Annotated in this window: 57 protein-coding genes and 1 pseudogene (1 of these 58 running past the window's edge); 27 read left to right on the plus strand and 31 right to left on the minus strand. The window is 64.9% G+C overall.

Annotated features, from left to right (window positions below; genetic code table 11):
• From MJ956_RS05610 to MJ956_RS05620, 3 genes and pseudogenes are all read right to left on the minus strand, one after another.
• Positions 1–244, minus strand: a pseudogene (locus tag MJ956_RS05610) (YdcF family protein); the annotation flags it as partial.
• 265 nt (positions 245–509) lie between these two features.
• The gene (locus tag MJ956_RS05615; RefSeq protein WP_253963495.1) at positions 510–1841 is read right to left on the minus strand and encodes a mechanosensitive ion channel family protein; all 1332 of its coding nucleotides are present in this window, start codon (positions 1839–1841) and stop codon (positions 510–512) included.
• Positions 1841–2671 carry an aldo/keto reductase gene (locus MJ956_RS05620; RefSeq protein ID WP_253963496.1) on the minus strand — a complete coding sequence of 277 codons (831 nt, stop codon included), beginning with the start codon at positions 2669–2671 and terminating at the stop codon, positions 1841–1843. Before MJ956_RS05620 ends, MJ956_RS05615 begins: the two co-directional genes overlap by 1 nt.
• 88 nt (positions 2672–2759) lie before the next feature.
• Between MJ956_RS05620 and MJ956_RS05625 the strand changes: the two genes are divergently transcribed.
• Positions 2760–3722: a heparan-alpha-glucosaminide N-acetyltransferase gene (locus MJ956_RS05625; protein ID WP_423724807.1), complete on the plus strand. Its 963-nt coding sequence runs from the start codon at positions 2760–2762 to the stop codon at positions 3720–3722.
• Positions 3723–3743: 21 nt separating this feature from the next.
• Here MJ956_RS05625 and MJ956_RS05630 read toward each other — a convergent pair whose 3' ends face one another.
• The 3 genes from MJ956_RS05630 to MJ956_RS05640 form a co-directional block, all read right to left on the minus strand.
• Entirely contained in the window at positions 3744–4145 is a 402-nt protein-coding gene (locus MJ956_RS05630; protein ID WP_253963498.1) for a MerR family transcriptional regulator, read from the minus strand.
• Between the two features lie 119 nt (positions 4146–4264).
• Positions 4265–5677, minus strand: a complete 1413-nt coding sequence (gene mgtE / locus MJ956_RS05635) for a magnesium transporter (protein WP_253963499.1) — start codon at positions 5675–5677, stop codon at positions 4265–4267.
• 269 nt (positions 5678–5946) lie between these two features.
• On the minus strand, positions 5947–7917 hold the full coding sequence (locus tag MJ956_RS05640; protein ID WP_253963500.1) for an elongation factor G: 1971 nt from the start codon (positions 7915–7917) through the stop codon (positions 5947–5949).
• On the opposite strand from MJ956_RS05640, the gene MJ956_RS05645 reads away from it, so the two are divergent.
• Complete coding sequence (locus MJ956_RS05645) at positions 7904–8578, plus strand: DUF1810 domain-containing protein (protein ID WP_341482697.1); 675 nt, start codon at positions 7904–7906, stop codon at positions 8576–8578. The genes MJ956_RS05640 and MJ956_RS05645 overlap by 14 nt on opposite strands.
• A gap of 70 nt (positions 8579–8648) precedes the next feature.
• Here the strand turns inward: MJ956_RS05645 and MJ956_RS05650 are convergent, their stop codons facing one another.
• The 6 genes from MJ956_RS05650 to MJ956_RS05675 form a co-directional block, all read right to left on the minus strand.
• Entirely contained in the window at positions 8649–9674 is a 1026-nt protein-coding gene (locus MJ956_RS05650; RefSeq protein ID WP_253963501.1) for a fatty acid desaturase, read from the minus strand.
• A gap of 371 nt (positions 9675–10045) precedes the next feature.
• Positions 10046–11836, minus strand: coding sequence for a single-stranded-DNA-specific exonuclease RecJ (gene recJ / locus MJ956_RS05655; RefSeq protein ID WP_253963502.1), 1791 nt, complete (start codon positions 11834–11836; stop codon positions 10046–10048).
• 55 nt (positions 11837–11891) lie between these two features.
• Complete coding sequence (gene glpX, locus MJ956_RS05660; RefSeq protein ID WP_253963503.1) at positions 11892–12881, minus strand: class II fructose-bisphosphatase; 990 nt, start codon at positions 12879–12881, stop codon at positions 11892–11894.
• 137 nt (positions 12882–13018) lie between these two features.
• Positions 13019–14323: a homoserine dehydrogenase gene (locus MJ956_RS05665; RefSeq protein WP_253963504.1), complete on the minus strand. Its 1305-nt coding sequence runs from the start codon at positions 14321–14323 to the stop codon at positions 13019–13021.
• A 40-nt stretch (positions 14324–14363) separates the two neighbouring features.
• Entirely contained in the window at positions 14364–15581 is a 1218-nt protein-coding gene (locus MJ956_RS05670; RefSeq protein WP_253963505.1) for an LL-diaminopimelate aminotransferase, read from the minus strand.
• Positions 15582–15639: 58 nt separating this feature from the next.
• On the minus strand, positions 15640–16071 hold the full coding sequence (locus tag MJ956_RS05675) for a hypothetical protein (protein ID WP_253963506.1): 432 nt from the start codon (positions 16069–16071) through the stop codon (positions 15640–15642).
• A 190-nt stretch (positions 16072–16261) separates the two neighbouring features.
• Here MJ956_RS05675 and phaC point away from each other — a divergent pair, with 190 nt between their 5' ends.
• From phaC to radC, 4 genes are all read left to right on the plus strand, one after another.
• Entirely contained in the window at positions 16262–18097 is a 1836-nt protein-coding gene (phaC, locus tag MJ956_RS05680; RefSeq protein ID WP_253963507.1) for a class I poly(R)-hydroxyalkanoic acid synthase, read from the plus strand.
• Between the two features lie 62 nt (positions 18098–18159).
• A complete protein-coding gene (sfsA, locus tag MJ956_RS05685) occupies positions 18160–18882 on the plus strand; it encodes a DNA/RNA nuclease SfsA (protein WP_253963508.1) in 723 nt (240 codons plus the stop codon).
• Positions 18879–19730, plus strand: coding sequence for a type I methionyl aminopeptidase (gene map / locus MJ956_RS05690; protein WP_253963509.1), 852 nt, complete (start codon positions 18879–18881; stop codon positions 19728–19730). Before sfsA ends, map begins: the two co-directional genes overlap by 4 nt.
• 76 nt (positions 19731–19806) lie before the next feature.
• Complete coding sequence (gene radC / locus MJ956_RS05695; protein WP_253963584.1) at positions 19807–20511, plus strand: RadC family protein; 705 nt, start codon at positions 19807–19809, stop codon at positions 20509–20511.
• A 12-nt stretch (positions 20512–20523) separates the two neighbouring features.
• Here the strand turns inward: radC and MJ956_RS05700 are convergent, their stop codons facing one another.
• The 8 genes from MJ956_RS05700 to MJ956_RS05735 all read right to left on the minus strand — a co-directional run bounded on the left by MJ956_RS05700 (position 20524) and on the right by MJ956_RS05735 (position 27314).
• The gene (locus MJ956_RS05700; protein WP_253963510.1) at positions 20524–20805 is read right to left on the minus strand and encodes an usg protein; all 282 of its coding nucleotides are present in this window, start codon (positions 20803–20805) and stop codon (positions 20524–20526) included.
• 192 nt (positions 20806–20997) lie between these two features.
• Complete coding sequence (locus tag MJ956_RS05705; protein ID WP_253963511.1) at positions 20998–21777, minus strand: SDR family oxidoreductase; 780 nt, start codon at positions 21775–21777, stop codon at positions 20998–21000.
• Positions 21778–21838: 61 nt separating this feature from the next.
• The gene (locus tag MJ956_RS05710; protein WP_253963512.1) at positions 21839–23494 is read right to left on the minus strand and encodes an NTP transferase domain-containing protein; all 1656 of its coding nucleotides are present in this window, start codon (positions 23492–23494) and stop codon (positions 21839–21841) included.
• Positions 23491–24207 (minus strand): XdhC family protein, encoded by a 717-nt coding sequence (locus MJ956_RS05715; RefSeq protein WP_253963513.1) that lies wholly within the window; start codon positions 24205–24207, stop codon positions 23491–23493. Before MJ956_RS05715 ends, MJ956_RS05710 begins: the two co-directional genes overlap by 4 nt.
• The gene (locus MJ956_RS05720; RefSeq protein WP_253963514.1) at positions 24207–24536 is read right to left on the minus strand and encodes an XdhC family protein; all 330 of its coding nucleotides are present in this window, start codon (positions 24534–24536) and stop codon (positions 24207–24209) included. The genes MJ956_RS05715 and MJ956_RS05720 overlap by 1 nt, the downstream gene beginning before the upstream one ends.
• 60 nt (positions 24537–24596) lie before the next feature.
• Positions 24597–25856 carry a vWA domain-containing protein gene (locus tag MJ956_RS05725; RefSeq protein ID WP_253963515.1) on the minus strand — a complete coding sequence of 420 codons (1260 nt, stop codon included), beginning with the start codon at positions 25854–25856 and terminating at the stop codon, positions 24597–24599.
• Complete coding sequence (locus tag MJ956_RS05730; RefSeq protein WP_253963516.1) at positions 25853–26770, minus strand: AAA family ATPase; 918 nt, start codon at positions 26768–26770, stop codon at positions 25853–25855. Before MJ956_RS05730 ends, MJ956_RS05725 begins: the two co-directional genes overlap by 4 nt.
• Before the next feature lie 37 nt (positions 26771–26807).
• Positions 26808–27314, minus strand: coding sequence for a flavin reductase (locus MJ956_RS05735; protein ID WP_253963517.1), 507 nt, complete (start codon positions 27312–27314; stop codon positions 26808–26810).
• A gap of 211 nt (positions 27315–27525) precedes the next feature.
• On the opposite strand from MJ956_RS05735, the gene MJ956_RS05740 reads away from it, so the two are divergent.
• The 7 genes from MJ956_RS05740 (at position 27526) to MJ956_RS05770 (ending at position 33148) form a co-directional block, all read left to right on the plus strand.
• Positions 27526–28635 carry an ABC transporter substrate-binding protein gene (locus MJ956_RS05740; RefSeq protein WP_253963518.1) on the plus strand — a complete coding sequence of 370 codons (1110 nt, stop codon included), beginning with the start codon at positions 27526–27528 and terminating at the stop codon, positions 28633–28635.
• The gene (locus MJ956_RS05745) at positions 28628–29695 is read left to right on the plus strand and encodes a P1 family peptidase (RefSeq protein WP_253963519.1); all 1068 of its coding nucleotides are present in this window, start codon (positions 28628–28630) and stop codon (positions 29693–29695) included. The genes MJ956_RS05740 and MJ956_RS05745 overlap by 8 nt, the downstream gene beginning before the upstream one ends.
• Positions 29692–30018 (plus strand): hypothetical protein, encoded by a 327-nt coding sequence (locus MJ956_RS05750; RefSeq protein ID WP_253963520.1) that lies wholly within the window; start codon positions 29692–29694, stop codon positions 30016–30018. Before MJ956_RS05745 ends, MJ956_RS05750 begins: the two co-directional genes overlap by 4 nt.
• Positions 30019–30045: 27 nt before the next feature.
• On the plus strand, positions 30046–30795 hold the full coding sequence (locus MJ956_RS05755) for a DUF2259 domain-containing protein (protein ID WP_253963521.1): 750 nt from the start codon (positions 30046–30048) through the stop codon (positions 30793–30795).
• A 91-nt stretch (positions 30796–30886) separates the two neighbouring features.
• Positions 30887–32197 carry an adenylosuccinate lyase gene (gene purB, locus MJ956_RS05760; RefSeq protein ID WP_253963522.1) on the plus strand — a complete coding sequence of 437 codons (1311 nt, stop codon included), beginning with the start codon at positions 30887–30889 and terminating at the stop codon, positions 32195–32197.
• Positions 32198–32291: 94 nt separating this feature from the next.
• A complete protein-coding gene (locus tag MJ956_RS05765) occupies positions 32292–32474 on the plus strand; it encodes a hypothetical protein (protein WP_253963523.1) in 183 nt (60 codons plus the stop codon).
• Positions 32475–32587: 113 nt separating this feature from the next.
• Positions 32588–33148 (plus strand): RBBP9/YdeN family alpha/beta hydrolase, encoded by a 561-nt coding sequence (locus MJ956_RS05770; RefSeq protein ID WP_253963524.1) that lies wholly within the window; start codon positions 32588–32590, stop codon positions 33146–33148.
• A 10-nt stretch (positions 33149–33158) separates the two neighbouring features.
• On the opposite strand, the gene MJ956_RS05775 is transcribed toward MJ956_RS05770, so the two are convergent.
• Together MJ956_RS05775 and MJ956_RS05780 are read right to left on the minus strand one after the other, a co-directional pair.
• Positions 33159–33929 (minus strand): HpcH/HpaI aldolase family protein, encoded by a 771-nt coding sequence (locus tag MJ956_RS05775; protein WP_253963525.1) that lies wholly within the window; start codon positions 33927–33929, stop codon positions 33159–33161.
• Positions 33929–34246: a DUF1476 domain-containing protein gene (locus MJ956_RS05780; protein ID WP_253963526.1), complete on the minus strand. Its 318-nt coding sequence runs from the start codon at positions 34244–34246 to the stop codon at positions 33929–33931. The genes MJ956_RS05775 and MJ956_RS05780 overlap by 1 nt, the downstream gene beginning before the upstream one ends.
• A gap of 264 nt (positions 34247–34510) precedes the next feature.
• Here MJ956_RS05780 and purC point away from each other — a divergent pair, with 264 nt between their 5' ends.
• The 10 genes from purC (at position 34511) to MJ956_RS05830 (ending at position 42167) form a co-directional block, all read left to right on the plus strand.
• Positions 34511–35275, plus strand: a complete 765-nt coding sequence (gene purC, locus MJ956_RS05785) for a phosphoribosylaminoimidazolesuccinocarboxamide synthase (RefSeq protein WP_206454582.1) — start codon at positions 34511–34513, stop codon at positions 35273–35275.
• A gap of 70 nt (positions 35276–35345) precedes the next feature.
• Positions 35346–35588, plus strand: a complete 243-nt coding sequence (gene purS / locus MJ956_RS05790; RefSeq protein WP_253963527.1) for a phosphoribosylformylglycinamidine synthase subunit PurS — start codon at positions 35346–35348, stop codon at positions 35586–35588.
• A gap of 21 nt (positions 35589–35609) precedes the next feature.
• A complete protein-coding gene (locus tag MJ956_RS05795; protein ID WP_253963528.1) occupies positions 35610–35867 on the plus strand; it encodes a hypothetical protein in 258 nt (85 codons plus the stop codon).
• The gene (purQ, locus tag MJ956_RS05800; RefSeq protein ID WP_253963529.1) at positions 35864–36544 is read left to right on the plus strand and encodes a phosphoribosylformylglycinamidine synthase subunit PurQ; all 681 of its coding nucleotides are present in this window, start codon (positions 35864–35866) and stop codon (positions 36542–36544) included. Before MJ956_RS05795 ends, purQ begins: the two co-directional genes overlap by 4 nt.
• A gap of 20 nt (positions 36545–36564) precedes the next feature.
• The gene (locus MJ956_RS05805; protein WP_256477756.1) at positions 36565–36957 is read left to right on the plus strand and encodes a hypothetical protein; all 393 of its coding nucleotides are present in this window, start codon (positions 36565–36567) and stop codon (positions 36955–36957) included.
• Between the two features lies 1 nt (position 36958).
• On the plus strand, positions 36959–37465 hold the full coding sequence (locus MJ956_RS05810; protein WP_253963531.1) for a hypothetical protein: 507 nt from the start codon (positions 36959–36961) through the stop codon (positions 37463–37465).
• Positions 37466–37576: 111 nt separating this feature from the next.
• On the plus strand, positions 37577–39802 hold the full coding sequence (gene purL, locus MJ956_RS05815) for a phosphoribosylformylglycinamidine synthase subunit PurL (protein ID WP_253963532.1): 2226 nt from the start codon (positions 37577–37579) through the stop codon (positions 39800–39802).
• A 97-nt stretch (positions 39803–39899) separates the two neighbouring features.
• Positions 39900–40133, plus strand: a complete 234-nt coding sequence (locus tag MJ956_RS05820; protein ID WP_253963533.1) for a BolA family protein — start codon at positions 39900–39902, stop codon at positions 40131–40133.
• 233 nt (positions 40134–40366) lie between these two features.
• Positions 40367–40714, plus strand: a complete 348-nt coding sequence (gene grxD / locus MJ956_RS05825; protein WP_253963534.1) for a Grx4 family monothiol glutaredoxin — start codon at positions 40367–40369, stop codon at positions 40712–40714.
• A gap of 175 nt (positions 40715–40889) precedes the next feature.
• Positions 40890–42167: a multidrug effflux MFS transporter gene (locus tag MJ956_RS05830; protein ID WP_253963535.1), complete on the plus strand. Its 1278-nt coding sequence runs from the start codon at positions 40890–40892 to the stop codon at positions 42165–42167.
• A gap of 41 nt (positions 42168–42208) precedes the next feature.
• On the opposite strand, the gene MJ956_RS05835 is transcribed toward MJ956_RS05830, so the two are convergent.
• The 4 genes from MJ956_RS05835 to MJ956_RS05850 form a co-directional block, all read right to left on the minus strand.
• A complete protein-coding gene (locus MJ956_RS05835) occupies positions 42209–43033 on the minus strand; it encodes an inositol monophosphatase family protein (RefSeq protein ID WP_253963536.1) in 825 nt (274 codons plus the stop codon).
• Positions 43030–43926: a tRNA 2-thiocytidine(32) synthetase TtcA gene (gene ttcA, locus MJ956_RS05840; protein ID WP_253963537.1), complete on the minus strand. Its 897-nt coding sequence runs from the start codon at positions 43924–43926 to the stop codon at positions 43030–43032. The genes MJ956_RS05835 and ttcA overlap by 4 nt, the downstream gene beginning before the upstream one ends.
• Before the next feature lie 102 nt (positions 43927–44028).
• Positions 44029–44646: a 30S ribosomal protein S4 gene (gene rpsD / locus MJ956_RS05845; protein WP_253963538.1), complete on the minus strand. Its 618-nt coding sequence runs from the start codon at positions 44644–44646 to the stop codon at positions 44029–44031.
• Between the two features lie 221 nt (positions 44647–44867).
• Positions 44868–45026 (minus strand): YqaE/Pmp3 family membrane protein, encoded by a 159-nt coding sequence (locus MJ956_RS05850; RefSeq protein WP_253963539.1) that lies wholly within the window; start codon positions 45024–45026, stop codon positions 44868–44870.
• Between the two features lie 150 nt (positions 45027–45176).
• On the opposite strand from MJ956_RS05850, the gene MJ956_RS05855 reads away from it, so the two are divergent.
• A complete protein-coding gene (locus tag MJ956_RS05855) occupies positions 45177–45686 on the plus strand; it encodes a hypothetical protein (protein WP_253963540.1) in 510 nt (169 codons plus the stop codon).
• Between the two features lie 19 nt (positions 45687–45705).
• Here the strand turns inward: MJ956_RS05855 and murI are convergent, their stop codons facing one another.
• The 3 genes from murI to MJ956_RS05870 form a co-directional block, all read right to left on the minus strand.
• Positions 45706–46485: a glutamate racemase gene (gene murI, locus MJ956_RS05860; RefSeq protein WP_253963541.1), complete on the minus strand. Its 780-nt coding sequence runs from the start codon at positions 46483–46485 to the stop codon at positions 45706–45708.
• On the minus strand, positions 46482–47243 hold the full coding sequence (locus MJ956_RS05865) for an RNA methyltransferase (RefSeq protein ID WP_253963585.1): 762 nt from the start codon (positions 47241–47243) through the stop codon (positions 46482–46484). The genes murI and MJ956_RS05865 overlap by 4 nt, the downstream gene beginning before the upstream one ends.
• Positions 47244–47339: 96 nt before the next feature.
• Entirely contained in the window at positions 47340–48818 is a 1479-nt protein-coding gene (locus MJ956_RS05870; protein ID WP_253963542.1) for a carboxylesterase/lipase family protein, read from the minus strand.
• Between the two features lie 179 nt (positions 48819–48997).
• Here MJ956_RS05870 and MJ956_RS05875 point away from each other — a divergent pair, with 179 nt between their 5' ends.
• Positions 48998–50209, plus strand: coding sequence for an NADP-dependent isocitrate dehydrogenase (locus MJ956_RS05875; protein WP_253963543.1), 1212 nt, complete (start codon positions 48998–49000; stop codon positions 50207–50209).
• A 184-nt stretch (positions 50210–50393) separates the two neighbouring features.
• Here the strand turns inward: MJ956_RS05875 and alaS are convergent, their stop codons facing one another.
• Both alaS and recA read right to left on the minus strand, forming a co-directional pair.
• Positions 50394–53057: an alanine--tRNA ligase gene (gene alaS, locus MJ956_RS05880; RefSeq protein WP_253963544.1), complete on the minus strand. Its 2664-nt coding sequence runs from the start codon at positions 53055–53057 to the stop codon at positions 50394–50396.
• A gap of 166 nt (positions 53058–53223) precedes the next feature.
• Entirely contained in the window at positions 53224–54300 is a 1077-nt protein-coding gene (gene recA, locus MJ956_RS05885) for a recombinase RecA (protein ID WP_253963545.1), read from the minus strand.
• Positions 54301–54464: 164 nt separating this feature from the next.
• On the opposite strand from recA, the gene MJ956_RS05890 reads away from it, so the two are divergent.
• Positions 54465–55433 carry a PfkB family carbohydrate kinase gene (locus tag MJ956_RS05890; RefSeq protein ID WP_253963546.1) on the plus strand — a complete coding sequence of 323 codons (969 nt, stop codon included), beginning with the start codon at positions 54465–54467 and terminating at the stop codon, positions 55431–55433.
• A protein-coding gene (locus MJ956_RS05895) for a pseudouridine-5'-phosphate glycosidase (RefSeq protein ID WP_253963547.1) crosses the window boundary here: on the plus strand, positions 55433–55901 show its 5' portion. Its footprint extends 452 nt past the window's final position; 469 of the gene's 921 nt are visible here — the first part of the coding sequence; it begins with the start codon at positions 55433–55435; its stop codon lies beyond the right edge, outside the window. Before MJ956_RS05890 ends, MJ956_RS05895 begins: the two co-directional genes overlap by 1 nt.

Raw genomic sequence — 55901 nt, forward strand, 5'->3', positions numbered from 1 at the left:
CCTCGGTCTCCGGGATATCCTCTTCGAACACGGCGGCGACGCCGCCGCTGTACAGCACCCTCGCATCCGGATATCGCCGCGCGAGGGCAAGGGACGCCGTCACCCTGTCGGCGGCCTCGTTGACTTCCGGCACGCCCCGGGTGCGAGCCACTCGGGTGTCGAATGCCCCGCCAAGGACAACGATACCGGCGACCTCGGCCGGCAGATCCGGCCGCGGAAATCGGTTCTCCAGAAACCCCGTCATCGCCAGCCCCGCCGGCGTCAAGCTACTGACCGCCAGTGCAACCGCAGCGAGCGAATACAGCGTCGCTGCGATTCGACGATAGCGCAGCCACCCGGCGAGCAGCCCGAGCGCTCCAAGGAGCAGGATGGCGACCAGCGGCTGCAGGAGAAACCAGCCGAGCTTGGCGAGATAGAAGAACAGGGTGGACCTCCTCGAACGGATGCTGGGGCGGCGCTCTCATATCAGAAGCAGACGAACCGTGTATCCCCGCCGCTCGGTCGAGCGATCACGGCTCCGCGGTGCCGATTTCCGCATGGCCGGCTTTTTCGACGGTGACCGGCGTGCGCATGATGATCTCGCGGTGAGGGAATGGAATGCCGATCCCGTTTGCCTTGAACGCGTCCCAGAGCGCCAGGAGCACTTCGCCTTTGACGTTGGTGAGTCCGGCCTGCGGATCGCGGATCCAGAATCGCAGGACAAAATCGAGCGAGGAGTCGCCGAAGGCGGTCATCCAGCAGACGACGCCCTTGTGATTGACGACCCGTTCGAGCGCGGCGGTCGCCTCCTTGGAAATGCGGATCACCTCATGCGGATCGGAATCGTAGGAAACGCCGAACTCGACATCGATCCGGACCAGATCGTTGGAAAACGACCAGTTGATCACCTGGTTGGTAATGAAGTCCTCGTTGGGGATCAGATATTCGCGCCCGTCCCGCGTCACGACGGATACGAAACGCGCGCGCAATTCTCTGATCCAACCGAAGGTATCGCCTAGCGAGATCGTGTCGCCGGGTTTGATCGATCGATCGGTCAGGATGATGATGCCCGAGATGAAGTTCGAAACCACCTTCTGCAAGCCGAAGCCGAGACCGACGCCGATCGCGCCGGAGAAAACCGTCAGCGCCGTCAAATCGACCCCGGCCGAGGCGAGCGCGACCGCCAGCGCCAGCAGGATCAGGCCGATCTTGAGGAATTTTCCGATCAGCACCCTTAATGTGGGCGTCAGTTCCTCGCTGCGCTGAACCCTGGTATCCAGAAAGTTTCCCGCGGTCGACGCCAGCCAGAGCGTAACGGCAAGGACCACGACGGTCTTGATGACGAGCAGCGCCGAGATGCGCGATTGCCCGACGGTCAGCGCGGTCTGATCGAGCACGTCGGCGACCGGGCCGATGAGATCGAGAATGGAGAGCGCCGCCAGTCCCCAGGCGACGAAGGTGATCACACGAGACAGGAGACGGTTGCGGACGATCCGCGAGGCGACCGCGATGACGAGATAGGCCAGCGCGAGATCGAAGACGATGGCCACGATCTGGGATCGTGGACCGCCAGCGGCCGCATCGAGGAGTTTGACGCCCCATAGAAGCAGGACGAAGTACGCCAATCCCATACGCCGGCGAATGGCGACGACGATACGCAGAAACCTTGGCGCGCCCTTGATCTTGCGCGCTTGGCCTTCGATCGGTCCGCGGGTCAGGCGGTCCAGCAACCAGGCAAGCGCCAGACAGGCGACGACGACGACAATTTGGAGGAGCGACGACGGCTGGTAGAAAAAGCCAAAGAGGTCGCGAGTCCATTCGGCGATGTCCGCGCCGATCCGCCGCAGCGCCTGTTCGTCCATCAGGCGCGGTCCCAGTGCGGGGCGAAGGACGGATCCACGAGCCGTTCCCGGCGATGAGTCAGGGCCGTGATCGCTTCATGCTCGGCTTCTGTCAGCGCGAAATCGAAGATGTCGATGTTCTCCTGGAGCCGATCGGGATTTGACGTCCGTGGAATCGCGCCGACGCCGTCCTGCTCGATCTCCCAGCGCAGGACGATCTGAGCGGGCGTCTTGCCATGCCGCTCGGCCGCGTCGCGGATCACCGAATTGCCCAGAACGTCGCCCCCCTGACCGAGCGGTGAATAGGCAATCATCGCCAGATCATGCCTCCGACAGGCCGACAGCACGGCGTCCTGGCTGAGAAAGGGGTGGTATTCGACCTGATTGCAGACAAGTGGCGCTGCCGACATCGCGGTCGCCTCGTCCAGCATCGCGCTGGTAAAATTCGCCACGCCGATATGCTTGGTCAACGCCTCGCTTATCGTCGCGTTCAACGCGTCGATCGATTCTTCCAGCGCGATTTCATGGTTCGGCCAGTGAATCAGCAACAGGTCGACCGCGCCGATGTTCAAAGCATCGACGGCTTTTCGCGCGGTCGGCACCAGGTCGGCTTCGCCGATGTCGGTCCACCAGACTTTCGTGGTGACGAACAATTCCTCACGATCGATGCCGCTCTTGCGAATCCCCTCGCCCACTTCCTTCTCGTTGCCGTACATGCGGGCCGTGTCGAGATGGCGATAGCCGGTCTCGATCGCCGTCGCCACCATATCGACGCAAGTCTCGCCCTCGAGTGTATAGGTTCCGAATCCGATCGCGGGGATGCGCGCGCCGTTCGCCTCGATGATCTTCATGAATCGCCTTCCCAAGGTAGATGGCCGAACGTGTCTAGCGGCCTCCCCATCAAGATAGGCGGCTCGCAAGGGTGTCCAGCGACGAGGAATCTGCGTGTCTCAGTCCGTCAATCCGACCAGCCGCGGTCGCATCGAAGTCATCGACATCGCGCGCGCCGTCGCGCTCTTCGCCATGGCAATCTATCACTTCGCCTGGGATCTGGAGTTCTTCAATTATGTCGAGCGCGGGCTGACCGGTTCGGGTGGCTGGCGAATCTTCGCGCGCACCATCGCCTCAAGCTTCCTGTTCCTCGTCGGTGTCAGCCTGGTGCTCGCCCATGGCCGAGCGATCCGCTGGCGCCCGTTCCTGGTTCGCCTTGCCCAGGTGGCCGCCGGCGCGGCCGCGATCACGATCGTTACGCTTTTCGTCACCCCGAACAGCTTCGTCTTCTTCGGTATCCTGCAACTGATCGCGGTCGCCAGCGTGCTCGGGCTGCTGTTTATCCGCCTGCCCTGGCTCGTGACCGCGTTCGCCGCGGCGGTGACCCTCGCCCTGCCCTTGCTGATCTCGCACCCGGTCTTCGACCCGAAATGGCTCGCCTGGATCGGCTTCTTCGAGACCCCCCCGTTTTCCAACGACTTCATCCCGATCTTCCCGTTCTTCGGGGCGGTTCTGGCGGGCATCGCGTCAGCGCGCTTCGCCCTCGTCCACGGCGTCTTCGACCGGCTGCGCGGCTGGAACCCGGCGCTCCGCCCGATGTGGCCGTTGGGCGTCCTCGGCCGCCATGCGCTGCTCTTCTATCTGCTGCACCAGCCGATCCTGTTCGGCGTCGTCTTCGTCTTCTCCTTGGCAGCACCGGCGGACAAGCAAGCCGTGTTCCGCGCTGATTGCCAGCGGGCCTGTCTGGCCGAACGCGACGGGGCATTCTGCGAGCGCTATTGCGGCTGCGCGGAACGGGAGTTGCGGGCGGAGGGTCTTTTCGACGCGCTGATGGGGGGCGGCCCGGACGAGACGCAGATGACCCGCATCCGGGAAATCACCAACCAGTGCTCCTTCGAGCAAGCCAAGTAGCGGAGGGCGGTTAAACCCGGCTCAACCCGCGCGGGCGCCCTGCCCCACGCTGAGCTCGGCCATGCGGGTCAGGCAAGCCTCCTCGGCGGCGTCGAGCTCGCGCAGCAATTCGTCGATGTCGCGGCGCTTCTGTTCAAGCTCACGTCGCTTGTCGCCGACACGCCGAATGATCGCCTGCAATTGCGCGGCCTCGCCGGGCGGGCTCTTGTACATGTTCATGATTTCGCGGATGTCGGCGATCGAAAAACCGAGCCGCTTGCCGCGCAGGATGTTCTTGAGCAATTGCCGGTCTGAGTGTCGGAACAGCCGCGTACGGCCACGACGGATGGGCGAGATCAGGCCTTCATCCTCATAGAACCGAATGGTGCGGGTCGAGATGTCGAACTCCCGCGTGAGTTCCGTGATGGTGTAATATTCGCGCATCGCGATCGCTTTTCCGCCTCGTATGACCCGCATTGCTTGAATACAGATTTACGTCAAAGTCAATTGCAACTCTCAACGAATAGCGTAGCCGCTGCCTGGTTGCCGCGTTGGAGACGCCCTCACCCGATACCGAACCACCAGGCGGCAAGCCCGAGAAACGCGAAGAAGCCAACGACGTCGGTGACCGTCGTCACGAACGTGCCGGAGGCGATGGCCGGGTCGGCGCCGAGCCGGTCGAGCACCAGCGGAATCAGGATTCCGGCGAGCGCGGCGGCCAGCATGTTGATCACCATGGCGATCGCGATAACGGAACCGAGCCCACCACTGTCGAACCAAACGGCCGCCACTGCGCCGATGATCACCGCGAAGCTCAAACCGTTGAGCAGTCCGACCAGAGTCTCGCGTCGAATGATCCGCCCGGCATTGTGGAAGTCGATGTCGCGCGCGGCCAAGGCCCGGACGGTGACGGTCATGGTCTGGGTACCGGCGTTGCCGCCCATCGAAGCGACGATCGGCATCAATATGGCAAGTGCCACCATCTGCTCGATCGTCGCGTCGAAGAGCCCGATGACGAGAGAGGCGAGGATCGCCGTCGCGGCGTTGATCAGAAGCCAGGAAAAGCGTGACCGCGCGGCGGTCAGCACCGTATCGGAGATCTCCTCGTCGCCGACGCCGCCGAGGCGCTTGATGTCCTCGTCGGCCTCCTGCTGCATGATATCGATGACATCGTCGATGGCCAGAACACCAACCAGCCGTTCGTTCGAGTCCACGACGGCGGCGGAGGGAAGATCGTACTGCTCGATGACCTGCGCCGCCTCCTCCTGGTCCATCTCGGCCGGGATCGCGTGGCGCGTCTCGTGCATGATGTCTTCGATCTTCTCCGGCCGCTTGGCGCGCAGGATGCGGTCGAGGTCGACGGCGCCCTGCAGCTTGAAGCTCGGATCGATGACGAAGATCTGCGCGAAGGATTCGGGAAGGTCGTCCTCCTCGCGCATGTAGTCGATGGTCTGGCCGACGGTCCAGAAGGGCGGCACCGCAACGAACTCGGTCTGCATGCGCCGACCGGCCGACTCCTCCGGATATTCGAGCGAGCGCCGCAGCCGGATACGTTCGCGAAACGGCAGGCGCTCGAGGATCTCCTTGCGGTCTTCCTCGTCGAGGTCCTCCAGAATGTAGACGGCGTCGTCGGATTCGAGCTCGCGGACCGCCGCCGCGATCTGCTCGTTCGGCATCGCGTCGACGATCGACAGGCGGATCGCCTCGTCGACCTCGGTGAGCGCCGTATAGTCGAACGCGTCGCCCATGAGTCGGACGAGCGCCTGGCGGTTGTCGTTGTCCAGCGCTTCGAGAAGATCGCCGAGCTCGGATTCGTGAAGCGGGCTGATTTCCTCCCGCAGCATCTCGGAATCGCCCGCCGCGATCGCTGTCTCGACGCGCTCGCGAAACTCGCGGGCAACGAAGCCGTCCTCGTCGTATAATTCCGACTTGACCTCCACTTCGGATACATCTTCGTCGAGCCGCGTATCAGCCATGCACACTCCCTCTGCAGCGGAAAAACTCGCATCCGCCGAAAAGCGGGACCGTCACCTGAGCCTTTAGATCATATCCGACCCCTTCGGAAGCGGTGGTATTTCAGCGCTCGGCCATATCTTCATCTGGCAGGGAAAACGGGGGTAAACCCTCGACCCATGCAGGTCACGCGTTCGACGGGTCCGCCCACGCGGTCGTGTAGCAGTGCCGTCATCGACGATCCCTCGGATCGGCGGGGCGGCTTCGATTCGCTAAGCAACCGTGATCGCGGCTACCGGGCGGCTTGCCTGTCGCCCCTCGCGCCGCCGTGCATCGCGATGATGCGGTCGGCGTCGCGACCGTAAACTTCCTCATAGTGGTCGAACGTGCTTTCGAACCATCCCATGCCCTGGGTCGCCGAGCGCAGCGCCTGCCCCAGTTCTTCGAGGGCGCCAGCGGGAAGACGCGCACGGAGCAGGTCCCAGCCGCGCGCATTCGGATTCGGTTCGAAGCCCAACACGCGGCCCTTCAGCGACGAGATCATCGCGACGAGCGCACCGGTATACGGGGCGGGCGCGTGGATCGCGACCTCATGGATCGGCTGCAGCAGCATTGGCGCCCCCTCCGCCAGGGCCTCCGCGACCGCCGCCCGGCCCGCCGCGCGAAAGGCGAAATCCGAGCTGTCGACAGCGTGGTATTGACCATCGGTCAGCGTCACTTCGATGTCGACCACGGGAAAGCCGAGCGGGCCCGACACGAGAGCGTCCCGCGCTCCGGCTTCGACCGCCGGGATATAGTTTCGCGGCACGGCGCCGCCCTTCACTGTCTCCTCGAAGCTGAAGCCGCCGCCCCGCCGATTTGGCCGCACCGTCAATTTGACGTCGGCAAACTGCCCTGCCCCCCCGGTCTGTTTGCGATGACGATGGTGGATGGTGGCCGGCCGGCTGATCGTTTCGCGCCAGACGCCGTCGGGCGCGTGGTCCGACGCCGTCACGCCGAACTCCTGCGCCAGCATGTTGAGCACACGACGAAGGTGCATCGGCCCTTGGAGATGCACGACAAGCGCGCCCGTCGCCCCCTCTTGGCTGACCGTTAAGCCCGGGTCGTCTTCCGCGATCCGGGAAAGCGCCAGGGAAAGCTTCGCCTGATCGCGATCGTTCTGCGGTGCCAAGCTGCGGACGAACATCGGCTCGGTCGAACGGGCCCAGGCGGGCGGTTCGCCGCTCCGGTCGGCAAAGAGCAGCCGTGTAGCGGCGAGATGATCCGACTTGAGCGCCAAGGCGATACCGCCTGCCGGCAGCGGCGACGGCGCCGGTTTGCCCGTGCCCACCTCCATGAGCGCCCCCAGATTTCCCCCGGCGAGCGAGGCACCGGCGCTGACGCCGTCGGCAATCGCCCGGATAAGCTTCTCCTTGCCGAGATGCTTTCGGTACTGGGCGTGAAACGTGACCGCCATCGGGGCTGCCTCGCCCGCCTCCGATCCGCCGGCCAGTCGCTGGCGGAGCGCATCGACCGCCGGTGCCTCATGACGCAACATCTTCATCAACCGGACGACGCCGGCGCCGTGCAGGGCGGAGCCGATCAGCGCCGGGATCGCCCTGTTCTCGGCGAGAGCACGGCGGCAAATGGCGTAGAGCGCGGCGGACGCCGGCTCCCGTTCCTCGACGATCTCCTCAAGCAGCCAATCGTCGAACTCGGAAAGATGTTCCAGCAGTTCCGCTCGTGCCTCGTGCTCCCGCGGCGCCGCGCTCTCGGGACCCTCGACCAGAGCGGACGGTCCCCCCTCCCGGTACTGCCAAGCGCGTTCGGAAACCAGATCGACCGCACCGACGACGTGCTCGCCCTCGCGGATCGGGATCTGGCGAAGCACGATCGGATGGCTGCAATAGTCCTGCAGCCCGGCAACGACGTCACGCAGGCGGGCGCGGGCTTCATCGATCCGGTTGACGAAGACGACACTGGGCGTGCCCGATGCCTCGACCACTTGGAAGAACGGCGCCGCAAGCACTGCGACCTCGGGATCGGGCGGTACGACGATCACGGCCGCATCGCTGGCGAGCAAGGCCGGGCGCACCTGCGGCAGAGCCTCGATGTCACCCCGACAGTCGATCGCGCACCATGGCTCGTCCATGAACTCGAAGCTGACGATGCCGAGACCATCACGGGCTTCGAGACGCTCGCCCGAGGCTTTCGATCCCGCGAGTCGATTGACCAGCGTGGTTTTTCCTGCACCTGCCGGGCCAAGAACCGTGAAGCACCGCATGATCGGCTCCTTACGCTTCGCACTCGCGGCATCGGCTGCCCCGCGCATTGGGGCAATCGCGGCGAGTTGCTGGCAGAATGTCGCAAAACGGAGCCGCCGTCGATCTCATCGACAAAAACACCCGCCCAGGAACTTCTTTCCCAGACCTCGCGTCGATGAGAGATTACGACCGCTGAACCGGTGGGATCTCCGCGCCGAGCCAGGGAGTCATGCCATGGAAAACGCCGACACCTTCAATCTCGAGCGCTTCGTAAAGGCTCAGGCGCCGGTCTTCGATGCGGTCGTGGATGAGCTGGGGGCTGGACAAAAGCGCGGCCACTGGATGTGGTTCGTCTTTCCGCAGCTGCGCGGCCTGGGGCGTTCGTCGATGGCCGAATTCTTTGGCATCAGCACACTCGACGAGGCGCGGGCCTATCTGGCCCATCCGCTCCTCGGACCGCGGCTGGTCCTTTGTACGCAAAAGGTGCTGGCGGTGCGGGACAGATCTATCCGCGATATCTTCGGTTCACCGGACGACATGAAGTTCTGCTCGTCCATGACCTTGTTCGCAAAGGCGGCGGCGCCGGAGGAAAACCCATTCGCTCAGGCGATCGAACGCCGATGCGACGGCCGGATGGATGCCATGACGCTGACGCGCCTTGATGCAGCCGCGGAACCATAGGGCGGGATGGAAACCGTCCTCGGCTTCGGGCGTACCGCGAACGAATTTCCGCTGTCCCGCGCCACCGGCATCATGCCAAGGTCTTTGCCTTGCGAAAGGAGACCAGCCTGCCGCTATTTTCGTCCCAAAGAACGAGCGGCACGCTGCGAAGGCTGTCCCTCAAAGTGATCCGGCCGATATTCCCCAGTTCCGGATGATCTCTCAGGATCTCCGGAAGCCGGTAATAGGGTACGCGGCTGGCGAGATGATGCACATGGTGGATGCCGATGTTGCCGGTGAACCACCGCAGCACGCCCGGCAAATCATAATGCGACGATCCGTGCAGGGCAGCCTCCTGGAACTCCCAGTCGGAACCCTGCGACCAGTGCGTCTCCTCGAATTGATGCTGCACGTAGAACAGCCAGACGCCGATCGAGGCCGCCAGGATCACGATCGGCAGATGGACGAAGAAGAACGGCCCGACGCCGCCCAGCCAGATCAAGCCCGTCGCCAATAACACGACGCTCAGATTGGTCGCCATCGTCGAGATCCAAGGCTCTGCGCCAGCGCGCATCATCCCGACTGGCAGGCGTTGCTCGAACAGGAACAGCCAGATCGGGCCGACGCCGAACATCACGATCGGGTGGCGGTAAAGCCGATAACGCAGCCGGCCCCAACGCGACAGGGCCTTATATTCGGTAACCGTCAGCGTCATGATGTCGCCGACGCCGCGCTCGTCGAGATTACCGGTCGACGCGTGGTGCTTGGCGTGCATGCGCCGCCAGTAGTCGTAAGGCGTCAGGGTCAGGACGCCCAGCGCCCGACCGGTCCAATTGTCGAAATGGCGGTTCGCGAAAAACGAGCCGTGGCCGCAGTCATGCTGGATGATGAACAGCCGGAGCAGAAAACCAGCCGCCGGAATGATCAAGATCAGTCCCCACCAGATCCCATAGGACACGGCGGCCCACGCCAGCGCCCACAGCGCGGCAAACGGTATCAGCGTGATCGCAAGCTCGATCGCGCTGCGGGTTCTTCGCGGACTGCGGTAGTTGGACAGGACTTTCGGCCAGACGGGCGCGCGAGCACCCGTCGTGGACGCGGGATTATCGGTTTTCATCGACTGCTAGGTTCCCGGTTCCCGGCGCGCCCAGACGACGGCGTACCGGAGATGGTGCTTTTAATGATGGCGCGAATTCTCGCTCATGATTCATGGCTTATCTATGCTGTAGCATTGAAAAACTCTCATTGCAGTCGTTTTCGGCGCGCCGGCCCCGCGACGCATTCAACGGTGTGGGTTCGCGCCGAGCCGCTGCCGCCCTTGGTGGCCAGTCCTTCCCGTCGCTTTCAGCGCTCGCGCAACTGCTGGCGCTCGCGATAATTTGCTCGAAATGATCGCCATTGTTGATCCTGTCGAGACAGGTCGTGGCTATCGACGAGCGCCGCGGGGGGCTCCGCCGTCCGGTGCCTCGGCCCCGGCATGGCCGCCAATCAATCGAACGCCTCGGCGACGTCGATCAGGCGAAAGCGCACATCCTCGCGGCCCCGGAATCGATCGAGCGACAGGGTGCCGGCCGCATGGATCGGGCGATCCCGCGTCGCCAGCAACCGCTGCCCGACATCGGTTTCGGCAGCCTTGAAGGCGATGGCCTGAACGCTGGCTCCATCCGCGCCCCGCAGCGTCGCTCGGACATGGCCCTTGCCGACGATCGAGGACGACGCGATCCGGTGCCGGGCGAGCGCGAAGATCGGCGCGGCGTGTCCCGATCCATAGGGCCCGGCCCGTTCGATGGTGGCGTGGAGAGCAGGGGTCAGCCCCGCGGCGCTGACGGCCCCGTCGATCTTCATGGATTCCCCCTCTCGCAAGGCCCCCACCGCTGCCGCCGCGCCGGCCTCGAGAAACGCGCGAAAATCGCCGAGCCGGTCCTTGTGGACGGTGATACCGGCGGCCATCGCATGCCCGCCGCCTTTCTCGATCAGCCCAGCCGAAACCGCCTCGCGCACCAACCGGCCGAGATCGAAGCCGCCGATCGAGCGGCCCGATCCGGTTCCCCGTCCCGAACCGTCAAAGGCGATGGCGAAAGCCGGTCGGCGATGGCGCTCCTTCAGTCGCGCGGCGAGCAACCCAACGATTCCCGGGTGCCATTCCCGCGATCCAGCGACCAGGATCGACGGCCCCTCCCCGCTACCAATTTCCGCCATGACCTCGGCGTCGGCCTGTTCGAGCATGACGTGCTCCATTGCCTGCCGCTCTTCGTTCAACACGCTCAGATGGGCAGCGACATCTTCCGCCTCCCTGGCATCGTCGAGGCAAAGCAGGCGGCTACCGAGCGAGGCATCACCGATCCGCCCCCCGGCATTGATCCGGGGGCCCAGAAGAAAGCCGAGATGGTGGCATTCGATCGGCCCCGACAGGCGGGCGACCCGCGCCAACGCGGCGAGACCGTGATTGCGCTGGCCGTGCATAACCCGCAATCCCTGCACGACGAACGCGCGGTTGAGGCCGGCCAGCGGCACCACGTCGCAGACGGTGGCGAGCGCCACGAGGTCGAGCAGGCCGAAAATGTCCGGCAGACTCGCCTGCGAGTGCCCGCGGCGGCGCAATTCCCGCGAAACCGCCACCAGCGTCATGAATACCACGCCCGCGGCGGCAAGATGTCCGAGCCCCGACAGATCGTCCTGACGATTGGGATTGACCAGCACGGCGTCGGGAAGCTCGGGGCCGGTCTGATGGTGGTCGAGGACGACCACGTCGACGCCGGCCTGCCTGGCGGCGGTTATTGCCTCGAAGCTGCCGGTCCCGCAGTCGACGGTGACGATCAGCGTCGCACCGGCTGCCGCCAGTTCCCGCATCGCGGTCGGATTCGGGCCGTAGCCCTCGGTTATCCGGTCGGGAATGCGGATCGCCGCGTCGATACCGAAATGGCTCAGATAGCGCCACAAGAGCGCCGACGAGGCGGCGCCGTCGACGTCGTAATCGCCGAAGATCGCGACCGTTTCCTGTCCCTCCACGGCATCTGCGAGACGCGATGCGGCGGCCTCCATGTCGGTCAGGGTCGACGGATCAGGCATGAGGTCGCGGATACGCGGATCGAGAAAGGCGATGGCCTCCGCCTCGGCAACGCCGCGCGCCGCAAGGACGCGGCAGACGATATCGGGCAGTCCCAGCGTCTGGGCCATCTTCAGGGCTGAAGCCTCGGCACGCTCATCGAGGGCGTTCAGCCAACGGCGACCACCGATCGAGCGGTCAACGGCAAGGAAGGTGCGGGCGGGTGTGGCCATGGAGCTTGTTCTGGCGAAGCGGGTCCGAACGTGCAACCCGCCCCGAAGCCTTTGCTCAAAGGCCGAACTTTGCTCGACCGTAATGTTGTGCCCGCCCCTCGCGAACGGTGCGCGAGCGCGAGCGCATCACCAATGAGTGCGTCGTGATCCGGTCGCGGTAGAAGCGAACACCGTGGAGAAGGTTGCCGTCGGTGACCCCGGTCGCCGCGAAGATGACGTCGCCGGCGGCCATTTCCTCGGCGCTGTAGACCCGGTACGGATCGGCGATGCCCATCTTCTCGGCCCGCGCGCGTTTCTCGTTCGTGTTGAGCTGCAGCCGCCCCTGCATCTGGCCGCCGGTGCAACGAAGGGCCGCCGCCGCCAGCACGCCCTCCGGCGCGCCGCCGATGCCCATATAGATGTCGATGCCGGTTTCCTCCGGATCCGTCGTATGGATCACGCCGGCCACGTCGCCGTCGCCGATCAACCGGATCGCCGCCCCCACCCCGCGCACCGCTTCGATCAGCGCCGCATGCCGCGGTCGATCGAGGATGCAGGCTGTGATTTCGGAAACCGCCACGCCCTTGGCCTTCGCCAGCGCGCGCAGATTTTCCTCCGGGGAACGCGACAGATCAACGATGCCGTCTTCGTAACCCGGACCGATGGCGATCTTTTCCATGTAGACGTCTGGCGCGTTCAAGAGGCTGCCGCGAACCGCCATCGCGATCACCGCGAGCGAGTTCGGCAGATTCTTGGCGCATACCGTCGTGCCTTCGAGCGGGTCGAGCGCGATATCGACCTCCGGCCCATTCTTGGTGCCTACCTCCTCGCCGATGAAGAGCATCGGTGCCTCGTCGCGTTCGCCTTCACCGATGACGATGCGACCATCAATGGCGAGCGTATTGAGTTCGCTGCGCATGGCGTCGACCGCGGCCTGATCGGCGGCCTTCTCGTCTCCGCGTCCGCGCAGATTCGCCGCGGCGACGGCCGCCATCTCGGTCACACGGGCGATTTCGAGAGTGAGAACCCGATCCAGCGTTTCGCCGCCGCTGCTGCCGTCGGTCATGTCCGCTCCCTTCATGGCCAACCCCACCCGATTCGATCCCGCGTCGGATTACAAGCCTGATATGCGCGGCGACGATGAAAACGCAATGTCGCTCTGCTTGGCGCGGGGCCCGCCTTCGCGGCGATCCGCCGCCCTCGTCAGTCCAGAGCCTCGATGCGGATCATCTTCGGCTCGTTCTTGAGATGCCCGTCCTTGGAGACGAGTTCCAGCGCCTTGCGCACCGCTGCTTCGGTGGTCTCGTGAGTGACCAGGATGACCGGCGCCGTCGTTGCGTCGGCGGCGTGCTCGCGCCGCCGCTGGACGATCGATTCCAGCGAGATTTCGTTCTCGGCCATGCGACGGGCGATCGAGGCGAAGGCGCCGACCCGGTCATAGACCGACAGTCGGATGTAATAACCGCCCTCATGGGCCCGCATTCGCGCGCGCCTGTAGGGAACCAGCTTTGCCGGCGGCAGGCCGAGTGTCGGTGGCAAAACGCCACCGGCGACATCCATGATATCGGAAAGCACCGCCGAGGCTGTGGCATCGCCGCCGGCCCCGGGGCCTGCAAGCAGGATCGACCCCAGGAGGTCGCTGTCGACGGCGACGGCGTTGGTCACGCCGTCCACCTGCGCAAGCGCCGAATGCGCCGGGATCATGGTTGGATGAACCCGCTGCTCGATCCCCGTCTCGGTCAGTTGCGCCACCGCCAGAAGCTTGATGCGGTAACCCAGTTCCGCCGCCGCTTCGATATCCTCATTCGTGACCGACGAGATGCCTTCGATGAAGACGCTGTCGAGATCGATCTCGCAACCGAAGGCCAGCGAGGTGAGGATCGCCAGCTTGTGGGCGGCATCGAATCCGCCAATGTCGAAGGTCGGGTCGGCCTCGGCGTAGCCGAGCCGCTGGGCATCCTTCAGGCAATCGTCGAACGCGATGCCCTCGTCTTCCATGCGGGTCAGCATGTAGTTGCAGGTGCCATTGAGGATTCCGTAGACGCGTGTGACATCGTTGCCCGACAGCGCCTCGCGCATCGTCTTGATGATCGGGATGCCGCCCGCGACGGCCGCCTCGAACAGGATCTCGGTCTCGCTTCGCGCCGCCAGCGTGGCGAGCGCCACACCGTGATGGGCGAGCAAGGCCTTGTTGGCGGTGACCACCGGCAAGCCTCGCCCGAGCGCCGCCTTCACCGCGTCCAGGGCGGGGCCCGTCTCGCCGCCGATCAACTCGACGAAAACGTCGATGTCGCCGTCTCTCGCCAGCGCGACAGGATCATCGAACCAGGCGAGTTGCGATGTATCGAAACCGCGATCCCTGGATCGATCGCGTGCCGAGACGCCGGCCAGTTCGATCGGCCGACCGACTCGATTGGTCAAGGTCTCCGACTTGGTCTCGATGAGCCGCGCGAGGCTCGCACCGACCGTTCCTAGCCCGGCAAGGCCGAGCCGCAATGGGCTTTTCATGAGCACCTTGTGACTGTTCGCGTCATTCCGGCGCCAGCCGTCAGGACTTGGCGCCGAGGGAAACGACCTTCTGCCCGGCTTCGTCGTCGCTGGCAAGGAAACGGCGTATGTTGCGCGCCGCCTGCCGGATGCGGTGCTCGTTTTCCACCAATGCGATGCGCACATGCTCGTCGCCGTGTTCGCCGAAGCCGATGCCTGGCGCCACCGCAACATCGGCCTTCTCGATCAAGAGCTTGGAGAATTCGAGCGAGCCAAGATGGCGATAGGCGTCCGGCAAAGGCGCCCAGGCAAACATCGTCGAAGACGGCGCGGGAACCGGCCAGCCGGCCCTGGTAAACGATTCGACGAGCACATCGCGGCGCCGGTGATAGATCTCGCGCACCTCCCGGGTGGCTTCCTCGCCTGCGTTCAATGCCGCCGTCGCGGCCACCTGGATCGGAGTAAAGGCGCCGTAGTCGAGATAGGATTTGACCCGGGCCAGCGCGGCCAGCAAACGCTCGTTGCCCACGGCAAAGCCCATCCGCCATCCCGGCATCGAAAAGGTCTTCGACATCGAGGTGAATTCGACCGCGACGTCGATCGCCCCCTCCACCTGGAGAATGGACGGCGGCGGCGGGCCATCGAAATAGATCTCGGCATAGGCGAGATCGGACAGGACGATGATCTCGTGCTTGCGGGCGAAGGCGACGACCTCGCGGTAGAAGTCGAGATCGGCCTGGAAGGCGGTGGGATTGGCCGGATAATTCAGGATGATCGCGATCGGTTTCGGGATCGAATGACGGACCGCGCGGTCGATGGCGACCATGAAGTCGGCATCCGGCTTGGCCGGAATCGCCCGAATTGTTCCGCCCGACATGATGAAGCCGAAGGCATGGATCGGATAGGTCGGGTTCGGGCACAACACGACATCACCCGGCGCGGTAATGGCCTGCGCCATGTTGGCGAAGCCCTCCTTGGATCCCAATGTCGCAACCACTTGGGTATTCGGATCGAGCTTCACGCCGAAACGGCGGGCGTAATAGTTCGCCTGCGCCTTGCGCAGGCCACCGATTCCCTTGGATGCCGAATAGCGGTGGGTGCGCGGATCGCGAATGGCCTCGCACAGCTTGTCAACGATGAATTTCGGCGTCGCGAGGTCAGGATTGCCCATGCCGAGATCGACGATGTCGGCGCCGTTGGCACGCGCCGCCGCCTTGAGCCGATTGACCTCCTCGAACACGTAGGGCGGCAGTCGGCGAACTTTGTGAAATTCTTCCATCGTCGTGGTTCCGCGGCGTGGCGCTGTTTGCGGGAAAGGAGAGGCGAACGGCGCGGAGCTACTGCCCCGCCTCGATCTGCCGCAGCACTTCTTCTGGGCTCAGTGTCGTCCGAGCGGTCGGCGTTGGTTCGGCGGCGAGCGCCGCATCGACGTCCGCCGCCTGCTTACGTCGAACGCCTTCCAGCCGGGCGATTTCGGCGGGATAACTGCTCGAGATCGTGGCGGACGCGCGCTGGCTGGCTTGCGCATTAAGACGCGCTTGCTGCGCCCGAACCTCCGCGTCGGTCAGTTGCGGTGCCGCCCTGTCAGGATAGGCGCCGAGCAGCGGAAAGCCGTCCTTGTCGACCTGCTGCGAGGATGCGACCGGCGCCGCCGCCGCGGAGCGCAAGGCGGCCAGCGATGGATCCTCCTCGTCGGGGAAGATCGACTGGCATGCGGTGGCCGGCAAAAGCATCGCAATGACCGCAAGCGGCCGAAGAACTGAGAGCATCATCATCGCAGGTTGGTGTCAGGCCTTCTTGAAACGGCACGATGTGTCATAACGTACAGAAACAGCAATTACAAAACGACGGCAATTGATTGTCGATGAACAAAGTCGCAGCCACAATGTGCCGGTGAGACGCATCGCAAGGCGGCTCAGACTGGACCCCACCGGTCGCATTGATAGGGAGGAGCGTACGATGACAAGCAAGCGAGCGAACGAACTCGGCGGCATCGACAAGGCCGGCTCCGGCGAGGAGTATGTCGTGAAGGATCCGCAGGCCTTCGCCCTCAACATGGCGCGGGTGCTGGAGCAATTGGGCAAGGCCGCCGCGGCCTGGGTGGAGCCGCGTGAGAGGGGAGAATTCGACCCCGGCCCCGTCTCCATGGGCGAGATGACCCAGACGCTGTCGAAAATCTCCGACTACTGGCTGGCTGACCCCGCGCGGGCGGTGGAGGCTCAAAGCAGACTGTTCACCGGCTACATGAACGTCTGGAGCAATTCGATCCGCCGCATGTCCGGCGAGACGGCGTTGAGCCCGGTCGAGCCGCCAGCCGGCGACAAGCGCTTTGCCGACACGGAATGGAACAGCAATCTTTTCTTCGACTTCGTCAAGCAGGCCTATCTGCTGACCGCGCAGTGGGCCGAGGATCTGGTCGAGAAGACCGAAGGTCTGGACCCGCACACGCGCCACAAGGCCGCTTTCTACATGAAGCAAGTGTCGAACGCGCTATCTCCGACCAATTTCATCGGCACCAATCCGGAATTGTACCGGGAGACCATCGCCTCGAATGGCGAGAATCTGGTGCGCGGCATGAAGATGTTCGCCGAGGATATGGTCGCCGGCGGCGGCAATCTGCGGCTGCGGCAGTCGGACTATTCCACCTTCGAGGTCGGCCGCGACATGGCGCTGACGCCGGGCAAGGTCGTGGCGCAGAACGACATCTGTCAGATCATTCAATATGCGCCGCAGACCGAGACGGTGTTCAAACGGCCGCTTCTCATCGTGCCCCCTTGGATCAACAAGTTCTACATCCTCGATCTCAATCCGGAAAAATCCTTCATCAAATGGCTGGTCGAACAAGGCCATACCGTCTTCGTCGTCTCCTGGGTCAATCCGAACGACAAGCAGGCGGAGAAGGGCTGGCGGGACTATATCCACGAGGGCATCGTCTTCGGGCTCGACACGGCCGAAGCCGCCACCGGCGTCGGCGAGGTCAACACGATCGGCTATTGCGTGGGCGGCACGCTCTTGGCGGCGACGCTGGCCTATCTGAAAGCCAGCGGTGACGACCGCATCGCCAGCGCGACCTTCCTGACCACCCAGGTAGACTTCACCCATGCCGGGGACCTGAAGGTGTTTGTCGACGAGACCCAGCTGCAGACGCTGGAGCGCACGATGGACAAGAAGGGCTATCTCGAGGGCTCGCAGATGGCAACGGCCTTCAATCTGCTGCGGTCCGGCGATCTGATCTGGCCGTATTTCGTCAACAACTATCTGCGCGGCAAGGAGCCGATGGCCTTCGACCTGCTCTACTGGAACGCCGATTCCACCCGGATGCCGAAAGCGAATCACCTATTCTATCTGCGCAACTGCTACCTGGAAAATCGGCTGTCGCGCGGCACGATGGAGATCGACGGCAAACGGCTCGACCTGTCGACCGTGGACATTCCGATCTACAATCTGGCGACCAAGGAGGATCACATCGCGCCAGCCCGCAGCATCTTTGTCGGCAGCCGCGTCTTTGGTTCAGACGTTACCTACGTTCTGTCCGGCTCCGGTCATATCGCGGGCGTCGTCAACCCGCCGTCGAAGAAGAAATATCAGTACTGGACCGGACCGACACCGAAGGAGACCGACACCTACGAAGACTGGCTGCTCGCGGCGACGGAAACCTCCGGTTCGTGGTGGCCGCACTGGCAGGAGTGGATCGCCGAGAGGGCCGGCAATCGGGTCAAGGCGCGCAAGCCCGGCGGCCGCAAGCTGAAACCGATCGAGGACGCGCCTGGCAGCTATGTGAAGTCGAAAGCATAAAAGCCGCGCGCTGGGTAGTCTCGCATTGACGCGATCAGCCACTCGCCGCTATCGGCGGGCGCATGGTTGCCTTCCCCTCCCCGCTCGTGGCCGCCCGGCTTTTGCGTCGCTACAAGCGCTTTCTCGCCGACGTCCAGATCGATGGCGAGAGCGATCCGGTTACCGTCCACTGCCCGAACCCCGGTGCGATGCTGGGGCTCAAGGCGGAGGGATCGCGGGTCTGGCTGTCGCGCTCGGCCAATCCCGCCCGCAAGCTTCCCATGACGCTTGAGGTCGTCGAGGCTGACGGAACCCTCGTCGGCATCAACACCGCCCTGCCGAATCGTCTCGCCGAGGAGGCCATCGCGTCGGGTCTCGTCCCGCCGCTGGCGGCATTCGGAGCGGCGCGGCGCGAAGTCAGATACGGCCGCAATTCCCGCGTCGACCTCCTTTACACCGATTGTGAGGGACAGCCGGTCTATGTCGAGGTCAAGAATGTCCATCTGATGCGCGAACCGGGCCTCGCCGAATTTCCCGATTGCGTGACGACGCGCGGCGCCAAGCATCTCGTCGAACTTGGCGACCGCGTCGCGGCCGGCGAGCGGGCGATCATGCTTTACGTGGTGCAACGGGCGGACTGCGACCGCGTAGCCTTCGCCGCCGATCTTGATCCGGGCTACGCCGCCGCATTCGCCGTGGCCCGCGCGCGAGGGGTTGAAGCCCATGCCGTTCGATGCGACATCAGCATAACAGCCATCCGTCCCGTGTCCGCCCTTCCGATCGTCGATACCGCGCCCCGACCATGACCACTTATCTCGAAGCCGAACCGAACCCGACCCGCAATACCGGCGCGATCCGCCTGTATGACGCCCCGGCGTTCGAGGGAATGCGGCGCGCCTGCCAGCTCACCGCGCGCTGCCTGGACGGCCTCGCCGCCATCGTCGAGCCGGGCGTGACCACCGAGACGATCAACCGCTACGTCGTGGACTTCGCGCTGGCCAACAACGCCTTTCCCGCGACGCTGAACTATCGCGGCTACGGCAAGAGCGTCTGCACCTCGATAAACCACGTGGTCTGCCACGGCATTCCCAACGACAAGCCGCTGAAGGAAGGCGACATCGTCAATATCGACGTGACCTTCATCCTCAACGGATACCATGGCGATTCCTCGCGCATGTACCCGGTCGGCCGCATCAAGCGCGCCGCCGAGCGGTTGTGCGATATCACCTATCGTTCGCTGCTGCTCGGTATCGAGGCCGTGCGCCCCGGCGGCCATACCGGCGACATCGGCGAGGCAATCCAGGCCTATGCCGAATCCGAGCGCTGTTCGGTCGTGCGCGATTTCTGCGGTCATGGCGTCGGCAAGCTGTTTCACGACGCGCCGAATATCCTGCACTACGGTCGGCGGGGCGAAGGATCGGAAATGCGCCCCGGCATGGTCTTCACCATCGAGCCGATGATCAATATCGGCCGGCCGCATGTAAAGATCCTCTCCGACGGCTGGACCGCGGTCACCCGCGACCGCTCGCTTTCGGCCCAGTACGAACACACGGTCGGCGTGACCGAGACCGGCTGCGAGGTCTTCACCCTGTCGCCCGCCGGACTGGACACACCGGGGCTGACGGTCGAGCCGCTGGCCGGCGCGGCGGAGTAGCCGTCCGGTCATGACGCCCTCCGGCTCCGACGACGAACCGGATTTTCCCGGCCTCGGCGAGACTCCTTCACCGCGAATGCCGGCGGACGACAGACACACAAGGCCCGCGCCCAAGCACCATGACGGTCACCGCGATCGCCTGCGCGAACGCTTCAGCGACGCCGGTCCCACGGCCCTGGCCGATTACGAACTGCTCGAACTGATCCTCTTTCGCACTATCCCCCGCCGCGACGTCAAGCCGATCGCCAAGGCGCTGATCGCCCGGTTCGGTTCGCTGGCGGAGGTCCTGAACGCGCCGCCGCGTCGGCTGATGGAGGTGCCAGGGGTCAAGGACGCCGTGGCGCTCGATATCGCCATCGTCGCGGCGGTCAACCAGCGAGCGATGCGCTCGGCGGTAAAGAGCCGTGAGGTGCTGTCCTCCTGGGCCGCGGTTCTCGACTATTGCAAGGCGGCGATGGCGTACGAGACGCGGGAACAATTCCGCATCCTGTTCCTCGACCGGAAGAACGCCCTGATCGCCGACGAAGTGCAAGGCACGGGCACCGTCGATCACACGCCGGTCTATCCGCGCGAGGTGGTCAAGCGGGCGCTCGAATTGTCGGCGACGGCGATCATCCTCGTTCACAACCATCCGTCCGGCGACCCAACACCGTCACGGGCCGACATCGACATGACCCGCACGATCGTCGAGACGGCAAAGCCCTTGGGCATCTCCGTGCACGACCACATCATCATCGGCAAGGCCGGCCATGCCAGCCTCAAGGGCCTGCGGCTGATCTGAAGGGCTAGCCCCTCAATGCAGATATCCACCGTCCTTCACCAGCCGCAATTCGCGCGGCTGGATCAGGCCCGCATGCATGATCCGCACCGAGTGGATCGCCGCCTCGATCTCGCGTTCCCAGTGGTCGAGAAAACGCCGCAGCCGGGGATACTCAGGGGCCAGATCCTCGAACTGCCAGGCAAAGCTCTGCAGGAAGCTCGGATGGTCCGGCATCCGGTACAACACCTCAGCCGTGGTCAGTCCATAGCCCTGAAGCATCCGCTCGAATTGCGGATCGGCGGTCTTGATCGTCATCGGCGCACCTTTTCGCTGCGCCGGCCGGACATCGGCCGGCAGAAGAAATGCTGCGACCTAATTGTTAATGATCTGTTACCGGGCGCCGAAGTTCAAGCGCGTACAGTGCCTTCCGCGTCACAGGACTCGTCACTTTCCCGGGATTGTTCACCTCGGCCGCGGGGCGCCGACGCCAATCAGAGGGTACGCGCCTCAGAACACGCCGGGAAATGCGCCGCCGTCGATCAGGAGGCTCTGGCCGGTGATGTAGCCCGAACGCGCCGAGCACAGGAACGCGCAGGCTTTGCCGAACTCGTCCGGCTCGCCGAAGCGCCCGGCCGGAATGCCGGCGGCCCGGTCGGCGCGGATCTCGTCGAGACTGCGGCTTTCGCGTTTCTGGGCGGCCTCGAAATTGGAGCGCAGGCGGTCGGTATCGAAGGCGCCGGGCAACAGGCAATTGATCGTGACGTTCCGTCCGGCGACGGTACGGGCGACACCGGCGAGAAAACCGGTCAGTCCGGCGCGGGCGCCGCTGGACAGGTCGAGGCCCGCGATCGGCCCTTTGACCGAGCTGGAGGTGATGTTGACGATCCGCCCGAAGCGGCGTTCGACCATGCCGTCGATGACACGCTGCACCATCTCGATAGGCGCGATCATGTTGCCGGTGACGCCAGCCATGAGGTCGTCGCGGCCGAGCGCGCGAAAATCGCGAAGCGGTGGGCCGCCATTGTTGTTGACCAGAATATCCACCTGCGGCACTGCGCCGACGAGCCGGGCCTGGCCTTCCGCCGTCGCCACGTCGGCGACGACGGGAATGATCTCGGCGCCGGTCTCTCCTGCGATCGCTTCAGCCGTCGCGCGCAAGACCTCCTCGTCGCGACCGTTGAGCACCACCGTGCAACCGGCCCGCGCCAGCTCGGTGGCGCAGCCGCGCCCCAGTCCCCGGCTCGATGCGCAGACGATCGCGAATTTTCCCGTCAGCCCCAGATCCATGTCGTCTTCCCTCTTGCGCCACAGCCGCTGGACGGCTTGAACGATCCCGATTCCCGGCCAATTACTTAGCCGGCTTTGATGAGTCACTTCGCCGCGACATATTACGGTGTTCGCGCGCAATCGTGCCGCCGGCCGCGCGCACCGCATCCTGGGTATCGACGTCGACGCTCGCGGCGGCGCCGATCTCGACCTCAACCACGGCGTCGGGATGGTCGGCGATTATGCCCTGCGCCCCGACATCGCCCGAAAGCGCCATGATTTCGGGACGATAGACCGTCGAGACCACGACCGGATTGCGCCGCCGGCCGCGATCGAAGGCCGCCGCGATCGACCCGGCGCCGGACGGTACGAAGGCAGCGATGAGCCGATCGAGATCCGCCGGCGTCAGGAACGGCTGGTCGGCCAGCATGACAAGGATGCCGTCGGCTCCGGACGAGGCCGCGAACCCGGCCTTGAGCGACGTCGAGAGCCCGTCGGCGAAGGCAGGATTCTCGACGATTTCGATGGCGAGGCCACCCAGTGCGCCAACAATCTCTTCCCGCATATGCCCGACGACCACCCGCACATGCCCGGCTCGCTTCGCCGCCAGCGCGGTCTCGGTCGAGCGCCGGATCAGCGGGACGCCCGCGAAGGTGGACAGCAGCTTGTTCGGCCCGCCCATGCGGCTCGACCGGCCGGCGGCGAGAATGACGATATCGACAACCGGCTCCTCCGGCGCGCCTTCCGCCTCACGCGGCTGCGGCCGCGAGGCGATCTCCATCAAGAGTCCGCCGACGCCCATCTTCCGGATGTCGTCGCCGGAGACCGGAAGATCGGCGAGCAATCGATCGAGCACCCAGTCGAAGCCGTTTTCCTTGGGGCTGCGCGCGCAGCCGGGCGCCCCGAGCGCCGGCCGTCCGTCCAAAGTGCCGAGTAGCAAGAGATTGCCGGGGTCCACCGGCATGCCGAGATGGTCAATCCGGCCGCCCGCCGTGGCGATTGCAGCCGGGATAACGTCGCCACCGTCGATCACCGCCGAGGCACCGAAAATCAGCGTCAGATCCGCCGCCTCGCGGCGGCGCAGGGCATCGGTCAGGGCGCCCACCTCATGGGCGCAGCGGATCTCGCTGACGATGGTCGAGCGGGAGGCCGACAGCCGCGTTTCGGTGACGGCTCGGGTCTTGTCGAGAACGCTCGGCTTGACGCCAGGAAGTTCCGTCTGGATCAGCACGACGCGCTTCGGCGAAAACGGCGCGAGCCGAAGCACGGCATTGCGCGAACAGAGCCGCACGGCCACCTCTACCGCCGCGCCGGAAACGGCAAGCGGGATGATCTTCACCGTCGCCACCATCCGCCCAGCCTCGACGGGGGCGTATTCGCCGAGCGTCGCGAGGGTCACGCCGGGGTCGATGGCGTTGAGCGCGTCGATGGCGGCGCGGTCCGGCAGGAACAACCCCGCCGTTTCCGCAAAGAGATTGACGCGGCCGGTTCCGGCCTCGCCCGCTCGAATTCCCGCCCGGCCGAGCGCGGCACCGATCGCCGCCGCCGCCTGATCCTCGGTCAGGTCGCCCGGTTCGAGACGCGCGGCAGTGACAAGCTCGATACCGGTCTCGCGAAGCGCGGCGATGTCCGCCGGCGAGAGCCGCGTCCCCTTCTTCAGCCGGCGCTTGCCGAGCTTTTGGGAGTGCGCCAGGATCGTACCCTCCGCCTCCCCGATCGGTATGTCGCCGAAGATCATGCGGCCTCGGTCTCGCCCCGGCGCTCGGCGAACATCTTGCGCTTGCGGAACGCCTCGATGACCGACGCGAGAATCGCGACGGCGATCTCGCCGGGCGTCGCGGCGCCGATATCGGCGCCGATCGGCGCTTCGATGCGGTCCATCGCCTGGGCGGAAATCCCGGCTTCGGTCAGTCGCTCGATCCGCCGCGCATGGGTCTTCCGGCTGCCCAGCGCGCCGATGTAGAAACAGCCGGCTTTCAGCCCTTCAACGAGCGGATAGTCGTCGATCTTCGGATCGTGGGTGATGACGCAGAGTGCGGTGTAGGCATCGAGTGGCCGGGGCTTCAACGCCGCCTCCGGCCATTCGGCCAAGAGTTCGACGTCCGGAAAACGCTCCTTTGTGGCGAACGCCGTTCGCGGATCGATGATCTCGATATCGTATCCGGCCAGTTTCGCCATCGGGCCGAGCGCCTGGCTGATATGGACGGCGCCGACGACCACGAGACGGGCCGGCGGCAGATGGGCGTTGAGGAAGACCTCGCCGTGATCGGTCTCGATGATCCCGGACTTACCGGAGCGGATTACCCGCCCGATCGGCTCGGCCAGCGGATCGCCCCCGGCCTCGGCCTCGCGCACGAGCCGCTGGGTGCCGCTCGCCAGATCGGTGACCACGACCGCCGCCCGACGCGCGGCGCGCTCGACGTTCAGGTCGGCCAGAAGCGCGCGGTCCATCAATTCACCCGTTCGACATAGACGCGAATGCGCCCGCCGCAGGACAGGCCCACCCGCCAGGCGGTCTCGTCGGCAACCCCGAATTCGAGCATGCGCGGCTCGCCGGCCTCGATCACGTCGACCGCCTCGGTAACCACAGCCCCTTCGACGCAGCCGCCGGAGACCGAGCCCTCGAAATTGCCGTCAGCGTCGATGACCAACTGGCTGCCCGTCGGCCGGGGCGCCGAGCCCCAGGTTTCCACGACGGTGGCGAGGGCGAGACTGCGCCCCTCGCCGGCCCAAGTCTCGGCGGTCTTCAAGACATCGAACTCATGGATTGTGTCGGACATTTTCAAGCCTCCCGCGCGGCGTACGACGCCGCAGCCCTGTACCATCCAATCAACGCCGCGCTACGCCGCGATTGCGCGATCGGCGGCCTCCATCCACCAGCGCGGCTCGGTCTCCCGGCCCCCGCCGCCCGAGAGCGCCTCGCAGAGCGCGCTCATCGCCTCCAGCGAATGCACCGAGCGGAACTCGTCCACATGCGGCAGCATGGCCCGAACGCCCTTGGCGCGCGCGGAAAATCCGTCAAAACGCAACAGCGGGTTCAGCCAGATCAGCCGTCTGCAGGATTTATGCAGCCGCTCCATCTGTTTCGAGAGTTCGTCAACGGAATCGCGCTCCAGCCCGTCGGTGATCAGGATCACCACCGCGCCCTGGGTCAGCACCCGGCGCGACCAGGTCAGGTTGAAGCGCGCCAAGGATTCGCCGATGCGGGTCCCACCGGACCAGTCCTTCACCGCGCCGGCGCAGTCGGTGAGCGCCTCGTCGGGGTCCTTGTGGCGCATCTGCCGAGTGACGTTGGTCAACCGCGTGCCGAACAAAAACGTATGCACCCGGCGCCGCTGCTCGGTCAGGGCATGGATGAAGTGCAGAAAGACTCGGGTGTACTGGCTCATCGAGCCGGAGATGTCGGCGAGGACGACCAGCGGCGGGTGAATCTCGCGGCGCGAACGGAATTTCGGCAAAACGAGATCGCCGCCGGTCCGCATCGAGGCTCGCATCATCGCTCTCGGGTCGATTCGATCGCCGCGCGGATCGGAGCGAAACCGGCGGGTCGCGATCCAGTCCGCCGGCAGCCGCAACGCGGCGATGGCCTGCTTGGCGTCCTCGATCTCGCGCGCCGACATCTGGGCGAAATCCTTCTGGCGCAACACCTCGTTGCCCGAGACCGTCAGACTGGCGTCGATCTCGACCTCCGGTCTTTCCTGCTTGGTGATCCGGTCGCCAGCTCCCTCGAACATCGCTTCGGCGGCACGGTCCTCGCCGGCCCGCTTCTTCTGCGAATCGGATTGGCGCGGCGGGGCCTTGGGCGAGAACATGGCGATCATCTTCTCGATCAACTCGCGCGAACGCCAGAACAGCCGGAAGGCCTCCGCGAAGACGGCATCGTCCTCGTGGCGGGTAATCAGCACCGCATGCAATGTCCAGTAGAAATCGTCGCGACTGCTCAGCCCGGCCGCCTTGACCGCCGCGATCGCGTCGAGCGTCGCCGAGGGGCCAATTTTCAGCCCTGCCTTACGCAACGCGCGAGCGAAATAGGCAATGTTGTCGGCGAGCTTGCCGTCCGGATCGGCCGCCGTATACGGCATATCGGCGGCGGCGTTCATGATGCCCTGGCCAGGTCGCGCTTCACCTCGGCGAGGATCTCGCGGCTCTCACCCCGCTCCATGCGCTGAATATCGTCCTGATATTTCAATAAAACCCCCAGCGTATCGGAGACATGCGCGGGGTCGAGAGCGACAGCGTTGAGTTCGGTCAGGGCGTTCGCCCAGTCGATGGTCTCGGCGACACCCGGCGCCTTGAAGAGGTCAATCTGGCGCAGCCGCTGTACGAAGGCAACGAGTTCGGCCGCCAGCTCGGCATTGGCGTTCGGCGCCTTGCGGCGCACGATCTGAAGTTCGCGGTCGGCGGCGGGATAGTCCACCCAATGATAAAGGCAGCGCCGCTTCAACGCGTCATGGATTTCCCGGGTACGGTTGGTCGTGATGATGACGATCGGCGGCTCGGCGGCCCGAATGGTCCCGAGTTCCGGGATGGTGACCTGGTTGTCGGAGAGTATCTCCAGCAAGAACGCCTCGAAGGCTTCGTCGGTGCGGTCGAGTTCGTCGATCAGGAGCACCGGCGCATATCCGGGCTCGCCTTCCAGCGCCTGCAGAATCGGTCGGCGGATCAGGAAGCGCTCCGAAAAGATATCCGAGCGCATGGCGTCTTTGGACGTGTCGCCGGAGGCCTCGCGCAGCCGGATCTCGATCATCTGCGCGGCGTAGTTCCATTCGTAGAGCGCCGAGGAGATATCGAGCCCCTCGTAGCACTGGAGCCGAATCAGCGGCCGACCCAGCGCCGCGGCCAGCACCTTGGCGATCTCGGTCTTGCCGACGCCGGCCTCGCCTTCCAGAAACAGCGGCCGCCCCATCTTCAGCGACAGAAACAGGACGGTCGCGAGCGACCGGTCAGCCAGGTAGTTCTGTCCTTCGAGCAGCGCTTCGGTCTCGTCGATCGATGCCGGCAGTTTCGATGTCACGGACACCCCTTCCCTGAAACGCTGCGGTGCCTGTAGCCTAGAGGCTGCGATAGGTCCGGTCGAGATAGACAAGCGACGGTGATTTCGATCCCGTGCGGATCGCCACGACCTCACCGATCAGCACACGATGCGTGGCGACGATCTTGGCTTCCAGGATACGGCAGTCGAACCCCGCGAGCGAGCCGACCAGCAAAGGCGCGCCGGTCTGCAGCACGTCCCATTCGCCCTTGGCGAAGCGCGCCTCCGGCTCGAGCTGCCCTTCGCCGGCAAAGGCGCGAGCGATCGCCTCGCTGTCTTCGGCGAGCAGACTGATGGCGAAATTGCCGTTTCGCTCAAACCGATCATTGGCGGGGCTCGACGTGTTCAGGCAGACCAGTAGTGTCGCCGGTTCGTCGGACACCGAGCAGGCGGACGAGACCGTCAGGCCCCGGCGCCCCGCCGGCCCGTCAGTCGTCACCAGGTGAACCGCCGAAGCGAACCGGCTCATCGCGTCGCGAAAGCTGTCGCGGTCGATCGTCGATGTCGTCAGCAAATCAACTTCCATTCATTGCGCCCGGATCCCGAGCTGTTTGCGTCAAACATAGGGCGTGGACAGCGGATTCGCACGGGGGTCCTGTCGCAATCCATCGCGGGTCCTGTCGAAACCGGCCTTCCCGGGCCAATCCGTGCCGGCGCGGGTCGGCATCGCGACACCGTCGCGAAGATGCACCGATTCCGTCTCGTCAAGGTCCGGGCGGTCGACTAGACTCGCGGACATGACGCGTCTCTTTCGCACCCAGCTTCAAGTTTCCGCCGCCTTCGGCCTGATGGCATTGACGCTTTTGCCGGCACAGGCCCAGGATACGGACGAGCCGATCACGCTCGGCATCGCAGCCCCGCTCTCCGACAGCGTCGGCATACTTGGCCGGCAGCTTGCCGCCGGCGCGCGTACCGCGGCTGAAAAACTCGGCGATGACCTGAGCGTTGCGGTCGTGGAGGCCGACACCAAATGTTCCGCCGATGGCGGCAAGCAGGCGGCCGAAAGCTTCGTCGCCATGAATGTCTCTATCGTCGTCGGCTTTCTGTGCGCCGATGCCATCGAGGCGGCGCTCCCGATCCTCGCGGAAGCGGCTATCCCGACCCTAGACGTGGGCGTGCGAGCCAACCGTCTTACCGACCGACGCGAGCGGACGGGCTTTCTCATCTGGCGCGTCGCGCCGCGTTCCGACGAGGAGGCCGCCGCCGCCGCGAACTATCTGGCGCGACGTTGGAAGGCGGAGCCTTTCGGCCTTCTCGAGGACGGCTCGATCGCCGCGCGGGCCTTGTCCGACTCGGTCCGCCGGCTCCTCGCCGAACAGGGCATGAAGCCACAGACGATCGACAATTACCGGCCGGCGGAAGAAAAGCAGTTCGGCCTCGTAAGGCGCCTGGAGCGCACCGGCGTCACGCGATTTTTCATTGCCGGCGATCGGCCGGACATCGCGATCATCGCCCGCGACGCGGCCGAGATCGGGCTTGCCCTCGACATTGTCGGCGGCGAAGCACTTTTCGACGAGGCCAACGTCGACGTTCCGCTGCCGGACGGTGTCGTCGCGGTCGCACCGCGAACCCATTTCCCTGAACTTCAGGTCGGTTCCCCGGACGAAGGCCCGATGGCCGGGCCGCAAGGCTATTTCGGCCCGGCTTTCGCCGCGACACAGATCGCGGTCGCCGCTGCCGGCCAAAGCCGGAAGACCGACCGACCGATCCCCGACATTCTCGGCAGCGAGACCTTCCCGACGGCGCTCGGGGCGGTCCGCTTCAATGCCAAGGGTGATTCCGACCTCGACCTTTACCGTGTCTTCGAGTGGCGCGATAACGGCTTTGTCGGAGAGACCGGTGGCTGAATACACCAGCGCCTGGCGGGCCGGCCCTCGAAATCTTCTCAGCGACATCGCCGGAATCAGGATCGGACATGCCGGCGAGGAACGACTGAAAAGCGGTACGACGGTCGTCGTGCTCGATGCGCCGGCGACCGCCTCCGTGGCGGTCCTGGGCGGCGCGCCGGGAACCCGCGAGACCGATTTGCTGGCGCCGGAGAACACGGTCGCCGTGGTCGACGCGCTGGTGCTGTCGGGCGGCTCTGCCTTCGGGCTCGACGCCGCGTCCGGCGTCCAGGCATGGCTCGCGGAGTGGGGCCGCGGCTTTGCCGTCGGCGATGTGCGCGTGCCGATCGTGCCGGCCGCGATCCTGTTCGACCTCGCCAATGGCGGGGCCAAGGACTGGGGCCGTTATCCGCCCTATCGCGAGTTCGGCTATACCGCGGCACGTTCGGCGACGGCTGATTTCGCGATCGGCACGGCCGGGGCCGGCATCGGTTGCACCACGGCGACGGCGAAGGGCGGCATCGGCTCCGCCTCGACCGTGCTTTCGAACGGCACGACGGTTGCCGCGCTCGTCGCTGTCAATGCCGTCGGGTCGGCGACGATCGGCGCGAGTCGCCATTTCTGGGCCGCGCCATTCGAACTGGAGGGCGAGTTCGGCGGTTTCGGCCTGCCGCATCCCTTGCCAGGCGACGCAACCGCCCCGCGAACCAAGCTTGACGCGCGTGTCGGCGCCAACACAACCATCGGAATCGTCGCGACCGACGCCGTGCTCGACAAGGCCGCCGCCAAGCGGCTCGCGATCGCCGGCCAGGACGGTTACGCCAAGGCGATCTGGCCGTCGCATACCGACTATGACGGCGATCTCGTCTTCGCGCTGGCGACCGGCGGCAGCGGAATAAGTCCTGATTCGTTGCAGCGCCTCGAACTGGCCGCGGCGGTATCCGCGACCATGGCCCGCGCCGTCGCCCGCGGTGTTTACGCGGCTACGCCCGCGGCAAACGACCAGCAGACATCGTGGTCGGATCGCGATAGTCATGGTCTGGCGCAGTCCGGCGCAAGCAAGAATGGAACACGGCAATGAAGTCGATCGGAGGCATGCTTCTGGCTATCGCCATCTCGGCATACGTACCCTTGACGAGCGCGGAGGCTGAGGAACTACCGTTTATCGGCAGCTGGGACTGCGAGGTGGCGATCTTCACCTTCACTCCGACCACTTACAACAACGGGTCGGACGATCTTGCTATCGAAGAAGTTCAGGAGGGCAGCGACGGCTCGTACACGCTCCTGTTCGCCGACGATTATTTCATAACGCTGTCCGGGTTCATCGGTGACAGCATGGGTTGGTTTTCCTCCGCCAGCGGCGACAATTTCGACTGCCGCCGGATTTCCGACGGGAAGAGCTGAGCGAAGCCGAGCGCGAAGGCACCACATATGAGCAAACGACTGCGCCCCCATGTAGCCGCTCGCCCCACGGTTCTCGCGTTAGCCCTATTGGCCTCGCCCCTTCGTGCATCGGCTGGTGAGGTCGCGACGTTCGAACCGCTCGGTTTTTCCGAGGACGGCGGAGTCTATGCCTTCGGGCAGCACGGCATCCAGGATGGGTCCGGCTTTCCCTATGCCGAGATTTTCTTCCTCGATCTCGCCGAGGACCGCTTTTTGCCACCCTCCCCCGTCCGCATCCGGATCGAGGAAGACGGCGCCGGGGTCGCGGATGCCAGAGAGCAGGCTCGCGAGGCAGCCCAGCCGCTGTTCACAGCCTACGATCCGGAGGCGCATCCCGGCTCGCTCGTCGTCGCCAATCCACCGACCGAATTGTCGGCCGACCCGTACCGCGCCCGCTTCCTGCCCCGTCCCATCGAGCCGACGCCGGACAAGCCCGTCGAGCTGCGGCTGGAGCCAATCCCGCTTGGCGGCGGCGAAACCTGCGACGCATTCGGCACGTCCTACGGCTTTCGGCTGGTGCGCATTGCCACCGAGCCTGGGGATTCGGCCGTGCTGATTCACGAGGACACCGCAATTCCGGAGAGCCGGGGTTGCCCGCTCGACTATTCCCTGTCCGAAATCCGCGTCTATGAGCGGCCGACCGGTGGGTTTTCGTCGGTGGCGATCATCGGGGTCAAATCCGTCGGCTTCGAGGGACCGGACCTGCGCTACATCGCCAATCCGCTGCCGATGGACTGATGAGCGATCGCTTCGGCAAGCGTTGAGGCGCGGCGTCGGCTCTGTTAGACGGCAGCCGTTCCTCCCATCGTCTAGCTGAAAGACCTCCGCCATGATCCCGCGCTATTCCCGCCCCGAGATGGTCGACGTCTGGTCGCAGGAGACGAAGTACCGGATCTGGTTCGAGATCGAGGCCCATGCCTGCGACGCCCTCGCCGAGCTTGGGGTCATCCCCGCGAGCGCGGCGAAGACGATCTGGGAAAAGGGCAATGCCGCGACGTTCGACGTCGAGCGGATCGACGCGATCGAGCGTGAGACGAAGCACGACGTCATCGCCTTCCTGACGCATCTTGCGGAAATTGTCGGCCCGGACGCCCGCTTCGTCCACCAGGGCATGACCTCCTCGGACGTCCTCGACACCTGCTTCAACGTGCAGCTGACCAAGGCCTCCGACCTGCTCCTGGCCGATCTCGACGGGCTGCTCGCCGCGCTCGAACGCCGCGCCTTCGAGCACCGTGACACGGTCACGATCGGGCGCTCCCACGGCATCCATGCCGAGCCGACCACCTTCGGCGTCAAGCTCGCTCTCGCCTATGCCGAGTTCCAGCGCTGCCGCGAGCGCCTCGTCGCGGCCCGGGCCGAAATCGCCACTTGCGCGATTTCCGGCGCTGTCGGCACTTTTGCGAACATCGATCCGCGCGTCGAGGAGCACGTCGCCACGGCCATGGGACTGGCCCCGGAGCCGGTCTCGACGCAGGTCGTCCCGCGCGACCGGCACGCGATGTTCTTCGCCACGCTCGGCGTCATCGCGTCGTCGGTCGAGCGCCTCGCCACCGAAATCCGCCATCTGCAGCGCACCGAAGTGCTGGAAGCGGAGGAATATTTCTCGCCGGGCCAGAAGGGCTCGTCGGCGATGCCCCACAAGCGCAATCCGGTTCTGACGGAAAATCTCACGGGTCTTGCCCGCATGGTCCGCTCCTATGCCCTGCCGGCGATGGAGAACGTCGCGCTCTGGCACGAGCGCGACATTTCCCATTCCTCGGTCGAACGGATGATCGGACCGGACGCCACGGTGACGCTCGACTTCGCGCTCGCGCGCCTCACCGGCGTCGTCGACAAGCTGCTGGTCTATCCCGAGCGGATGCTGGCCAACCTCAACAAGTTCAAAGGCCTCGTCCATTCGCAGCGAGTGCTGCTGGCGCTCACGCAGGCCGGCGTTTCCCGCGAGGATTCCTACAAGCTGGTGCAGCGCAATGCGATGCGCGTGTGGGAAGAGGACAAGGACTTTCTGACTGAGCTCCTCGCTGACAAGGAGGTCATGGCGGCCTTGTCGGAGGCCGAGATTCGCGAAAAATTCGATCTCGGCTATCATACCAAGCATGTCGGCACGATCTTCGAGCGGGTTTTCGGCCGCGCCGGCTGAGCCCCGCACCTTCTTCGATTGTCGCCGCACCATAGCGCCTGGTCCGACCGATACGAGCTGGAGTCGGAGGGGCGCGGGAACGAAGGACATCGATATGCCGCACGCGTCGGATCGCTCCGCAACCTACGGCCGCAAGCACATGATCTGGATCGCGATCGCCGTAGTCGCGCTGGCGTTTCTCGTCTATTTCTTCTTCTTCACCACGACGCCGGATCGAGCGACATTGACCGAGGACGAACTGTCCCCGGCGACGACCGCCGAGGAGCCGGCCACCTAGCGACGAGACAAGGGCTCGACCTTCACCTGTTCTTACAGATGACAGGTTGCCAGGATCGAAATCCGGTGCTCTGACGGCTTGACTTGCGCGGCCCGTATTCGCATGTCCGGCTCATGCGCGTTGCCGAAGCCGATATCCTCATCCTGCCCGGTTACAAGGGCTCTCCCGACGACCACTGGCAGACCCGTTGGGAGCGAAGGCTTTCGACGGCGCGGCGTGTGCCGCAGGCCGAATGGACGAAGCCCGTCCGCGACGACTGGATGGCCGCGGTGGCGGATGCCGTGAACACCTCCGCCCGGCCGGTCGTCCTGGTCGCCCATTCGCTCGGCGTCGCCGCCGCCGTGCAGGCGATCCCGCGTTTTGAGCGGCCGGTGTCCGGCGCGTTCTTCGTCGCGCCTCCCCAGGTGGAGAACGATGCAATCCGCCCGAGACACCTGCGCACCTTCGGACCCTATCCGCGCGACCCGCTGCCGTTTCCCAGCGTCGTCGTCGCCAGCCGCAACGACATTTTCTCGTCCTTCGAGGCCGCCGAGGACATCGCCGGCGCCTGGGGATCGCTGTTCATCGATGCCGGCGAGGCCGGCCATCTGAACGCCGAGAGCGGCCATGGCCCCTGGCCGGAAGGCCTGCTGACCTTCGGCAAGTTCATGTCCCGCCTGACCGTGCCGGCCTGACCGGCCCCGTTCAGCCGCGAACGCCCTCAGCGAGCGCCCGCGCGCCTGCCACGACCATGCCCTGGTCCGACCCGACACACACCATCCGATAGCCATACTGGCGATAGCGCTTGGCGTCCTCTGGCGTTGCGGCGTAGATCGTGGCGATCTTGCCCGCCGCCGCGGTCGCCGCGGCAATCCGCTTGATCGCCCCCTCGGCCTTCGAGCCGCGCGGCTCGAGCGTCCCATCCCCTGACAAGGCGATCGACAGATCGGAGGGGCCGACGAAGACGCCGTCGAGGCCCTCGACCGCCAGGATCGCATCGAGATTGTCGACCGCCGCACCGGTTTCGATCATGGCAAAGGCCAGCGCCTCCTTGCGGGCGTCGGAGACGTAGTCGGCGCGATCGGCATAACCATGCAGTTCGCCGGCACGCGTGGGACCATAAGACCGCTGACCGAGCGGGGGATATTTCGCCACGGCCACGAAGGCGGCGGCGTCGTCGGCGGTTTCGATCATCGGCATCATCACGGCCGAGGCACCGAAATCGAGAACCCGCGCCGCAAGCGCCCGGTCCTCGATCGGCAAGCGCACCAGCGCGGGCTTGCCAAGCAGAACCGCGCGTTCGATACCGGCACGCAGGCTGGCCGTATCATGTAAACCGTGCTGGACGTCGAAGGTCACGGCGTCGAAATCGGCGCGCAGAAACGCCTCATGCACGACGGGATCGGTCAGGCCAAGCCAAGCGGAGACGACGAAGCCGCCTTCGCCCAGTAGGTCGCGCAGTCTGGGGAGCGCCATCAGGCGCTGCGAATCTGGGTTTCGGCTTCCGCCAGGAATTCCGCCAACTGCTTACGGATCTGATGTTCGGACTGTTCGACACCGGCGGCGACAAAGTCGTCGCGAATCTTGTGGACCACATCGTCATCGCCGGGCAGCAGGAAATCGACCTTGATGACCTCCTGCGCGTAGGCGTTCGCCTCCTCGCCGCTCTTGCCGAGCTTCTCGGCGGCCCAGAGGCCGATCAGCTTGTTGCGGCGCGCCTCGATCCGGAACCGCAGTTCCTGGTCGTGGGCATAGCGGGACTCGAAATCGCGCTCGCGATCGTTCAGGGACATAAACGTTCCTCCTTGACTGGAATCGGCCGGCCGATCGATTGGCCTTTCATCTGACATACGGTCCCGCGCGGTGATTTTGAAGCGTCATTTCGCTTGAAGCTCCATGATCAGGCCTTGATTTGCCGCCATTGCGGCACGACTTGCCCCAGAGCTATTGCCGAAACGATTGTGAAGGCGGGCCGTTTGGTCTATTCAGCCGCACCATCGTCAGCCGTCTTCGCACCGTGGCCAGGGCCGGTGCACCCATCACGATAGAGTTCCATGATGACACGTCGCCGCCGTATCTACGAAGGCAAGGGCAAGATCCTCTATGAGGGCCCCGAGCCTGGCACCCTGGTTCAGTTCTTCAAGGACGACGCCACCGCGTTCAACAAGAAGAAGCACGAGATCGTCGATGGCAAGGGCGTTCTCAACAACCGCATCTCGGAATACATTTTTTCCCATCTGAACAAGATGGGGATCCCGACCCACTTCATCCGCCGGCTCAACATGCGCGAGCAGCTGATCAAGGAGGTCGAGATCATCCCGCTCGAGGTGGTGGTGCGCAACATTGCCGCCGGCTCGCTCGCCAAGCGCCTCGGCATCGAGGAGGGCACTGTGTTGCCCCGCTCGATCATCGAGTTCTATTACAAGGCCGACGCACTCGACGATCCGATCGTTTCCGAAGAGCACATCACCGCCTTCGGCTGGGCGAGCCCGCAGGAGATCGACGACATCATGGCCCTGGCGATCCGGGTCAATGATTTCCTGTCCGGACTGTTCCTCGGCGTCGGCATCCAGCTCGTCGACTTCAAGATCGAGACCGGCCGGCTGTTCGAGGGCGACATGATGCGGATCATCGTCGCCGACGAGATCTCCCCCGATTCCTGCCGGCTGTGGGACGTGCAGACCCAGGACAAGCTCGACAAGGACCGCTTCCGTCAGGACATGGGCGGTCTCGTCGAGGCCTATCAGGAGGTCGCCCGCCGGCTCGGGATCATGAACGAAAACGAGCCGCCCCGCCCCTCCGGGCCGGTGTTGGTCAAGTAAGGCGGCGCAGAGCCTCCAAGCAGCCGGCACCGGCACTCAAGCTCGTTTATTCCAGGGACAGGCGGATATCGTGATCAAGGCTCGCATCGTCGTCACTCTCAAGACCGGCGTCCTCGACCCGCAGGGGAAGGCCATACAGGGCGCGCTCGGCCATCTCGGCTTTGCCGGCGTCGGCGCGGTCCGGCAGGGCAAGGTCTTCGACATCGAAGTCGACGCCAGCGACGAGGCGACAGCGCGCGCGCAGCTGACAGAGATGTGCGACAAGCTCCTCGCCAATACCGTGATCGAGAACTACACTGTCGAGATCGCGTAAAGGTTTCTCCGGAGCGAGGCGATGGCAGAGGTCACGAACGAGTTGGTATACGAGCTGATGAAACGCTTTCACGAGCGGTTCGACAAGCTCGACCACGGGCTTTCGGAAGTGAAGCAGGAGTTGATTTCGATACGCGGTCACTTTCTGTCCATGCAGACGGACATTCACAATATGTATGGCATGCTCGGCCGCCACGACGAGCGTCTCGAACGGATCGGGCGGCGTCTGGAGTTGCGCGAGATGGCCGAACCCCAGCGCCCATTCGACCATAATCCATGAACACTGCCGTCATTCTCCTCCCCGGCCTCAATCGCGACCGCGACATGATCGCGGCGCTGACCGCAATCACCGGCAAGGCGCCGCTCACGGTCTGGCAGACCGAGACGACGCTCCCCGATGTCGACCTGGTCGTCGTCCCCGGCGGGTTCTCCTTCGGCGATTATCTGCGCTGCGGTGCAATCGCCGCGCGCGCTCCGGTGATGCGCGTCGTCGCCGAGGTGGCGGCCAAAGGCGTTCCGGTCCTCGGCGTCTGCAATGGCTTCCAGATTCTGTGCGAAGCAGGGCTCTTGCCTGGCGCCCTGATGCGCAACAATTCGCTGCGCTTCGTCTGCCGGGACGTGAAGCTGGAAGTCGTGAACGCCGCGACGCGCTTTACCGCCAATTATCGCCAGGGCCAGGTGATCCGCTGTCCGGTCGCCCATCATGACGGCAATTACTTTGCCGACGCGATCACGCTGGCGCGTCTCGAGGGCGAAAACCGGGTCGTGTTCCGCTATGCCGAGGGGACCAATCCCAACGGGGCGATCCGCGACATCGCGGGGATCGTCAACGACGCCGGCAACGTCCTCGGCATGATGCCGCACCCGGAAAACCTCGTCGAGCCGGAGCACGGCGGCACCGACGGCCGCGCGATCTTCGAGGGCGCGCTCGGCATGACCGCGAGCGCCGCCGCGTGAGAAAAGCGCTCTTCGGACGGATGGCCGTCTTGGCCGCGCTGATGTTCCCGCTCGCACTCGGCGCCTGTGCCGTGGGTCCCGCGAACCCGAACCCATCAGGCGCGACGGCCGATTCCGGCCTCGACCGCCTGGAGCGGCTGACGCTGACGGCCAACCGTTGCTGGTTCAAATCCGGCGATCCGGCCTTTGCCCGCTACAGCCTCGCGCCGGAACTCTCCTCCTTCTCCGGCCGACCACGCTTCCTGTTGGTTCCGCGGGGCCAGCCCGAAGCACGGCCCCTGTTGGTCGTGGAAGCGCAATCCGGCTCGGCGAACATCGCCGTCTACGGGCCGCTGATGAATGAGGCTCTTGCAAGCCGCATCGATAGCGACCTCGCCCGTTGGCGTGCCGGCGGCAACGCGTGCTCGGCCTGACATGAGCGCGTTTCCTTATCCGGGCACCTTGGGGGCCTCGCTTCTTCTGGCCGGCAGCCTCTCCGCCTGCGCCGCGACCGACGGAACCGCATCCGGCCCGGCGTCACCTCCCGCGACGATCGCGGCGGCGTTCCCGACCACTGCGAATGCAGAACCCGACAGGATGGCCCACCGGGTCGGTCCGTCGGCCGCGGCCTTTTCGGACGGCAAGCTGAGTCCGGCCGAGATCGCCTATGTGAACGGCACCGCCGCCGCGATCTATCGACGCCGCGCCGTCGAACGTGCGACGAGCTTCGCGCCGACGGGCGATGCCGGCGGCTACGGGATTTGCGTGCGCTCGCCTGCGGCAAAGGGCGGTTACGACGTGTCGCTGGTGGTGATCGCCCGGCGCCTTTACGGCGAGCCGATCTCGCAAGTGGATGACGATACGATCGTGCTGCGGCGGGCCGCCGATACCGGTGTCTGCCGCTCGGCATCGGTCACCTATGTCGCTGCCCGGGTCGATTGACGCCAGCAATCGTCATCGGGGTCCATACCGCATTCCACACGGGCTTTTTCGTTGACGTCGCAGATGATAAGGCCGACGAGACAAGGCCCGGACCAACGCCCAGGACATGCCATGACCGCCGAGACCGACATCACCCCCGAATTGATCGCGGCCCACGGACTGAAACCGGATGAATACGAGCGCGTCCTGTCCTTGATCGGCCGCGAGCCGACGATCACCGAACTCGGCATCTTCTCGGCCATGTGGAACGAGCATTGTTCCTATAAATCCTCCAAGCGCTGGCTGCGGACGCTGCCGACCAAGGGGCCGCGCGTCCTCCAGGGTCCGGGCGAGAACGCCGGTGTCGTCGATATCGGCGACGGCATGGCGGTGGTCTTCAAGATGGAGAGCCACAACCACCCCTCCTTCATCGAGCCCTATCAAGGCGCGGCGACCGGCGTCGGCGGCATTCTGCGCGACGTCTTCACCATGGGCGCGCGGCCGATCGCGGCGATGAACGCGCTCCGCTTCGGCGCGCCAGACCACCCCAAGACCCGTCATCTCGTCGCCGGGGTGGTCGCCGGCGTCGGCGGTTACGGCAATTCCTTCGGCGTGCCGACGGTTGGCGGTGAGGTCAATTTCCATCCCCGCTACAACGGCAATTGCCTGGTCAACGCCTTTGCGGCGGGCCTTGCCCGGACCGATTCGATCTTCCTGTCGGAAGCCAAGGGCGTCGGCCTTCCGGTCGTCTATCTCGGCGCCAAGACCGGCCGTGACGGCGTCGGCGGCGCAACGATGGCGTCGGCCGAATTCGACGAGAACATCGAGGAGAAGCGGCCGACGGTGCAGGTCGGCGATCCCTTCACCGAAAAATGCCTGCTCGAGGCGTGTCTGGAACTCATGCAGACCGGCGCCGTCATCGCCATCCAGGACATGGGCGCGGCGGGTCTGACTTGCTCGGCCGTCGAGATGGGGGCCAAGGGCGGGCTTGGCATCGAGCTCGACCTCGACAAGGTGCCGGTGCGCGAGGCGGCGATGACGCCTTACGAGATGATGCTGTCGGAAAGCCAGGAGCGGATGCTGATGGTGCTCAGCCCCGACAAGCGCGAGGTGGCCGAGGCGATCTTCGTCAAATGGGGGCTCGATTTCGCGATCGTCGGGCGCACCACCGACGATCTGCGCTTCCGCATCATGTTCGAGGGCCGCGAGGTCGGCAATTTGCCGATCAAGGAACTCGGCGACGAGGCGCCGGAATACGACCGCCCGTGGATCGAGCCGAAGCCGGCACAAGCAATCCATGCCAAGGACGTTGCCGAGCCGGCCAATTATGGCGCGGCGTTGCTGACGTTGATCGGCTCGCCGGACCTGTGCTCACGCCGCTGGGTGTTCGAGCAATATGACACGCTGATCCAGGGCAACTCGCTGCAGCGCCCCGGCGGCGATGCCGGCGTCGTTCGCGTCGACGGGCACCCGACCAAGGCGCTCGCCTTTTCCTCCGACGTCACGCCCCGCTATTGCGAGGCCGACCCGTTTCAGGGCGGCGCCCAGGCCGTCGCCGAATGCTGGCGCAACCTGACCGCCGTCGGCGCCGAGCCGTTGGCGGCGACCGACAACCTCAATTTCGGCAACCCGGAAAAGCCGGAGCTGATGGGCCAGTTCGTCAAGGCGGTCGAGGGGATCGGCGCGGCCTGCGAGGCCCTCGCCTTCCCGATCGTCTCCGGCAATGTCTCGCTCTACAACGAGACCCATGGCGAGGCGATCCTGCCGACCCCGACCATCGGCGGCGTCGGGCTGATCGATGACCGCGCCATGACCGCCCGCGTCGGCGGCATGAAGGAGGACGACGTCCTGTTCCTCGTCGGCCGGGACGGCTCCCATCTTGGCGCGACGATTTATCTGCGTGAGATCGAGGGGCGCGAAGCCGGTGCGCCGCCGCCGGTGGACCTTGCGGAGGAAAAGCGCAACGGCGACTTCGTCCGCGGCCTGATCCGCTCCGGCCGCGTCGCGACCTGCCACGATCTGTCGGATGGCGGTCTCGCGATCGCGGTCGCGGAAATGTGCATGGCCTCCGATCGCGGGGCGCGGATCGATGCGGGCGACGGCGCGGGACACGCGCTGCTCTTCGGCGAGGATCAGGCCCGCTATGTCGTGGCGGTCGCCGCTGACATGGCCGGACCAATCGAAGCCGAAGCCGGTGAAGCTGGCGTGCCTGTGCGCCGGCTCGGGGTCGCTGGCGGCTCCCGGTTGGTCATCGACGGCCGGCTCGATCTGTCCGTCGCGGCTTTGACGATCGCGCACGAATCCTGGTTCCCGTCCTACATGTCGGGCGAGATCATCGAACCGGCCGCCGCCGCCTGAGCGAGGGACGACGCCCACTCCGATTGATCGCGCCCGGCGCGATCCCTATCATCCAGCAAGGTTCGCGATTCCAGACGCCGGACCAAGGAGATTCGCCATGCCCATGAACGCCAGCGACATCGAGAAGATGATCAAGAGCGAGATTCCCGATGCCGAGGTGACGATCCGCGATCTGGCCGGCGATGGCGACCACTACGCCGCGGAGATCGTCTCGGAGAGCTTTCGCGGCAAATCCCGGGTGCAGCAGCATCAGATGGTCTACAAGGCCTTGCAGGGCAATATGGGCGGGGAACTCCACGCCCTCGCCCTACAAACCAGCGCGCCGAAGTAGGCCATACGGCCTGACTTGGGAAGCGCCGCAGGAGCTTCGTCCTTCAAAACCCATCGGCCCGATGCTATCTAGGTGATGAAAATCCGCACGGTCACGTATGGCGGCCTGGAAGTTGACGGACGGCTCTCTCGCTTCGCCCGTTTCGCTTTTGGTCTCCCGGACCGTAGGGGCGGATGTATACGCAGTTTCAACCACCGGGCGTTGCACCCGGCGAGACGAAGGAATGACAGCCCATGACCGCCATCAACGAATGGATCGCCAATGAGGTGAAGACGAACGACGTCGTCGTCTTCATGAAGGGCACGCCCGCCTTCCCGCAATGCGGGTTTTCCGGTCAGATCGTCCAGATTCTGGACTATCTGGGTGTCGAATATAAGGGCGTGAACGTCCTTTCGTCCGACGATCTGCGTCAAGGCATCAAGGACTACGGCGATTGGCCGACGATTCCCCAGCTCTACGTCAAGGGCGAATTCGTCGGCGGCTGCGATATCGTCCGCGAGATGTTCCAGGCCGGCGAGCTTCAGACCTTCTTCGGCGAGAACGGCGTGGCGACGACCACACCGGCCGCTGCGAACGGCTAAGCCCAAAATCCGGCTCGGCTTCTATTTGCGGACGTCTGATAGCCCGTGCGCTTCGGCGCGCGGGCTTCCATGTTGACGGACCGTTTCCGCCCGCAGCCGATTGAAAATGATAAGTATGCCTTGTAATTTGGCAATCCTGGAATAGGTCTCCGCGTGCTCCTTCGAGAGGCCGGCAATGTCCAACGCATCCACGAATAATCAAACGCGCGGGCTCCCCTACTGGGAACTCGTGACGATGATCGCCTGCCTGATGGCGATGAACGCGGCGGCGATCGACATCTTCATCCCGGCGATGCAGGAGATGGGATCGGCGCTCGGCGTCGCTGACGCGAACCAGCGCCAGTTGGTGATCACCGCCTACATCCTGGGGTTCGGTAGCGCTCAGATCGTCTATGGCACGCTCTCCGACCGGTTCGGGCGGCGGCCGATCCTGTTTTTCGGACTCGGCGTCTATGTCCTTGCCTCGGTGGCGGCGATCTTCGCGCCGGACTTCGAGACGGTTCTCGCGCTGCGGGCGATCCAGGGCGTCGGCGCGGCGGCGACGCGCGTGATCGCGGTCTCGGTGGTCCGCGATAGCTTCGACGGACGGCGGATGGCGAGCGTCATGTCGCTGGTGATGATGGTGTTCATGGCCGTGCCGGTGATCGCCCCAAACATCGGCCAGTTGATCATGCTGTTCGGAGACTGGCGCGAGATCTTCCTGGCGATCGGGGTCTTCGGCGTCGCCGTGGCAATCTGGACGGCCATCCGCCTGCCAGAGACGCTGCACCCCGAGAACCGGCGGGAACTGACCGCCAAGCGCATCATCGAGGCGTTTCGGATCGTCCTGACCAACCGGGTCGCCTTCGGCTACACGGTCGCAACGGCGCTGATCTTCGGCGTGCTGTTCGGTTTTCTCAACCAGGCCGAACAGCTTTACACGGAGGTCTATGGCCTCGGCCCGACCTTCACCCTCGTCTTCGCGGCGACGGCGGTGTTCATGGCGCTCGCTTCCTTTCTCAATGCGCGATTGGTCGAGAACCTTGGCATGCGCCGCTTGTCGCATGGGGCGCTGATCGGCTTCCTGTTCCTGGCGGTCATCCACCTCGTCGTTGCCTACGCCATGGGGGGCGCTGCCCCGCTGTGGTTTTTCGTCCCCATGCTGACCGTCAATTTCTGCCTGTTCGGCTTCATCGGCACGAATTTCAACGCGCTTGCCATGGATCCGCTCGGCCATGTGGCGGGAACGGCCTCGTCGGTTCTCGGCTTCATGCAGACCTTCGGGGGCGGCCTGTTCGGCGCGGTGATCGGCTATTTCTACGATGGCACGGTCGTGCCGATCCTGGTGGGCTTCATGGTCTTGTCGATCGCCGCTCTCGGTTCGGTCTTGCTGGCCGAGGGGCGGCTGTTCGAGGCCAGGAACGCACCGGCGCCTCACGCAACTGGGGCGCTTCGCCAAAACCCAGCCGAATAGACCTATCGGAGGCAGGCAGGCAGGCAGGTAGGTCGGGGTGCCTAAACGGGCAGCAGCCCGTCCCGGACATCCTGCCAGTGGCGGGAATCGCACGCCGCTATCAGCGAGCCGCCGCGGTCCCTCGGCGTATAGGAAGAGCCGTCGGCCTTGGCGACCTGCCCGCCCGCCTCGGCGACCAGCAGGCAACCGGCCAGATGATCCCAGGGCATCAGCTTCGAATAGAGCGAGAAGTGCGCGCCGCCCGAAGCGAGCAGGCGATACTCGTGGCCGGCACAGCGGTAGTTGCCGAAGATCTTCACCGTTCCGAGACGCGGCAACAAAGCCGCTTTTTGGTCGGCGGGGAAATGGGTCGCGCTGACGCAGCCGACGGCATCGGCCAGCGCCACGGGCTTGGCTACCTTGAGCGGGTGCGTCTCTCCCAATGGGGTTTTGCGGAAGGCGCCGCCCCCTTTCTCCGCCATCATGAAGTCGTCACCGAGCGGGTCATAGATGATCCCGCCGACGGTCTCGCCCTTTGCCACTACCGCAGCCATGACCGCGAAAAGCGGTAGCCCGGCGGCAAAATTGGCCGTTCCATCGATCGGATCGACGACGATGGCGAGATCGGCATCATCCAGCCGGCCGAGGAGGTGCGGATCCGCCGCAACCGATTCCTCGCCGACGAAAAGCGCGCCCGGGGCAAGCGCACGACATTCGCGCGCGATGAAGCGTTCGGCCGCCTCGTCGGCTTCCGTCACCAGATCGGTCGCCGATGTCTTTTCCCGAATGTCCACGTCCGACAGGTTGCGGAAGCGCGGCATGATTTCCACTTTCGCCGCTTCGCGCAGAATGTCGGCAAGGCGCTCGATATCGATCGACCGGGTCAAGCGTCTGAACTTTCCATAGCCGGAGAGAGGGCCGCGAAATCGAACAGCGCCGGATCGAGCAGGTGCCCAGCCCGCACGTTCGACAGCGCGCGCATCATCACTTGCTTGCGGCCGGGAAACCGCCGCTCCATGTCGGCGAGCATCTGCTTGGTCACATTGCGCTGCAGGCCGTCCTGACTGCCGCAGAGATCGCAAGGGATGATCGGAAACGTCATGGCGTCAGAAAACTTCGCGATATCTTCCTCGGCGGACCGGATCAGCGGCCTTAGGACGAGAAGATCGCCCTCGTCGTTGAGGAGCTTGGCCGGCATCGCGGAGAGCCGGCCGCCATGAAACAGGTTCATGAAGAAGGTTTCCAGGCAATCGTCGCGGTGATGGCCAAGAACCAGCGCCTCGCAGCCCTCTTCCCGCGCGATGCGATAGAGGTTGCCGCGCCGCAGCCGCGAACAGAGCGCGCAATAGGTGGCGCCCTCCGGCACCTTTTCGGTCACGACCGAATAGGTGTCGCGATATTCGATCCGGTGCGCGATGCCGAAGCGGGTCAGGAAATCCGGCAGGACGTGCTTGGGAAAGTTCGGTTGGCCCTGATCGAGATTGCAGGCCAGAAGATCGACCGGCAGCAGGCCGCGCCATTTGAGGTCGTGCAGCAGCGCCAGCAGCGCGTAGGAATCCTTGCCGCCCGAAATGCCGACGAGCCAGCGGGCGCCCGGCCGCGCCATCCGGCACTGCTCGATCGTTTCGCGCATCTCGCGGAGCAGCCGCTTGCGCAGCTTCTTGAAGCCGACCGACGACGGAACGTCGCGAAACAGCGGGTGAGCACCCTCAGCCTCGCTCTCCGGGTCGCGGGCCTCGTCCGCCAGATTCGCGACGTCGAAGCGCTCTTCCTCCAGCATTGTCGTCCCTTCCCGGTTTCACCTCCGTCTAAACCGCGAAGCCCCAAAACAAAAGGCCGCCCCGAGGGACGGCCTTCGCATTCGTAACGGATCGAGCGGCGATCAGCGCGAGTAGAACTCGACGACCAGGTTCGGCTCCATCTGCACCGGATACGGCACGTCGTGAAGGCCCGGCACGCGCTGGTAGGTCGCGACCATCTTCTGGTGATCGACCTCGATATAGTCCGGCACGTCGCGCTCGGCGAGCTGGATCGACTCGAGCACGATGGTCAGCTGCTTCGACTTCGGCCGCACCTCGATCACGTCGCCCGGCTTGCAGACGTAGGACTGGATGTTCGTGCGCCGGCCGTTGACGTTCACATGACCATGGTTGACGAACTGCCGCGCCGCGAAGATCGTCGCGACGAACTTCGAGCGGTAGACGACGGCATCAAGCCGGCTCTCCAGGAGGCCGATCAGGTTCTCGGAGGTGTCGCCCCGTCGACGCGCGGCCTCTTCGTAGATCTTGCGGAACTGCTTCTCGGAAACGTCGCCGTAATAGCCCTTGAGCTTCTGCTTGGCGCGCAGCTGCACGCCGAAATCAGAGACCTTGCCCTTGCGGCGCTGGCCGTGCTGGCCCGGGCCGTACTGGCGGCGGTTGACCGGGGACTTCGGACGTCCCCAGATGTTTTCGCCCATGCGGCGATCGATTTTGTACTTCGCTGATGCGCGCTTGCTCATCGCATTTCCTTCAATAACAGCGAAGCCCGCGGATCGTCCGTGGGCTTTCAAGGAAACGCGCCCTCCTCTGCCCGCATTTCGCGGACTGACAGGACGGCATGGGCACGATGCGATGCCGTCCACGGGACACGTCAAAAACCGGCTGGAACGGAATCCCAACCGGATGAGTGCTTCCTAACGACCAGCCGCGGGGGTGTCAACGACCGAGGAAGATACCGGCCTCAGTACTTCGCGATAACCCAGATGGCGTGGATGATGCCGGGAATGTAGCCGAGCAGCGTCAGGAGAACGTTGATCCAGAAATGCTTGCCCAGGCCAACCTGAAGAAAGACGCCGAGCGGCGGCAGGAGGATGGCGACGATGATGCGAATGATGTCCATGTGCGGTCAAGCCTTCGTGATTGTGTTGACGGACCAACGTCCGCGACGCGAGGTCGTTCCCCTCGGCAACGGTTTTGCGGCGCGGGTCGTCATCAATTGGCCGCAACGGCTCGCCAAGGCTGCGGCGATGATCAGCCGAACGGATTTGTCATGAAGCCTCTGCTTATCCCGTCGATCGCCGCGTTTATGGGCATTTCCTCCCTGGTTGCCGCAGCCCGGCCGGCCGACTATTTCGCTCGCTACGACGGTGGCTGGGTCGGTAGCGGCTCGGTGAAGGTGGAGCAGCTTCCCGGACCGAACAATGTGACTTGCAAAGTCGCGGGCAGCCGCGGCAGCAAGACCTCGTTCTCGCTGGCCGGAACCTGTCGGGCCATGCTGGTCGTGAGCCGGAAGATCGGCGCGGACCTTAGACTCGATCCGGAGACAGGCACCTACTCGGGAACCTATACCGGGTCGTCAAGCGGCCCGGCCCGCCTCGTCGGCAGACTGAAAGGTGATACGCTCGATCTCACAGTCACCTGGGGCCGCGTCATCTACGACGACAACACGGCGCGGATGCTGATCGAGAACCCCGGCGGACAATCCTTCCGGATGCAGGTCGTGGAAAAGATCGACGGCAAGGCGGTCACCGTTTCAGACCTCAGCTTCCAGCGCGGTTGATTGCAGCCACCGGGCCGTCTTACAGCGCCAGGCCAAAGCCGTGAATCAGTCGCCGGGTCGCGTAGTCCGGTGCGCCGGAGGTGAACACCGCATGGTCGAAACCCTCCAGCAATTCGGCGGCGACGGCAGCGCCGGTCACCTTGAAGGCCTGCCGGGCGATCGCCTCGGCGGGGTCGAGCCAATCGACCGGCCACGGCGCCAGCTTGCGGAACATGTTGGCGAGAAACGGATAGTGCGTGCAGGCGAGGACGACGATGTCGGTACGCCGGCCGTCCCGCTCGACAAAGCATTCGGCGATCTCCCCCCACAGGGCTTTCCCGTCGACCGGCCGTCCCCTGATGTGGCTCTCCGCCATGCCGGCCAGCTTCTGCGAGCCGACCAGGGTCACGTCGCATTGGCGGGCGAAATCGTCGATCAAACCCCGCGTATAGTCGCGCCGCACGGTTCCTGGCGTGGCGAGCACGCTGACAAGGCCCGAACGGGTGCGCTCGGCCGCCGGCTTGATGGCGGGCACCGTGCCGACGAAGGGGATGGAGAAGCGCTCCCGCAGCTCCGGCAGCAGCAGCGTGGAAGCGGTGTTGCAGGCGATGACGGCGGCCTCCGGCCGGTGGGTCGCGATCATTTCCGCGAAAAGGTCGGAAACACGCTGGACCAGTGGCGCCTCCTCCCAGTCGCCATAGGGAAAGCCGGCGTCATCGACGACGTAGACAAAGCGACGATCCGGCATGACGGTTCTGAGCTCCCGCAAGACCGTCAGACCGCCGATACCGGAATCGAACACCAGAATCGGGTCGCTCATTTTTCGCCCTCTCCCCTTGCGATGGCGAAATCGAACGCCTTGATCACGCCGCGCAGGGTCCGCACTTCGGGCTCGGAAAAGCCGGCCTTGGTCAGCATGGTGCGAAGGTTCTGGACAAACACCTCGCGCTTCTCGGGCGGGTGGAAATAACCGGCCTTGGCCAGCGAGGATTCCAGATGATCGAACAGCCGGTGGAGGTCGGCTTTTTGTGCCGCCGGCGCCTCGGGCGCGGCAAAACGCGGCTTGGTCGCGTCTTCCGTGCCCGCCATGCGCCATGCATAGCTCATCAGCAGCACGGCCTGGGCGATATTGAGCGAGGCAAACGCCGGATCGACCGGAAACGTCACGATCTCGTCGGCGAGCCCGACCTCTTCGTTCGACAGTCCGAAACGCTCGCGGCCGAACAGGATGCCGGCGGGCTGACCAGCGCCGATTCGCGCCCGCAATTCTCCTGCCGCCGTTTCCGGTCCGCGCACCGGCTTGAAGCTGTCGCGCGGCCGCGCCGTGGTGGCGAGGACGAAAGTCAGATCGGCCACCGCCGCCTCGACCGAATCGAACAGACGGACGGCGTCGATAACGTGGTCGGCGCGGGACGCCGCGGCCCTTGCCTTGTCGCTCGGCCAGCCATCGCGCGGTTTGACGAGGCGCAAATCGGCGAGGCCGAAATTCGCCATGGCCCGTGCGACCATGCCGATGTTTTCGCCGAGCTGTGGCTCGACGAGGATGATCGCCGGTCCAGGTTCCGGCGCAACGGGCATGGGGACTTGCGGCAAGACTGGGTTCCCTTTTTCCCGAAGCTGATAGCGCGCCCCGCCCTCGCCGCCAAGCCAGAGCGCGACGCATGGAATCCCCGGTCAGAACGCGTAGCCGTCGATCCCTTGCCACGCGACGCGGCGGACACCCTCGGGATCAAGCAGCACACGGTCGCGCACGGCGAATATCTTCGTCTTGCGAGCGGTCGTGTCGTAAGCGGGCCAGTCGTCGCCTGGTCGACCACCGTTGACGAAACGCATCCAATGGGTGCGCATCCGCTCGGCTAGCGCTTGGCGCTCATGGTCCGGCAGAACGCCCAGATAAATGCCGCGAAACGGCTTGAGGAAGTCTTCGAAGAGGAGCGGCAGGTCGACCGAATGCGTGGCCCCGAGCCGCGACATCAATCCCTTTGCCTCCCAATCGAGACGATACATGAAGGTTGGCGCCCGCCTCGCATGATCATCTGCCTGGTGGATCGCCGCCATCCGGAACAGGAGGTCGGTCCCGAAGGCGACCCGCTCGTTCCGGTCATCCGAATAGAGCCGGGAGACACGCCTCGCCCCTTCCGTTCCGGCCACGCTTTCCACCCACTTCGCCAGCGCCTCCTTGCGGCTGTCGATGCGAAACATCGACAATTCGCTGAACAGCGAAAACTCGTCGCGGTTCGTGCCGATCAGCAAGGGCACCGGCTTCATCGCGCCATAGAGCGCCGGCAGAGTCGTCTCGGGTAGCTCGGTTCCATCAAGATAGGGGCGGGACAGGATGCCGGTATGCTTGTCGGCGAGTGATCGCATAGCCACCGCGAAGGCGGCGTGATCCAACCGAAACAGCCGTTCCGGGTCTCCTTTCGGCGACATTATCCGCAGGACGTCCCGGCTCACCTCCGCCGCCCGTTCGCGCGTGTAGAAGAGATTCAGCGTTCCGGACTGTAGGATCGCCTGGGCATAGAGCGGCTGGGAGCGACGCGCGACGAGGTGAAACGCGACGGCCGCCGCGCCAGCCGATTCGCCGGCAATGGTGACGCGGTCGGGATCGCCGCCGAAGGCCGCGATGTTGTCCCGCACCCATTCCAGCGCCAGGCGCTGGTCGAGGAGTCCCGCGTTGGCCGCAAATCGGTCGTCGCCGGGAAACAGTTCGGCGAAGGCGTTGAAGCCGAACAGGCCCAGACGGTAGTTCAACGTCACCACGACGGCGTCGCCGCGACGGGCGAGATCGTCTCCGGGATATTGCGCCCCCGCGCCGATGATGAAACCGCCACCGTGGATGAACACGAGAACCGCCTTTTTGCCCTGCACGTCCGGTGTCCAGACATGCAGATTGAGGCAGCCCTCGCTGAACGAGCGCGTCAGTCGCGTAAGTTGGGTGAGTGGTTCGGGCAACGAGTGGCTCTGCGGCGCCGCCGGCCCGTATTGGTCCGCATGAAAAGCCGCTTCGAAGCGCCGGACCGGTTTGGGGGCAGCGAAGCGGGCTCGGCCGGTCGGGGGCTCGGCATAGGGAATACCGCGGAATCCGGCGATGCCGTTTCTTTCGATGCCGCGGACCGGCCCGCAGGGTGCCTCGACGAGAACCGACTTCGGCATATGCGACTCCTGGCTTTTCGAGCTCTGCCCGTTCCGCGGCCTCGCCGAAGCGGCGACGCTGCTTTGCGCCGACCGGTGCCGGTGCTATAGGGCGCGCTGAACTTCGGGAAGCGGCCCCGCTTCCTATCGTCACCTGCGCGGCCCTTCCGGCCGCCGATATGTTTTCAAGGAAGGCGCCGATGGCAAAGATCAAGGTCGACAATCCGGTCGTGGAACTCGACGGCGACGAGATGACCCGGATCATCTGGCAGTTCATCAAGGACAAGCTGATCCACCCCTATCTGGACATCGACCTGAAATATTACGATCTCGGTGTCGAGCATCGCGACGCGACGGACGATCAGGTGACGGTCGACGCGGCCAACGCGATCAAGCAGTACGGCGTCGGCGTGAAATGCGCGACGATCACCCCGGATCAGGGCCGGGTGAGCGAGTTCAATCTGAAGAAGATGTGGCGCTCGCCCAACGGCACCATCCGCAACATCCTCGGCGGCGTGATCTTCCGCGAGCCGATCATCGCGAAGAACGTGCCGCGTCTGGTGCCGGGCTGGACCAAGCCGATCATCATCGGACGCCATGCCTATGGCGACCAGTATCGCGCGACGGACTTCAAGTTTCCGGGCAAGGGCAAGCTGACGATCAAATTCGTCGGCGAGGACGGCGAGACGATCGAGCACGAGGTGTTCGACGCGCCCGGCTCCGGCGTCGCCATGGCGATGTACAATCTCGACGATTCGATCCGCGATTTTGCCCGCGCCTCCCTCAATTATGGCCTGATGCGCGGCTACCCGGTCTATCTGTCCACCAAGGACACGATCCTCAAGCAGTATGACGGCCGCTTCAAGGATATCTTCCAGGAGATCTTCGACGCCGAGTTCAAGACGGAATTCGACGCCAAGGGCATCGTCTACGAGCATCGCCTGATCGACGACATGGTGGCCTCGGCGATGAAGTGGTCCGGCGGCTATGTCTGGGCCTGCAAGAACTACGACGGCGACGTGCAGTCGGACACGGTGGCGCAGGGCTTCGGCTCGCTCGGCCTGATGACCTCCGTGCTGATGACCCCCGACGGCAAGACCGTCGAGGCCGAAGCGGCGCACGGCACGGTGACGCGCCACTATCGCCAGCATCAGAAGGGCGAGGAGACCTCGACGAACTCGATCGCCTCGATCTTCGCCTGGACGCGCGGCCTCGCCCACCGGGCCAAGCTCGACGACAACGCGGAGCTGAAGCGCTTCGCCGACACGCTGGAAAAGGTCTGCATCTCGACCGTCGAGAGCGGCTTCATGACCAAGGATCTGGCGCTGCTCATCGGCCCCGACCAGCCATGGTTGTCGACGACCGGTTTCCTCGACAAGATTGACGAGAACCTGCAGAAGGCGATGGCCTGATCGTCGGTCTCATTTCGAAATGAAAAACAAAAGGGGAGCGACCGGGTCGCCCCCCTTTTTCATATCGTCCGCTCGTTGGCGCCGTCGCTGAGGCATGCCGACGCAACCAGGATCCCCGAATCAGGCTGCGCGCGGAAGACGCCTGCTTCGAGACTTGCCAAGCCTATCCCGCTGACTGCGGCGGTCAGGCCGCGAGCGCAGCCTCGACCGCCGAAACGGCGTCATTGGCCTTGTCGGCGTCCGGACCGCCGGCCTGCGCCATGTCCGGCCGACCGCCGCCGCCCTTGCCGCCGATCGCCGCGCTGGCCCGCCGCACCAGCGACACCGCGTCGAACCGCTCCGTCAGGTCCGGCGTCACGCCCACGACGACACTGGCCTTGCCGTCGGCGACGCTGACGAACACGACGACGCCCGAGCCGAGCCCGGCCTTGGCTTCGTCGACGAGGCCCTTGAGATCCTTGCCGGCGACGCCCTCGAGCACCCGTCCCATGAAGCTGACTCCGCCGACATCCTTCGGCGCGGCCGACGAACCCTGTCCGTCGCCATCGCCCACCAGCGCGAGCCGCTTCCTCGCCTCGGCGAGCTCGCGCTCCAGCCGCCGCCGTTCTTCGACGATCGCCTCCAGCCTGTCCGCCGCCTCGGCGGGCGCGACCTTCAGCGCCGAGGCCATGCGTCGCACGCGTTCGTCCTGTTCGATGAAATAGGCCCGGGCCGCCTCGCCCGTGAGCGCCTCGATCCGCCGCACGCCGGCACCGACGGCACTCTCGCCGACGATGTGGATCAGCCCGATGTCGCCGGTCGCGGCGACATGCGTGCCGCCGCAAAGTTCGATCGAGAACGGCCGGCCGATCTTTTCGCCCTCCTCGGCCGTCCCCATCGAGACCACCCGGACCTCGTCGCCGTATTTCTCGCCGAACAGCGCCATCGCTCCGGCCGCCATCGCGTCGTCCACCGCCATCAGCCGCGTTTCCACCGAAGCGTTCTGCAGCACGATCCGGTTGGCCAACCGCTCGACCTCGGCGATCTCGCGCGCGTCCAACGGCTTGGGATGGGAGAAGTCGAACCGCAGCCGCCCCGGCGCCACCATCGAGCCCTTCTGCCCCACATGGGTCCCCAGCACCTGACGCAGTGCCTCATGGAGAAGATGGGTGGCCGAATGATTGAGGCGGATGCAGGATCGCCGCGAATGATCGACCTGAAGGTCGAGCGGCATACCGTTGCGAACCGCGCCCGTCTTCACGGTACCCCGGTGAATGAACAAGCCATCCGCCACCTTTTGGGTGTCCGAGATATGAAGCTCGACGTTGTCGCCGCGCATCGTCCCGGCATCACCGAGTTGGCCGCCCGATTCGCCGTAAAAGGGCGTCTGGTTGAGGACGACGAATATCTCCTCACCGGTCTCGGCGCGGTCGATCTCCTGCCCGTTCTTGACCAGCGCGCTCACGACGCCTTCCGCCCGTTCGGTATCGTAGCCGAGGAACTCCGTCGCCCCGACGCGCTCGCGGATCGGGTACCAGATATTTTCGGACGCCGCCTCTCCGGAGCCGGACCAGCTGGCCCGCGCCTCGGCCTTCTGGCGCGCCATTGCGGTATTGAACGCGTCGAGATCGACCGCGATGCCGCGCTGGCGAAGCGCGTCCTGCGTGAGATCGAGCGGAAAACCATAGGTGTCATAGAGCTTAAACGCCGTCTCCCCCGAAAGCTTCTGGCCGGCGCCCATTCCTTCGGTCGCATCCGTTAGCAGCGCCAGACCCCGGTCGAGGGTCTGCAGGAACCGTTTTTCCTCAAGCTTCAGCGTTTCCGAAATCAGCGACTCGGCTCGAACGAGTTCGGGGAAGGCCCGGCCCATTTCGGCGACCAGCGTTGGCAGAACCTTGAACAGCACAGGATCGCGGGCCCCGAGCAGCTTGGCGTGGCGCATGGCGCGCCGCATGATCCGCCGCAACACGTAGCCGCGCCCCTCGTTCGACGGCAGCACACCGTCCGCGATGAGAAACGCGGTCGCGCGCAGATGGTCGGCGATGACCCGGTGGCTGGCGATCTTGTCGCCTTCGGCACGCGAACCGACCGCGACCTCGACCGATTCGATCAGCGCCTTGAACAGATCGATGTCGTAATTGTCGTGAACGCCCTGAAGGACGGCCGCGATCCGCTCCAGTCCCATGCCGGTGTCGATCGACGGACGCGGCAGTTCCATGCGCTCATCGGCCGAGATCTGCTCGAACTGCATGAACACCAGGTTCCAGATCTCGATGAAACGGTCGCCATCCTCGTCCGGGCTTCCCGGAGGTCCCCCGGGAACCCCCTCGCCGTGGTCGAAAAAGATCTCCGAACACGGTCCGCAAGGGCCGGTCTCACCCATCGACCAGAAATTGTCCGACGTGGGTATCCGGATGATGCGCTCGTCGGACAGCCCGGCGATCTTGCGCCAGAGCGTGGCCGCCTCCTCATCCTCGGAAAAGACGGTCACCAGCAGCCGGTCCGCCGGCAAGTCGAACTCCTTGGTGATCAGGTTCCAGGCGAGCTCGATCGCCCGATCCTTGAAATAATCGCCGAAGGAGAAGTTCCCCAGCATCTCGAAGAAGGTGTGATGGCGGGCGGTGTAGCCGACATTGTCGAGGTCGTTGTGCTTGCCGCCGGCGCGCACGCATTTTTGCGACGTGACGGCACGCGCATAGGGCCGCTTCTCGACACCGGTGAAGACGTTCTTGAACTGCACCATACCCGCGTTGGTGAACATCAGCGTCGGGTCGTTGCGTGGCACCAGCGGTGAGGACGCGACCCGCTCGTGGTCGTTCTTCGCGAAATAATCGAGAAACGCGGACCGGATTTCGTTGACGCCACTCATGGATGCGACCTTCGGAAAACTGACGGAAAAACACGGCCGGACCACGCAAAGAAACGCCTCCGATCCCTATCGAAGGCGCTTTGTACAGAGGCCCGGAAGCACTGTCCATCAAGCTCCGGTCCGCCGCCGCGCATCCCCGCGACGGCGACGGCCGAACCGGCGCGGATCAATCCTCGCCGGCACTGTCCTCGCCGCCGGCATCGACGAGCAGTTGCTCGGCGATGAGGCCGGCGTTCTGGCGAATCAGTGCCTCGATCTCATTGGCGACACTGGGATTGTCGCGCAGGAAGTTCTTCGAATTCTCCCGCCCTTGCCCAAGCCTCTGACTGTTATAAGAGAACCAGGCGCCGGATTTTTCGACGATCCCCGATTTGACGCCGAGATCGATGAGCTCTCCGGTCTTCGACACGCCTTCGCCATACATGATGTCGAACTCGACCTGCTTGAAGGGCGGCGCCAGCTTGTTTTTGACGACCTTCACCTTGGTCTGGTTGCCGGTCACCTCGTCCCGATCCTTGATCGCGCCGATCCGGCGGATGTCGAGGCGGACCGAGGCATAGAACTTCAAGGCGTTGCCGCCGGTCGTCGTCTCCGGTGAGCCGAACATCACGCCGATCTTCATGCGGATCTGGTTGATGAAGATAACCATGCATTTCGACCGGGAGATCGAGCCGGTCAGCTTGCGCAGCGCCTGGCTCATCAGTCGTGCCTGCATGCCCGGCAGCGAATCGCCCATCTCGCCCTCGATTTCCGCCCGCGGCGTCAACGCCGCGACCGAATCGACCACCAGCACATCGATCGCGCCCGATCGAACCAGGGTGTCGGTGATCTCCAGCGCCTGCTCACCGGTATCGGGCTGCGAGATCAGCAGATTTTCCAGATCCACGCCGAGCTTCCGGGCATAGACCGGATCGAGCGCATGTTCGGCATCGACGAAGGCGCAGATTCCGCCTTTCTTCTGGGCCTCGGCGATCGTATGCAGGGCGAGCGTTGTCTTGCCCGAGCTTTCCGGCCCGTAAATCTCGATCACCCGGCCTTTCGGCAGACCGCCGACTCCGAGCGCGATGTCGAGGCCGAGCGAGCCGGTCGACACGGTTTCGATCTCGACTATCTGCTCGTTCGCGCCGAGCCGCATGATCGAGCCCTTGCCGAACGCCCGCTCGATCTGCGAAAGCGCGGCATCGAGAGCCTTATTCTTGTCCAACGAATTTTCCTCGACGAGACGGAGTGTGTTCTGTGCCATGGAGACGGGACCTTATTCCACGCGTTGGACGGGGGTGCAATGATGCGGCCTGAACCGAATTTGTACGCTATTTGTTCTCGTTGTGCAAGCTCATATTCGTGGTTTGTTCCGATTTTCCACCGTAATGCGAATCGCAAGGTGCGCCGTCCTTTCGTTGATTTTTCATGAAGAGATCGGGAGCCTCGCCTCATCTTTTGTCCGTCTTCGTGGCCGGTGCGGCCCATATCGACAGGCGCGCCAAGGCCGATGCGCCGTATCGGGCCGCCGCATCGAACCCCGGCCGCTTCCTCGACACGCCCGGGGGTGCGGCGTTCAACGCCGCCCTGGCGCTGGACGCGCTTGGTTGCGCGGTCGTGCTCCAGAGCGCCAGAGGCGGCGATCCCGACGGTCATCGAATTGCCGAGGCAATCGCCTCTCGTCATTTTTTGGACGTCTCCATCACCTGGATCGACCGCGCCACCCCCACCTATACAGCCATTCTAGACGATCGGAGCGAGCTCGTGGCCGGCGTCGCCGATATGGGCCTCTACGATCTTCTCGTTCCGCGCGTGTTCACGCGGCGGCGGGTCAGAGTCGCGATCGATGCGGCCGATGCATTGCTGGTCGACGCCAACCTGCCGAGCGGATCGATCGACGCGCTGGCGAAGGCGGCCCGCGGGCGTCCTGTGGCGGCGATCGGTGTCTCGCCCGCCAAGGTGCGCCGTCTGCAGGGAGCGATCCGCTCCCTGTCGGCGCTGTTTCTGTCCCAAGCCGAAGCGACAAGCCTTGTCGAGGCAAGCGCGGGGACGAGCCCCCGCCTGCTCGCCGAACTCCTCATCGAACTCGGCGTCCGGCGCGCGGTCATTACCGATGGGCCGAGGAGCGTCACAGTAATTTACGGTGAAACGATCGTCTTCCAGGAGCCCCCCGCCGTGGTTCCAATGGACGTCACCGGTGCCGGCGACACGCTTGCCGCCGCGGCGTTGGTCGGCCTGTGCGAGGGGCGCGAATGGATCGATTGCATCCGCGCCGGTCTGGTCGCGTCGTCTATCCGAATCTCTGCCGACCCGTTTCCGCCGCGTGATTTCCCTCAGCTGATCCAAGCGGGCGCGGCGGCCCTGCCGGATCCCCATGGTCCGGAAAGGTCTCCGTGATGCCTACGTCGCTCCCGTTTAAGTCTTCCGAGGAGGTCACCGATGCGATTCGCGCCCGCCGGCCGGTGGTGGCGCTGGAATCGACCATCATCACCCACGGCATGCCCTATCCGCAAAACCGCGACATGGCCCGCAATGTCGAGGCGATCATACGGGAGCAAGGCGCCGTCCCGGCCACCATCGCGGTCTTGGATGGACACCTCGTGGTCGGACTCAATGACCAGGAACTGGACGCCCTCGCAACGACACGGGACGCATTAAAGCTGTCGCGAGCCGACCTTGCCTATGCCGTCGCCACGGGGCGGACCGGCGCGACTACGGTCGCCGCGACGATGATCGTCGCCGACCTGGCCGGGATCGGCGTGTTCGCCACCGGCGGGATTGGCGGCGTCCATCGCGGCGCCGAAACGAGCTTCGACATTTCCGCCGATCTGGAGGAACTCGCGCGGACACCGGTCATCGTGGTCT

Source organism: Aurantimonas marianensis (assembly GCF_024195285.1).
In the GTDB taxonomy this organism is placed as follows: domain Bacteria; phylum Pseudomonadota; class Alphaproteobacteria; order Rhizobiales; family Rhizobiaceae; genus Aurantimonas; species Aurantimonas marianensis.

What these genes read in the sequence shown, in the direction of transcription:
- mgtE (WP_253963499.1), bottom strand. Translation starts at nt 5,677, where the DNA reads ATGGCTGATACGCGGCTCGACGAAGATGTATCCGAAGTGGAGGTCAAG.
- MJ956_RS05620 (WP_253963496.1), bottom strand. Translation starts at nt 2,671, where the DNA reads ATGAAGATCATCGAGGCGAACGGCGCGCGCATCCCCGCGATCGGATTC.
- MJ956_RS05740 (WP_253963518.1), top strand. Translation starts at nt 27,526, where the DNA reads ATGACGCGTCTCTTTCGCACCCAGCTTCAAGTTTCCGCCGCCTTCGGC.
- MJ956_RS05775 (WP_253963525.1), bottom strand. Translation starts at nt 33,929, where the DNA reads ATGGCGCTCCCCAGACTGCGCGACCTACTGGGCGAAGGCGGCTTCGTC.
- MJ956_RS05870 (WP_253963542.1), bottom strand. Translation starts at nt 48,818, where the DNA reads ATGCCGAAGTCGGTTCTCGTCGAGGCACCCTGCGGGCCGGTCCGCGGC.
- MJ956_RS05665 (WP_253963504.1), bottom strand. Translation starts at nt 14,323, where the DNA reads ATGAAAAGCCCATTGCGGCTCGGCCTTGCCGGGCTAGGAACGGTCGGT.
- phaC (WP_253963507.1), top strand. Translation starts at nt 16,262, where the DNA reads ATGACAAGCAAGCGAGCGAACGAACTCGGCGGCATCGACAAGGCCGGC.
- MJ956_RS05830 (WP_253963535.1), top strand. Translation starts at nt 40,890, where the DNA reads ATGTCCAACGCATCCACGAATAATCAAACGCGCGGGCTCCCCTACTGG.
- MJ956_RS05640 (WP_253963500.1), bottom strand. Translation starts at nt 7,917, where the DNA reads ATGCGGTGCTTCACGGTTCTTGGCCCGGCAGGTGCAGGAAAAACCACG.
- alaS (WP_253963544.1), bottom strand. Translation starts at nt 53,057, where the DNA reads ATGAGTGGCGTCAACGAAATCCGGTCCGCGTTTCTCGATTATTTCGCG.
- MJ956_RS05865 (WP_253963585.1), bottom strand. Translation starts at nt 47,243, where the DNA reads ATGCCCGTTGCGCCGGAACCTGGACCGGCGATCATCCTCGTCGAGCCA.
- purB (WP_253963522.1), top strand. Translation starts at nt 30,887, where the DNA reads ATGATCCCGCGCTATTCCCGCCCCGAGATGGTCGACGTCTGGTCGCAG.
- purL (WP_253963532.1), top strand. Translation starts at nt 37,577, where the DNA reads ATGACCGCCGAGACCGACATCACCCCCGAATTGATCGCGGCCCACGGA.
- MJ956_RS05750 (WP_253963520.1), top strand. Translation starts at nt 29,692, where the DNA reads ATGAAGTCGATCGGAGGCATGCTTCTGGCTATCGCCATCTCGGCATAC.
- MJ956_RS05615 (WP_253963495.1), bottom strand. Translation starts at nt 1,841, where the DNA reads ATGGACGAACAGGCGCTGCGGCGGATCGGCGCGGACATCGCCGAATGG.
- MJ956_RS05670 (WP_253963505.1), bottom strand. Translation starts at nt 15,581, where the DNA reads ATGGAAGAATTTCACAAAGTTCGCCGACTGCCGCCCTACGTGTTCGAG.
- MJ956_RS05735 (WP_253963517.1), bottom strand. Translation starts at nt 27,314, where the DNA reads ATGGAAGTTGATTTGCTGACGACATCGACGATCGACCGCGACAGCTTT.
- MJ956_RS05650 (WP_253963501.1), bottom strand. Translation starts at nt 9,674, where the DNA reads ATGAAAACCGATAATCCCGCGTCCACGACGGGTGCTCGCGCGCCCGTC.
- MJ956_RS05850 (WP_253963539.1), bottom strand. Translation starts at nt 45,026, where the DNA reads ATGGACATCATTCGCATCATCGTCGCCATCCTCCTGCCGCCGCTCGGC.
- MJ956_RS05720 (WP_253963514.1), bottom strand. Translation starts at nt 24,536, where the DNA reads ATGTCCGACACAATCCATGAGTTCGATGTCTTGAAGACCGCCGAGACT.
- MJ956_RS05805 (WP_256477756.1), top strand. Translation starts at nt 36,565, where the DNA reads ATGGCCGTCTTGGCCGCGCTGATGTTCCCGCTCGCACTCGGCGCCTGT.
- MJ956_RS05705 (WP_253963511.1), bottom strand. Translation starts at nt 21,777, where the DNA reads ATGGATCTGGGGCTGACGGGAAAATTCGCGATCGTCTGCGCATCGAGC.
- MJ956_RS05715 (WP_253963513.1), bottom strand. Translation starts at nt 24,207, where the DNA reads ATGGACCGCGCGCTTCTGGCCGACCTGAACGTCGAGCGCGCCGCGCGT.
- purQ (WP_253963529.1), top strand. Translation starts at nt 35,864, where the DNA reads ATGAACACTGCCGTCATTCTCCTCCCCGGCCTCAATCGCGACCGCGAC.
- MJ956_RS05780 (WP_253963526.1), bottom strand. Translation starts at nt 34,246, where the DNA reads ATGTCCCTGAACGATCGCGAGCGCGATTTCGAGTCCCGCTATGCCCAC.
- MJ956_RS05855 (WP_253963540.1), top strand. Translation starts at nt 45,177, where the DNA reads ATGAAGCCTCTGCTTATCCCGTCGATCGCCGCGTTTATGGGCATTTCC.
- MJ956_RS05875 (WP_253963543.1), top strand. Translation starts at nt 48,998, where the DNA reads ATGGCAAAGATCAAGGTCGACAATCCGGTCGTGGAACTCGACGGCGAC.
- MJ956_RS05795 (WP_253963528.1), top strand. Translation starts at nt 35,610, where the DNA reads ATGGCAGAGGTCACGAACGAGTTGGTATACGAGCTGATGAAACGCTTT.
- MJ956_RS05770 (WP_253963524.1), top strand. Translation starts at nt 32,588, where the DNA reads ATGCGCGTTGCCGAAGCCGATATCCTCATCCTGCCCGGTTACAAGGGC.
- MJ956_RS05890 (WP_253963546.1), top strand. Translation starts at nt 54,465, where the DNA reads ATGAAGAGATCGGGAGCCTCGCCTCATCTTTTGTCCGTCTTCGTGGCC.
- radC (WP_253963584.1), top strand. Translation starts at nt 19,807, where the DNA reads ATGCCGGCGGACGACAGACACACAAGGCCCGCGCCCAAGCACCATGAC.
- MJ956_RS05810 (WP_253963531.1), top strand. Translation starts at nt 36,959, where the DNA reads ATGAGCGCGTTTCCTTATCCGGGCACCTTGGGGGCCTCGCTTCTTCTG.
- MJ956_RS05700 (WP_253963510.1), bottom strand. Translation starts at nt 20,805, where the DNA reads ATGACGATCAAGACCGCCGATCCGCAATTCGAGCGGATGCTTCAGGGC.
- map (WP_253963509.1), top strand. Translation starts at nt 18,879, where the DNA reads ATGACCACTTATCTCGAAGCCGAACCGAACCCGACCCGCAATACCGGC.
- MJ956_RS05755 (WP_253963521.1), top strand. Translation starts at nt 30,046, where the DNA reads ATGAGCAAACGACTGCGCCCCCATGTAGCCGCTCGCCCCACGGTTCTC.
- glpX (WP_253963503.1), bottom strand. Translation starts at nt 12,881, where the DNA reads ATGACCGACGGCAGCAGCGGCGGCGAAACGCTGGATCGGGTTCTCACT.
- grxD (WP_253963534.1), top strand. Translation starts at nt 40,367, where the DNA reads ATGACCGCCATCAACGAATGGATCGCCAATGAGGTGAAGACGAACGAC.
- MJ956_RS05820 (WP_253963533.1), top strand. Translation starts at nt 39,900, where the DNA reads ATGCCCATGAACGCCAGCGACATCGAGAAGATGATCAAGAGCGAGATT.
- MJ956_RS05725 (WP_253963515.1), bottom strand. Translation starts at nt 25,856, where the DNA reads ATGAACGCCGCCGCCGATATGCCGTATACGGCGGCCGATCCGGACGGC.
- recJ (WP_253963502.1), bottom strand. Translation starts at nt 11,836, where the DNA reads ATGGCCACACCCGCCCGCACCTTCCTTGCCGTTGACCGCTCGATCGGT.
- MJ956_RS05710 (WP_253963512.1), bottom strand. Translation starts at nt 23,494, where the DNA reads ATGATCTTCGGCGACATACCGATCGGGGAGGCGGAGGGTACGATCCTG.
- ttcA (WP_253963537.1), bottom strand. Translation starts at nt 43,926, where the DNA reads ATGCTGGAGGAAGAGCGCTTCGACGTCGCGAATCTGGCGGACGAGGCC.
- MJ956_RS05630 (WP_253963498.1), bottom strand. Translation starts at nt 4,145, where the DNA reads ATGCGCGAATATTACACCATCACGGAACTCACGCGGGAGTTCGACATC.
- MJ956_RS05675 (WP_253963506.1), bottom strand. Translation starts at nt 16,071, where the DNA reads ATGCTCTCAGTTCTTCGGCCGCTTGCGGTCATTGCGATGCTTTTGCCG.
- sfsA (WP_253963508.1), top strand. Translation starts at nt 18,160, where the DNA reads ATGGTTGCCTTCCCCTCCCCGCTCGTGGCCGCCCGGCTTTTGCGTCGC.
- purC (WP_206454582.1), top strand. Translation starts at nt 34,511, where the DNA reads ATGACACGTCGCCGCCGTATCTACGAAGGCAAGGGCAAGATCCTCTAT.
- MJ956_RS05765 (WP_253963523.1), top strand. Translation starts at nt 32,292, where the DNA reads ATGCCGCACGCGTCGGATCGCTCCGCAACCTACGGCCGCAAGCACATG.
- recA (WP_253963545.1), bottom strand. Translation starts at nt 54,300, where the DNA reads ATGGCACAGAACACACTCCGTCTCGTCGAGGAAAATTCGTTGGACAAG.
- murI (WP_253963541.1), bottom strand. Translation starts at nt 46,485, where the DNA reads ATGAGCGACCCGATTCTGGTGTTCGATTCCGGTATCGGCGGTCTGACG.
- rpsD (WP_253963538.1), bottom strand. Translation starts at nt 44,646, where the DNA reads ATGAGCAAGCGCGCATCAGCGAAGTACAAAATCGATCGCCGCATGGGC.